Consider the following 55,378-nt stretch of genomic DNA (forward strand, 5'->3'; position numbering starts at 1 on the left):
TGGCGCCTACACCCACAACTGGGATGCGTACTGGAACACGGCAATCTACGGTTCGTACGCTCAGCTGAAGTACGGCAACGGTGGTGCGGCTCTCGTTTGCGGCCAACTCGCTACGTTGGGTGCCGCCACCGCGGGTATCACCTCTTGCAACCCGGACTTCAACATCGGCACGATCGGTCTGATCACCCGCTGGACGCCGGTGAAGAACCTGACCTTCTCGGCGGACGTGGCTTACACCATGCTCGACCAGAAGTACGCGGGCACGATCAGCACGCTCGCCGCTGGCCCTGCGTTTGTTGTGGCCAAGCCGGGTGCCGTGTACGAGCTGAAGGATCAGAGCACGGTCAGCATGCTGATCCGCGCTCAGCGCAACTGGTAAGTTTGGTCTAACGACCTGACAGAGAGCCCCGGCGGGAAACCGCCGGGGCTTTTCTTTTGGCGGCATGGCTGTTTTAACGCCGCGGAGGGCTGGCGTTGCTCCCGTGCTCCATCGTCCGTGACGATCTGGACGAGGCTGTTACGGAGGAGAGGCCTCGGCGCTGCGGGCATCTCCGCGCAATGTATGCAACGGGCCGACTGCCGTTGACGGCATGGCCTTGCAAGCTCCCCACCGTCCTGACGCTGCAGCAGGCGGCGATCGACGCCTTCATGTTCGAGGAGGTGGAACGGCGAGCTTGCCGATCGGACGACGACCAGGAAGCGCTCGGGCTCAGCGTCGAGCAAGGCTCGCCTGAAGATCGCGCGCGAGCTTCAGCCCTTCTTCAGCGGCTCACGTCCGGACACGTTGCGGCGCTCGCCGCCGATGCTCTCGGCGGTCAATCGGGAGCGCATAGGAGGATGGCTCTATTCCACGCTGCCGGTGCCGCGGCGCAGGTCCGCCTCGATCTGCAACCGTGTGCCGCCGCCGAAGCGGGCGCGGTAGACCTGAAGATTCTCCATGATCCGCTGCACGTAGTTGCGCGTCTCGGAGAACGGAATCAGCTCGACCCAGTCGACCGCGTCGACCTTGGGATCGCGCGGGTCGCCGTAGCGGTCGACCCATTTCTTCACGCTGCCGCGGCCGGCATTGTAGGCGGCAAAGGTCATGATGTAGGAGCCGCGGTAGTCCTCGAGCAGTCCGCCGAGCTCGGCCGAGCCGAGCGTGGCGTTGTAGACCGAATCGTTCTTCAGCCGCCCCAGATCGTAGGTCGCGCCGTGCCGCTTGCAGACGTAACGCGCGGCGTCCGGCGTCACCTGCATCAGGCCGTAAGCCTGCGCCGGCGAGACCACTGAGGGGTTGAACGCGCTTTCCTGCCGCGCGATCGCATAGACGATGCTGCGCTCGACCTCGGGGCCGATCGGCGTGAACTGCGGAATGCCGTTGACGGGATAGGCGTAGAAGTCGAAGGGGAGGCCGCGGTTGAGCGCAGCCTTGCCGAGCAGCAGCATGCCGCGCGCGTCGCTGTAGCGCTGGGTGAGCTCGCCAAGGCCGGCAAGCGCCTCGGGATCGCCGTTCTCGCCCATGTCGGCGAGAACAGGTATCGCCATCTCGCGTTCGTCGAGCTCGTAGAGCAGGTGCGCGGCGCGCACGATCTCCAGCCGTTCGGCGCCGCGGCCGCGCGGCTGGCTGTTGAGCTCGATCTGCGGCAGGCCGAGTTTTGCGCGCGCGAGCTGGCCGTAATAGCTGGTAGATTGCTCGGCCGCCCGCGCGTAGGCGTTGCGCGCCTCCTGCTGGCGGCCCGCCGCTTCCGCCGCGCGGCCCTGCCAATAGCCGGCGCGCGCCAGCGTGGTCGGATTGACGCTGCCGACGCCGATGCGGGCGAAATGCTGGCTGGCGGCCGCGGGATCATTGAGGAAGCGCAGCGCGATCCAGCCGGCGGTGAACTCCTGCTCGGTCTTGTAGATGTCGCGCGAGGGCAGGGCCGCATCGCGCGCGATCAGATAGGCGCTGCGGAATTCCTCGGTGTCGATCATCTTGCGCGCCAGCAGGCGCCGCTCGATCCACCATTCGTCGAGATTGTAGAGCCGGTTCGGATCCTTCGGCGCCGACAGCATCAGCTGGGCGGCTTCGGCGAACTTCTCCTCGCGGCGCAGGAGCTGGATCTTGCTGAAGATGAAGCCGGGATCGTTGTGCAGCTCGCGCGGCACGGCGTCGAGCAGTGCGCGCGCGTTCGGCGCCTTCTTGACGGAGGCGATGCGGGCCTTGGCCAGCGCGACGTAGCCGGCGCCGAGGCGCTTTGCCGCGCGGAGCGCGGCTTCGTTCTCGCTGCCGTAGAGCAAGGTGTCCATCCGCGCCTTCTGGTCGCCCGGCGTCAGCAGGGCGCCGAACTGGTCGAGCGCGTTATTCTCGGTCTCCTCCGACATCGGATCACTGCGCCAGGCCTCGCGCACCAGCCGCTCGGCATTGGCGCGGTCGCCGCGCGCCAGCATCGCCTTGGCGAGCGTGAAGCGGCCCTTGGCGGACACAGGCGATTCATTCTCGAACCACGACCACGCGACCGAATCGTCGCGCCTGTCGTCCCACATCGCGGCCTCGAGGCGCCGGCGCAGGAAGGTCTGCGACGGCCAGCTCGGATTGGCGGAGAGGAAGGCGCGATAGCGTTCCACGGTCGCGCCATTGTCCTCGCTGCGCAGGATGATCCATTCGGCGAGCTTTCGTGCGACGGGATCCGAGATCGAGGCGGCGTAATTGGTGGCGTCGGCCGCCTTGCGCTTGCGCACGAGCTCGATGACGTTCTCGAGCGTGTCCTTGTCGGCCTGCGACGTCGAGGAGGTCGCAGCGACCGCGGCCGGCGTGACCGGCTTGCGCGGCGTGGCGTGCTGGCGGGTCGCCGGCGCAAGCAGAGGAGCCGCGACGGGTTTGGCGACGGGCGCCGGGGCGGCTGGCCTGACGGTGGCCGTCACGGCCGGCGCGGGGGCGGTCTTGGGGGGCGAGCCATTGGCGGCCGGCTGTGATTTTGGCGCGGCGGCTGCGGGCTTGGGCTTGTCCTTTTCCTTGGCGGGTTCCTTGCCGGCGCTCTTGCCTGCATCCTTGCCAGGTTTCTTCGCGGCATCCTTGGCCGGGGCGGCAGCTGCTCCCTTGCTCGCGCCCTTCGGTGTTTCCTTGCCGGTTCCCTTCGTTGTTTCTTTGGCCGATCCCTTCGCGGCGTCCTTGGCCGCCGGCTTCGCGGTGTCCTTGGCCCCGTCCGCGGTCGTCTCATTGGACTTGGCCAGGGCGGCGCAGCCGACCGACAGCCCGGCCATGAGGCACACGGCCAGACCGGTGGATCGCCATGCGGAACGAGGAAAGGAAGTCACGGCGTTTGGTCGCCCCGAATCAGTCAGTTGGCTCAAGACCTAGCTGTATTCGCTTGAATATGCGGACAAAATACCAACAGCTGCTTACCTTTGCCCGGTTTGCACCACCACCGCGGCAAAATCGCGGCTTAAACGGTGCGTCACACGGAAGCGGGTCTTTTACCGGCGGGATAGACCCGATATGAATGCAGCTTGCTCAAGAGATAGCCGCGTACGGAGGAAGTCCATGGCAGCCAAGACGAAATTCCGGGGATCGTTCACCGCCTTGGTTACGCCGTTCAAGAACGGCTCGCTGGACGAGGCGGCGTTCCGCTCGCTGGTCAACTGGCAGATCTCGGAAGGCACCAACGGCCTGGTCCCGGTCGGCACCACCGGCGAGAGCCCGACGCTCAGCCATGACGAGCACAAGAAGGTCGTAGAATGGTGCATCGCTGAAGCCAAGGGGCGCGTACCCGTGGTCGCGGGCGCCGGCTCCAATTCGACGAAAGAGGCGATCGAGCTCGCGCAGCACGCCGAGAAGGCCGGCGCGGACGCCGTGCTGGTTGTGACGCCCTATTACAACAAGCCGACCCAGGAAGGGATGTACCAGCACTTCAAGGCGATCAACGATGCGATCGGCATCCCGATCATCATCTACAACATTCCGCCGCGCTCGGTGATCGACATGTCGGTCGACACCATGAAGCGGCTGTGGGAGCTGAAGAACATCGCCGGCGTCAAGGACGCCACCGCCAGCATGGTCCGCGTCTCGCAGCAGCGCGCGGCGATGGGCGAGGATTTCAACCAGCTCTCCGGCGAGGACGCGACCATCCTCGGCTACATGGCGCATGGCGGCCACGGCTGCATCTCGGTGACTTCGAACGTCGCGCCGCGCCTGTGCTCGGAATTCCAGGCCGCCTGGGCGAAGGGCGATACCAAGGCGGCGCTCGCAATCCACGACAAGCTGATGCCGCTGCACAACAACCTCTTCATCGAGAGCAACCCGGCGCCAATCAAGTACGCGATGTCGCTGCTCGGCAAGCTGGACGAGACGCTGCGGCTGCCGATGGTTCCGGTCACCGAGCCGACGCGCGTTGCCGTGCGCAGCGCCATGGTTCATGCTGGGCTGATCAATTGATTTAGCCAACCGGGGAGCCGTTCATGAGCGTCGACGAGAAGGGCAGGAAGATGCTCACGGAGTTCCGCGAGTTCGCCATGAAAGGCAACGTCGTCGACCTCGCCGTCGGCGTCATCATCGGTGCGGCCTTCGGCGGCATCGTCACGTCGCTGGTCGGTGACATCATCATGCCGATCATCGGCGCTGCGACCGGCGGCCTCGATTTCTCGAACTACTTCGCCCCCTTGTCGAAGGCGGTGACCGCCACCAACTTAGCGGATGCGAAAAAGCAAGGTGCAGTACTTGCTTACGGCAGCTTCCTGACGCTGACGATCAACTTCATCATCGTCGCCTTCGTGTTGTTCCTGGTGATCCGCGCCATGAACACGCTGAAGCGCAAGGAGGAGGCGGCGCCTGCGGCTCCGGCAAAACCGTCGGCCGAGGTCGAACTGCTGACCGAGATCCGCGATCTCCTCAAGAAGTCTTGACGCGCGCGCTTCATCCGAGCTGTTAGCTTACGCGCGTATCTCGATCAGGTTTGTCTTCCATGGCCGATAAGAACGAACGTCCAATCAAGGTCATGGCGGAAAATCGCAAGGCCCGCTTCAACTATGCGATCGAAGACACGATCGAGGCGGGCATTGCGCTCACCGGCACCGAGGTCAAATCGATCCGCAACGGCAAGAGCACGATCGCGGAGTCCTACGCCGATTCCAAGGACGGCGAGATCTGGCTGATCAACGCCACCATTCCCGAATATCTCCAGGGCAACCGCTTCAATCACGAGCCCAAGCGGCCGCGAAAGCTGCTTCTGCATCGCAAGCAGATCAACAAGCTGATGGGCGCGGTCGACCGCGAAGGCATGACGCTGATCCCGCTCAAGCTCTATTTCAACGAGCGCGGGCGAGCCAAACTGCAGCTGGCGGTTGCAAAGGGCAAGAAGCTGCACGACAAGCGCGAGTCCGAGAAGAAGCGCGACTGGAGCCGGGAGAAGGGCCGGCTGTTGCGGGCGAGGGGATAGCGGCAAGAGGTTGGCGGATGACTCAGAAGAACCTGCTCGAGGTCGATTGGAGCCAGATTCCCGCACCCGCCGACGACGGCGGCGCCGCGCATCTCAAGGGCATGACCTTGCCTCCAGTCAGCCTGCTCGCGACCGACGATACGTCGGTGAATCTGTCGGCGCTCTCCGGCCGGACCGTGGTGTTCGCCTATCCGCGCACCGGCGAGCCCGGCAAGATCGGGCTGGTCGACGATTGGGACATGATCCCGGGCGCGCGCGGTTGCACGCCGCAGACTTGCGCGTTTCGTGACCTGTTTGCCGAGCTGAAAGCCGCCGGCGCCGCCCAGGTGTACGGCCTCTCGACCCAGAGCAACGCGTACCAGACCGAGATGGCGTCGCGGCTGCACCTGCCGTTCCCCGTGCTGTCGGACGAGAAGCTGGCGCTGACGCGCGCCCTCAATCTGCCGACCATGGAGGTCGCTGGCCTGACCTTGATCAAGCGGCTTGCGCTGATCATTGACGATGCCAAGATCACCCATGTGTTCTATCCGGTGTTTCCGCCCGACCGGAACGCCGGCGATGTCCTGGACTGGCTGAAGGCCAATCCAGCCGAGCCCTAGTCCAGGTCGGCCTTCACCTTCGCGAACACGCTGCGGAACATGTCCGTCGTCAGCACGCCGGTGTTCGTGTTGTAGCGCGAGCAATGATAGCTGTCGTAGAGCCTGAATGCGCCGGCCAGATGCACGGCGCCGTGGCCGAAGGGAGCTTGCGAAGCCTTCAGGTTCAGCGGCTTGAGCACCGTGTCGTGCGCAATGCGTCCGAGCGCGACGATGGCGCGCAAGTTCGGCATCGTCGCGAGATTGGCCCCGAGGAACTGGCGGCAGGTGTTGATCTCGACCGGCAGCGGCTTGTTCTGCGGCGGAACGCAATGCACGGCATTGGCGATCCGGCAGTCGACCAGCTTGAGGCCGTCGTCGGGCCGCGCCTGATAGGTGCCCTTGGCGAAGCCGTATTCGAGCAGCGTGGCGTAGAGCAGGTCGCCGGCATAGTCGCCGGTGAAGGGGCGGCCGGTGCGGTTGGCGCCCTGCATGCCTGGTGCAAGGCCGACGATCAGCAAGCGCGCCGTGATGTCGCCGAAGGGGGGAACCGGCGCGTTGTGCCACAACGGCTCGCGCGCGCGGTTCGCCTCGCGAAAGGCGACCAGGCGCGGACAAAGCGGACAGTCACGGTCGGGGACGAGGGTGAGAGGCTGGCGGCTTGACCGGGCCGCCTCACTCCTCGAAGTCGTCATCGCCCCTCGGCGCCATCGTGGTCGCGCGCTGGAGGAACTGCGGGGCGTGATGGCGTCCCTCGCCACGCTCGCCGCGGTCACGCGGGGCGGGGCGTTCGGACGGGTCGCGGCCGAGCTTGGATTGCAGCTCGACGAGGTCGGTGAAGACATCGGCCTGGCGGCGCAGCTCGTCGGCGATCATCGGCGGCTGGCTCGCGATGGTGGAGATCACGGTGACCCGGACGCCGCGGCGCTGGACGGCTTCGACCAGGGAGCGGAAGTCGCCGTCACCCGAGAAAAGCACCATCTGGTCGATGTGCTCGGCGAGCTCCATCGCGTCCACGGCGAGCTCGATGTCCATGTTGCCCTTGACCTTGCGGCGGCCGGAGGCGTCGATGAACTCCTTGGTCGCCTTGGTGACGACCGTGTAGCCGTTGTAGTCGAGCCAGTCGATCAGCGGGCGGATCGAGGAGTACTCCTGATCCTCGATGATCGCGGTGTAGTAGAACGCCCGCAACAGCGTCCCGCGGCTCTGAAACTCCTTCAGCAGGCGCTTGTAGTCGATGTCGAAGCCCAGAGTTTTCGCCGTCGCGTAGAGATTGGCCCCATCGATGAAGAGCGCGATCTTGTTAGTTGCAGAAGGTGACATTCAGTTTGCTCGCGTAGCGTTCGTGATTGATCGTTTATTGTTGGCGCGGCGACAGCAAGCCGCGCAATCTTATGGTGCCGCCGAAACCCGTCGAAACCGCAAATCCGGAGAAGTCGTGGCAATCAAGGTATAGTTATGGCGGACCTGCATACGCCCGGTGCCACCCTCCATGGCAGCCCGGCAAACCACCCATCCCAGCCCCAATGTGGGGGTAGCAGAGCCGTTTGGCGAGGCCAAATCACAAATTGGCCTTGCGAAATCGCCCTGTCCCCTATAACTAGCGCCAATCATCCACATATTTCGTCCCACCCACAACGGAGCGACAGTCCATGGCTCGCGTCACCGTAGAAGATTGTATCGACAAGGTCGACAACCGGTTTGACCTGGTCCTACTGGCCGCCCACCGGGCCCGCATGATTTCGTCCGGTTCACAACTAACGGTTGACCGCGATAACGACAAGAACCCCGTTGTGTCTTTGCGCGAAATTGCGGACGAAACCATCTCGCCGGAGGACCTCCGCGAGGAGCTGGTCCACTCGCTCCAGAAATTCGTCGAGGTCGACGAGCCCGAGCCCGATACGGTCCCGCTGATCGGTTCCGCCGGTGCCAGCGTCGATGCCGACGATACCGAAGTTGCCGTTGAGCGCATGACCGAAGAGGAGCTCCTGAAGGGCCTCGAGGGCCTCGCGCCGCCGGAAGAACAGCCCGAGGAGGACGAGTAATCGTCCCGTCGCAGTTGTCGATTTCTTGTGATCCTATCAAAGGCCCGAACCCGTGTTCGGGCCTTTGCTTTTGTTGGCGTTTTCGTGGTTACCATAGCGTTGCCGCATCGCGCTGCGCGCCTGTCACCGAATTGATCGGACGCACGCGCGATCGGGGCTAAGATGTATGCAACGGGCGGCTCATGGTCCGTTTGAAGGCAGGATGGCATGGTGTATCGGGGCCGGAGACAAACGCAGATGCTGGCCGCAACCGAATCGGTTGCCGTGGCCCCGACTGCGCCGGTGGGGCGCCCGGCCAAGCCTCGCGCGCGCATGATGCGTCAATATGACCTCGTCGAGCGCGTCAGGTCCTACAATCCCAATACCAACGAAGACCTGCTGAACCGCGCCTACGTCTACGCCATGAAGGCGCACGGCTCGCAGACCCGTGCCTCGGGCGATCCGTACTTCTCGCACCCGCTCGAAGTGGCGGCGATTCTCACCGATCTGAAGCTCGACGATGCCACCATCGTGGCCGCCCTGCTGCACGACACGATCGAGGACACCGAGGCGACGCGCGCCGAGATCGACCAGATCTTCGGGCCCGAGATCGGCGCGCTGGTCGAGGGCCTGACCAAGCTGAAGCGGCTGGAGCTGGTGTCGCGCGAGGCCAAGCAGGCCGAGAACCTGCGCAAATTGTTGCTGGCCATTGCCGACGATGTCCGCGTTCTGCTGGTCAAGCTCGCCGATCGCCTGCACAACATGCGTACGCTGGACTTCGTGCCGCCGGAGTCGCGACGGCGCATTGCCGAGGAGACGCTCGACATCTATGCGCCGCTGGCCGGCCGCATGGGCATGCAGGAAATGCGCGAGGAGCTGGAGGATTTGTCCTTCCGCACCCTCGATCCGGAAGCCTATTCGGTGGTGATGCAGCGGCTCGACGCGCTCGCCGAGCGCAACCGCAACCTGATCGGCGAAATCGAGGACCAGCTCTCCAACAATCTGCGCCACCGGGGGCTGGGCGCGCGGGTCTATGGCCGCCGCAAGAAGCCGTTCTCGATCTGGACCAAGATGGAACGCAAGTCGGTCGGCTTCGAGCAATTGTCCGACATCTTCGGCTTCCGCCTCGTCGTCAACGACATCGAGGCCTGCTATCGCGCGCTCGGCATCGTCCACACCAACTGGCCGGTCGTGCCCGGGCGTTTCAAGGACTACATCTCGACGCCGAAGCAGAACGACTACCGCTCGATCCACACCACGGTGATCGGCCCTGGCAACCAGCGTGTTGAGCTGCAGATCCGTACCGAGGCGATGGACCAGATCGCCGAGCGCGGCATCGCCGCACATGTGTTCTACAAGGAAGACGTGGGCTCGCCGACCGAGTTTCTCAAGCGCGAGTCCAACGCGTTCGCCTGGTTGCGCCACACCATCGGCATCCTCTCGGAGAGTGCCAACCCCGAGGAATTCCTCGAGCACACCAAGCTCGAGCTGTTCCACGACCAGGTGTTCTGCTTCACCCCGAAGGGCAAGCTGATCGCGCTGCCGCGCCATGCCAATGTGATCGACTTCGCCTATGCCGTGCACACCGACGTCGGCAACAGCGCCGTCGGCTGCAAGATCAACGGCCAGTTCGCGCCGCTGTCCTCGGAGCTCCAGAACGGCGACGAGGTCGAGGTGCTGACCTCGGAGGCGCAAGCGGCGCCGCCCTCGGCCTGGGAAACGCTCGCTGTCACCGGCAAGGCGCGCGCCGCGATCCGCCGCGCCACCAGGACCGCGGTGCGCGACCAATATGTCGGTCTCGGCCGGCGCATCGTCGAACGCCTGTTCGAGCGCGCCAAGATCGAATACGCCGACGACAAGCTCAAGGGCGCGCTGCCGCGGCTCGCGCGTACCTCGATCGAGGACGTCATGGCGGCGGTCGGCCGCGGCGAGATCAAGGCCTCCCACGTCGCGCGTGCGATGTATCCCGACTACAAGGAGGAGCGCATCGCGCGCTACGGCGCCAAGAAGGGGCTCGCAGCCAAGCTCAGGGAGAAGTCGTCGGAGCCGCCGCGCAGCCCGGTCGCGATCCCGATCCGCAGCATCAATTCCGACCTGCCGGTGAAGTTCGCGCCGAACGGCGGCGCCTTGCCCGGGGACCGCATCGTCGGCATCGTCACGCCGGGCGAGGGGATCACGATCTACCCGATCCAGGCGCCGGCCCTGAAGGATTTCGAGGAGGAGCCGGAGCGCTGGCTCGACGTGCGCTGGGACATCGAGGATTCCGCGCCGCAGCGCTTCCCGGCCCGCATCAAGGTCGAGAACGTCAACGAGCCCGGCGCGCTGGCACAGATCGCGACCGTGATCGCCGAGCACGACGGCAACATCGACAACATCAGCATGCAGCGCCGCTCGCCCGATTTCACGGAGACGACGATCGACCTCGAGGTCTACGATCTCAAGCATCTGAGCGCGATCCTCGCCCAGTTGCGCGCCAAGGCGGTCGTCGCCCGTGTCGAACGTGTTAATGGATAGACGCCTCTCGCATGCGTCCGTCTCCCTGATTTCGTGAGTCCTGAAATGTCCGCTTCTCCGCTCCGCCTCGGCGTCAATATCGACCACGTCGCAACCGTGCGTAACGCGCGCGGCGGCCGCCATCCCGATCCGGTGCGCGCCGCGCTGCTTGCGATCGAGGCCGGCGCCGACGGCATCACCGCGCATCTGCGCGAGGATCGCCGCCACATCCGCGACGAGGACATGGCGCGGCTGAAGGCCGGGATCTCCAAGCCGCTCAATTTTGAGATGGCGGCGACCGACGACATGATGCGCATCTCGCTCGCCACGAAGCCGCACGCGGTGTGCCTCGTGCCCGAGCGCCGCCAGGAGGTGACGACCGAAGGCGGCCTCGACGTGGTCGGCCAGCACAATGCGCTCGCGCCCTATATCGCGCGGCTGAACGATGCCGGCATCCGGGTGTCGCTGTTCATCGCCGCGGACCCTGCGCAGATCGAGATGGCGGCGCGGCTGAAGGCGCCCGTGATCGAGATCCACACCGGCGCCTGGTGCGACGCCGTCGTCGAGGGTCATACCGACAAGGCCGGGGCGGAGTGGAAGCGGATCGTGGCGGGGGTGAAGCTGGCGAAGCAAGCCGGGCTCGAAATCCATGCCGGCCACGGGCTCGACTATGCGACCGCGGAGACGATCGCGGCGCTGCCGGAGATCATGGAGCTCAACATCGGCTACTACATGATCGGCGAAGCGCTGTTCGTCGGGCTCGCCGAGACGGTGCGCAGCATGCGCGCGGCGATGGATCGCGGCCGGAGCCGGGCATGATCATCGGCATCGGCTCCGACCTGATCGACATCACCCGCGTCGGCAAGGTGATCGAGCGCCATGGCGAACGTTTCCTCGACCGCATCTTCACCGCGGCCGAGCGGGCCAAGGCGGAGCGGCGCGCCAAGAGCGAGAAGATGGTGGTCGCAACCTACGCCAAGCGCTTCGCCGCCAAGGAGGCCTGCTCGAAGGCGCTCGGCACCGGCATCCGGAACGGTGTCTGGTGGCGCGACATGGGGGTGGTCAACCTGCCGGGGGGGCGGCCGACCATGCAGTTGACCGGCGGGGCGCTGGCCCGGCTCCAGGCCCTGACGCCCGAGGGGTTCGAAGCGAAAATCGACCTGTCGATCACCGACGACTGGCCGCTGGCGCAGGCCTTCGTCATCATTTCCGCCGTGCCGTTGGTCAGGCCCTGACTGTCAGCGGGTCGCTTTTATAATTCTCATTGAAAATCAATGCTTTATCCAGTTTTGATGCGATCCTTGATTGCGTGGCTCCCGACAACCGTCTAAAAGTCCGCGGACGCAAATCATGCTGGGCGAATTCGGCTTTACGCCGGAATTGGCCCTCATTATCAGAATCAGGACAATCTCCTTGGGCCGCGAAGCGATGGGCTGTTCGCGGAAGGAGGGCGCTCTGTGACCGCCGGCCGGAATTGAGAGAGCAATGAGCGTGACTTCGGGAACGAAAACTGAAAGCGGCGTCGGCGAAACGATCCGCGTCGTGATCCACGCTCTCCTGATCGCGCTCGTGATCCGCACGTTCCTGTTCCAGCCGTTCAACATTCCGTCCGGTTCGATGAAGGCGACGCTGCTGGTCGGTGACTATCTGTTCGTCTCGAAATATTCCTACGGCTATAGCCACTACTCGATCCCGTTCTCGCCGCCGCTGTTCTCGGGGCGGATCTGGGGCTCGGACCCGAACCGCGGCGACATCGTCGTGTTCCGCCTGCCGAAGGACGACTCCACCGATTACATCAAGCGCGTCATCGGCCTTCCCGGCGACCGCATCCAGATGAAGGATGGGCTGCTCTACATCAACGACACTCCGGTCGAGCGGCAGCGCATGAGCGAATTTGTCGGCGAGGATCCCTGCGGCTCCGAAGGCGGGGGCATCTCGCGGGTGAAGCGCTGGAAGGAAACGCTGCCGAACGGCGTGTCCTATGAGACGCTGGACTGCGCCGATAACGGCTACATGGACAATACCAACGTCTACAACGTGCCGCCGGGCCATTTCTTCATGATGGGCGACAACCGCGACAACTCCACCGACAGCCGTTTCCTCGGCCAGGTCGGCTATGTGCCGCAGGAGAATTTGATCGGCCGCGCCCAGATGATCTTCTTTTCCATCGCCGAAGGCGAGCATGCCTGGATGTTCTGGCGCTGGCCTTGGGCGGTGCGCTGGAACCGTTTCTTCAAAATCGTCCGATGAAAGACGAAGCCAAGGACATCCCGATCCAATCGACCGAGCCCTCGGCGGGCGCCGACGGCGAAGCGGCGACCAAGATTCCTGCAAAGAAGAAGCGGGTGCGGAGCAGCAAGGCCAAGGCCTCGGATGCGAACGCGGCGCTCGAGGCGCGCATCGGCCACAGCTTTGCCGATCCGAATCTGCTGATGCAGGCGATCACGCATGTCTCGGCGCTGAAGTCGGGGCGCAAGCGCGGCGACAGCTATCAGCGGCTGGAATTCCTGGGCGACCATGTGCTGGGGCTCGTCGTCTCTGACATGCTCTATCACGCCTTCCCGAATGCCGACGAGGGCGAGCTGTCCAAGCGACTTGCCGAACTGGTGCGCAAGGAGAGCTGCGCCGACGTTGCCAAATCGCTCGGTCTGCTCGACGACGTCAAGCTCGGTTCGGTCGGGCCGAGCGCCGATGCCCGCCTGCGCAAGAGCGTGCTCGGCGACATCTGCGAGGCCGTGATCGGCGCCGTCTTCCTCGACGGTGGCTACGCGGCGGCGGCGGAATTCGTCAGGCGCAACTGGACCGAACGCATGCACAAGCCGCGGCGTCCCTTGCGCGATCCCAAGACCGTGCTGCAGGAATGGGCGCAGGGGAAGGGGCTGCCGACGCCGGTTTACCGCGAGGTCGAGCGCACCGGCCCGCATCACGATCCGCAGTTCCGCGTCGCGGTGGATCTGCCGGGATTGGCGCCGGCCGAAGGCGTCGGTGGCAGTAAGCGTGCAGCGGAGAAGGTGGCGGCCTCAGTGATGATCGAACGTGAAGGTGTTGGCGGCGGCAATGACGGCTGAAGCAAGCGGTGAGGCGCCCTCCGCAACGCGCTGCGGTTTCGTTGCGCTGATCGGCGCGCCGAATGTCGGAAAATCCACGCTGGTCAATGCGCTGGTCGGGGCCAAGGTCACGATCGTCTCGCGCAAGGTGCAGACCACGCGCGCGCTGATCCGCGGCATCGTCATCGAGAACAACGCGCAGATCATCCTGGTCGACACGCCCGGCATCTTCCTGCCCAAGCGCAGGCTCGACCGCGCCATGGTCTCGACGGCCTGGAGCGGGGCGCATGATGCCGACCTCGTCTGCGTGCTGCTCGACGCCAAGACCGGGATTGATGAAGAGGCCGAGGCGATCCTCACCAAGGCCGCGAGCGTCAATCACGACAAGATTTTGGTCATCAACAAGGTCGATCTGGTCCAGCGCGAGAAGCTGCTGGCGCTGGCGCAGGCCGCCAACGAGCGCATGGCCTTTGCAAAGACCTTCATGATCGCGGCGATCTCGGGCGACGGCGTCGACGACCTCAGGCATACGCTGGCCGAAATCGTGCCGCCGGGGCCGTTCCTCTACCCCGAAGACCAGATGTCGGACGCGCCGATGCGGCAGCTTGCGGCCGAGATCACGCGCGAGAAGATCTATCGCAAGCTGCACCAGGAATTGCCCTACCAATCCACGGTCGAGACCGACAAGTGGGAGGAGCGCAAGGACAAGTCGGTGCGCATCGAGCAGACGATCTTCGTCGAGCGCGAGAGCCAGCGCAAGATCGTGCTGGGCGCAGGCGGCGCCACCATCAAGTCGATCGGCGCGGACTCGCGCAAGGAGATCGGCGAGATCCTGGGCGTGCCGGTGCACCTGTTCCTGTTCGTCAAGGTGCGCGAAAACTGGGGTGACGATCCCGATCGCTATCGCGAGATGGGCCTGGAATTTCCTAAAGAATAACCAAGAAAAGATCGGTCACCGATGAGCGTACCCAGCAACGTCCGGCGCTTCGAAGCGCTGCTCTATGCGTCATTGATGCTGGATGCCCTGTCGGTCGCGGTGCAGGACCGCACGCCCAATGCCGAGATGACCGAGCAGATGATCATGATGGCGACCATGCTCGCCGGCGGCATGATCCTGCTGCTGGTCTATTTCGTCTGGTTGGCTGCGCGTTGGCGCAAGAACTGGCCGCGCTGGGTGCTGGCGGCGGCCCTCGTGCTGTCCGTGATCTCGCTCGGCCAGATCATAGGCGAGAAGGGCCTGGAGCTCGACAGCGTCATCGAGATCGTCTCCTGCGTGCTGACCGCGATGGGGCTGTATTTCTCCTTCAGCGGCGATGCGCAGGGCTGGTTCAACGCCTAACGTCCTGCGCGATGCCGTAGGGTGGGCAAAGGCGCGCCCTTGCGCGCCGTGCCCACCATGATCGTGCCGTAAATCAAATTGGTGGGCACGCTTCGCTTTGCCCACCCTACGATCGCTCGAACTGCGCTACACTTCCTTCCATGGAATGGACCGACGAAGGCATCGTGCTGGGCGTGCGGCGGCATGGCGAGAGCAGCGCCATCGTCGAGCTGCTGACGCGTGTGCACGGCCGGCATCTCGGCCTCGTGCGCGGTGGCGCCGGTTCGCGGATGCGGCCGCTCTTGCAGCCCGGCAACAGCGTCAGCGTGGTGTGGCGGGCGCGGCTCGACGAGCATCTCGGCACCTATGCGGTCGAGGGCCTCAAGCTGCGCGCGGCGACGCTGCTGGGATCCTCCCACGGCGTCTATGGCGTCACCCATCTCGCCTCGATTGCGCGGCTGCTGCCGGAGCGCGATCCGCACGAAGACATCTTTGCGATGCTCGAACATTCGCTCGATGATTTCGACGATATCGGCAGTGCCGCCGTGCACCTCATCCATTTCGAGCTGGCGATGCTCGCCGAGCTCGGCTTCGGGCTCGCGCTGGAAAACTGCGCGGTGACCGGCGAGACCACGGACCTGATCTATGTTTCGCCGAAGTCCGGCGGCGCGGTGTCGCGCGGGGCCGGCGAACCGTGGCGCGACCGGCTGTTGCGCCTGCCGCCGTTCCTGCGTCGTGGCGAGGCCGCGAGCGACCTCACCGACCAGGATCTCCAGGACGGCTTCCGGCTCACCGGCCTGTTCCTGCTGCGCCATGTGCTGGAGCCCCGCGGCCAGGGCCATTCCGACGCGCGCGCCGGCTTCATCAATGCGCTGACGCGGCAGCAGGCGAAGGCGGCTATCCCGGCGCCATGACCTGAGGGGGCCTCTGCCTTGCCCGAGGGCATGATATTTCCTGGGAACGAAATCCGCCTGGTTGAATTGGCCCTCACAAGGTTCCACTACGGGGACAGCCTAAATGTTGATCAAGGGATTCGCCGTGTCGGCGGCGCTGCTTGCGTTTGCGCCTGACGCGGTGGCTGGCGAGCCGCAACCGGGTGTCTTTCGCAGGGCATCCTGCACCGTGGTCCGGTACTACGTGGCGAAATATTCCTCTGCGGCCGCAGAGAGTTGGGCGCGGTCCAAGGGGGCAACGGAGGCCGAAATCGAGGTCGCCCGGCGTTGCCTGACCAATGCGCCGGTCACCGCGCAAGCCAAGACCCAGCAGCCAGTGACCGCCGGCTGGGCAGGGCAATAGCCGCCCACAGGGAACCAATCGATCCTTGCCCGATTCGCTTCCACGGTTTAACCGGGCGGCATGGGAAAACGATTGATTCCGCCGGAGGAACCGGCCGAAATTCACGAGGTGCCGCTGCGTGAGGCGCTGGAAGAGCGCTATCTCGCCTATGCGCTCTCCACCATCATGCACCGCGCGCTGCCGGATGCGCGCGACGGCCTGAAGCCGGTGCACCGGCGCATCCTCTACGGCATGCGCCTGCTCAGGCTCGACCCCGGCACGGCGTTCAAGAAATCCGCCAAGATCGTCGGCGACGTGATGGGCTCGTTCCATCCGCATGGCGACCAGGCGATCTACGACGCCATGGTGCGCCTCGCGCAGGATTTCTCCTCGCGCTACCCGCTGGTCGACGGCCAGGGCAATTTTGGCAATATCGACGGCGATAACCCGGCTGCCTACCGCTACACCGAAGCGCGCATGACCGACGTGGCGCGGCTTCTGCTCGAGGGCATCGACGAGGACGGCGTCGAGTTCCGGCCCAATTACGACGGCCAGTCGAAAGAGCCGGTCGTGCTGCCCGGCGGCTTCCCGAATCTGCTCGCCAACGGCGCGCAGGGCATCGCGGTCGGCATGGCGACCTCGATCCCGCCGCACAACGCGGCCGAGCTCTGCGACGCCGCGCTGCACCTGATCGAGAAGCCCGACGCGAAATCCAAGGCGCTGCTGAAGTGGGTGAAGGGCCCGGATTTCCCGACCGGCGGCATCTGCGTCGATTCCAAGCAGGCGATCGCTGAAGCCTATACGACCGGTCGCGGCTCGTTCCGTGTTCGCGCGCGATGGGAGCAGGAAGAGGGTACGCGCGGCACCTGGGTCGTTGTCGTCACCGAGATTCCCTTCCTGGTGCAGAAGTCGCGCCTGATCGAGAAGGTCGCCGAGCTGCTGGACCAGAAGAAGCTGCCGCTGGTCGGCGACATCAGGGACGAGTCGGCCGAAGACGTTCGCATCGTGATCGAGCCGAAGTCGAAGAACGTCGATCCCGCCCTGATGATGGAATCGTTGTTCCGGCTGACCGAGCTCGAAAACAAGATTCCGCTGAACCTCAACGTGCTGATCAAGGGCCGCATCCCCAAGGTCGTGGGGCTCGCGGAGTGCCTGCGCGAATGGCTCGACCATCTGCGCGACGTCCTGATCCGCCGGACCAACTTCCGCAAGACGCAGATCGAGCACCGGCTCGAAGTTCTGGGCGGTTTGTTGATCGCGTACTTGAACCTCGATGAGGTGATCAGGATCATCCGCACCGTGGACGAGCCGAAGCCGGCGCTGATCAAGGCGTTCAAGCTTACCGAGGTACAGGCCGAAGCCATCCTCAACATGCGCCTGCGTAGCTTGCGCAAGCTCGAGGAAATGGAGATCCGCACCGAGGACAAGAACCTCCGCGCCGAGCTCAAGGGCATCAACGCGGTGCTCGCCTCGGAGCCGGAGCAGTGGAAGAAGGTCGGCGAGCAGGTCGGCAAGGTCCGCGACATGTTTGGACCGAAGACTCCGCTCGGCAAGCGCCGCACCACCTTTGCGGATGCGCCCGAGCACGACCTCGCCGCAATGGAAGAAGCCCTCGTCGAGCGCGAGCCGGTGACGGTCGTGGTCTCCGACAAGGGCTGGATCCGCACCATGAAGGGCCATGTCGAGGATCTCTCGGGGCTGGCCTTCAAGCAGGACGACAAGCTCGGTTTTGCCTTCTTCGCGGAGACGACCTCGAAGCTGCTGCTGTTCGCCACCAACGGCAAATTCTACTCGCTCGATGTTGCGAAGCTTCCGGGCGGTCGCGGCCATGGCGAGCCGATCCGTCTGTTCATCGACCTCGAGCAGGAGGCAGCCCCCGTCGCGCTGTTCGTCAACAAGGGCGGGCGCAAATTCCTGGTCGCGAGCCACGAGGGCCAGGGCTTCGTCGTCAACGAGGACGATTGCGTCGGCACGACCAAGAAGGGCAAGCAGGTCCTCAACGTCGATATGCCGAACGAGGCGCGCACGGTCACCGAGGTGATCGGTGACACCGTCGCGGTCATCGGCGAGAACCGCAAGATGCTGATCTTCCCGCTCGACCAGGTGCCGGAGATGGCCCGCGGTCGCGGCGTGCGCCTGCAGAAGTACAAGGACGGCGGCCTGTCCGACGTCGCCGTGTTCGAGGCCAAGGCGGGCCTGACCTGGAAGGACTCCGCCGGCCGCGAATTCTCCGTGACCATGAAGGAGCTCGCCGAGTGGCAAGGCACCCGTGCCGATGCCGGCCGCCTGCCGCCGAAGGGTTTCCCGAAGTCGAACAGGTTCGGCATGGTGATCGAGTAGTCGGACGCTCGTGTCCCGGACGCGCTGCAGCGTGAAACGCTGCTGCGCAGAGCCGGGACCCACGCTGCACGGGTACACACGGAGACATGGGCCCCGGCTCTGCAGCGCACCGCTACGTGCTGCGCTGCGTCCGGGGCACCAGAGAGTGTGGCGCGTACTTGTCTCCCCACCGTCATTGCGAGCGCAGCGAAGCAATCCAGACTGCCGCCGTGGAAAGACTCTGGATTGCTTCGCTGCGCTCGCAATGACGAGATGCGATAGCGCCGCTCTCCAACTCAAAAGTGCGCATCCCGCAAACGCGTGGCAGATAACCACGAGAGCATACGTGGGGGCACGAACATTGCTTTTTCCTAGTGACTGCGAACGTTTCAGTCAAAAGGCAAAAATACACCAATGTTCAAACCGAAGGCTTTTATTCCGGCGCTGTTCGGCCTCGCGCTGGTCGCGGCGCCCGCGCATGCGGCGGGCAATCTTGTCGCGGTGCTCGAGGCGGAGATCGTCACGCTCGATCCGCATTTTTCCACGGCCTACATTTCGCGCACGTTTGGCTACATGGTGTTCGACACGCTCTTTGCGAAAGACTCCAAGGGCGACATCAAGCCGCAGATGGTGCAGGACTGGAAAGTCTCATCCGACGGATTGACCTATACGTTCACGCTGCGCGACGGCCTGAAATGGCACGACGGCCAGCCGGTCACGGCGGCCGATTGCGTGGCGTCGCTGCGCCGCTGGGGCACCCGCAGCGCGCTCGGCCGTCGGATCTTCGCGATCACGGCCTCGCTCGAGCCGACGGATGCGAAAACCTTCGTGCTGACGCTGAAGGAGCCGTCCGGCCTCGTGATCGATGCGCTCGGCAATCCCGTCAGCCCGGTCGCTTTCATGATGCCCGAGCGCATCGCGAAAACACCCGGCGACCAGCGCATCACGGAGATCATCGGCTCCGGCCCGTTCGTCTACAGCAAGGCCGATCACCGCACCGGCGATCGCATGATCCTGAAGAAATTCGCCGATTATGTGCCGCGCCCCGAGCCCGCCGATTTCCTCGCCGGCGGCAAGCGCGTCGGCATCGACACGCTCGAGATCCGCGTCATCCCGGATGGTGCGACCGCCGCGTCCGCGCTGCAGGCGGGCGAGGTCGACTTCATGCAATATGCGCCGTTCGATCTGTTGCCGCAGCTGGAAAAGAACTCCCGCGTCAAGCTGGTCAATTTCACCGGCGGCAACATGTTCGCTGGCGCCTATCGTCTCAACGCCGCATCGAAGCCGTTTGATGATGCGGAAATTCGCCGCGTGCTGTGGAAGCTGGTCGACCAGCGCGAAGTGCTGGATGCGCTCGGGCTAGATGCCAAATACGCCGCTCCTTGCGCGACGTTCTTCACCTGCGGCACCACCTATGAGAGCAAGGCGGGCACGGAAGCCGCCGCAAAGACGTCGATTGAAGCGGCGAAAGCCGCGCTGAAGGCGACCAAATATGCCGGCGAACCCGTCGTCGTCATGGAAGCCAACGACCTCGAAGCCCCGCGCGTCTCGGCGCAGGTGCTGGCCGAGCGGCTGAAGCAGGCCGGGTTCAACGTCGATCTCCAGGTGATGGACTGGGCGAGCGTGCTGGCGCGCCGCGCCAAGAAGGAGGGCTGGAGCGTCTATGGCGTCCACGCCGGCGGTTTTGACCTGGGCTCGCCGCTGACCAACGTCATGGTCGCCTTCAACTGCGCCGACTTCACCGGCTGGCAATGCGACGCACGCATCACGCCCTTGATGGAAGCCTTCGCGAAGGCGCCCGCCGAGGCGGATCGCAAGAAGATCGCCGGCGAAATTCAGAGCGTGATGTACGATCAGGCGCCCGCGATCCCGTGGGGCCAGTTCGCGCAGCCGGCGGCCTATCGCGCCACCCTGCGTGGTCTGATACCGTCCGCCATCCCGGTGTTCTGGAACGTTGAGAAGTAACGCGATGTACGATGTCATTGTTGTCGGCGGCGGCTCTGCCGGCGCCGCTGTTGCGGCGCGGCTTTCCGAGGATCCCGCAAGGCGTGTCCTGCTGCTCGAGGCGGGGCTGGACTGGCGCGCCGACGAGGCGCCCTGGGAGGTGATGACGCCAAATCCGATCCCGATCATCCACAAGCGTGAGTACCAGGAGAAATGGCAATGGCCTGATCTGCTGACGCGCCGGGTGGCCGGGCAGGAGCCGCGCTTCTACTGGCGCGGCAAGGGGCTTGGCGGCTCATCGATGATGAACGGCCAGATTGCCATCCGCGGCGTCGCCGACGCGTTCGACGAATGGGCAGCCAATGGCTGCACCGGCTGGTCGGCCAAGGACGTGATGCCGCTGTTCTCGGTGATCGAGGATGATTTGGAATTTGGTGACGTCCCGGGTCATGGAAGCGGCGGACCGTTGCCGGTCTATCGCGCTCCGCCCGAGAAGTGGGGGCCGATCGATCGCGGCCTGCGCGATGCCGCGCTGGCGAGCGGCTATCCCTGGTGCGCCGACCTCAACGGTCCTGATGGTGAGGGCGTCGCCTGCTATCCCATCAACAGCCGCGACAGCCGCCGCATCACGACCAACGAGGGCTATCTGGAGCCCGCGCGTGGCCGCGCCAATCTCGAGATTCGCGGGCACGCGCTGGTCGATCGCGTGCTGATCAGCGACGGCCGGGCGACCGGCCTTCGGGTTCACATCGAAGGGCAGGGCACCCACGAGATCAGCGCGCGCCAGATCGTGCTCTGCGCCGGCGCCATCCACAGTCCGGCGATCCTGCTGCGTTCAGGCATCGGACCAGCGGATGAGCTGAAGGCGATGGGGATCGCGGTCGAGCGCGATTTGCCGGTCGGCCGCCATTTCTTCGACCACCCGTTGTTTCGCGCGACGATCCAGCTCCACGAAAATCTGCGGCCGACCGATCCGGACACCCGCCACACCAATTGCTGCGTGACCTATTCCTCCGGCCTCGCCGATGGCGGCAAGCGCGACATGATCCTGATCGCCTTCAACCACCGCGGCATCGGCGTGCCCGGAGCGATCGGCGCCGGCCTGTTCAACGCCTATTCGCGCGGCATGCTCAAGCTGGCCTCGACCGATCCGGCGATCGATCCCATCGTCGAGGAGAACATGCTCGCCGATCCCCGCGACGTGCTGCGGATGAAGGATGCGGTGAAACGGCTGGCCGTGATCACCTCTCAGCCGGCGCTTTCAGGCATTGCCGACTGGATCAGGCTGACCGACACCGATCTGACGCTGCCGCAAGCTGCGGCCTTGCCGGATCACGAGCTCGATGCGCTGCTGCGCCGTGAGACCGGAGACATCCAGCATGCCGCCGGCAGTTGCCGCATGAGCGGTGTTGGAGACGCCGATGGCGTGGTCAACCCTGATGGCACGGTGAAGGGCATAAGCGGCCTGCGCGTCGCCGACGCCTCGATCATGCCGTCCGACTGCCGCGCCAACACCCACTTCACGACGGTGGTGATCGGCGAGGCGATTGCGCGGATGATGATGCGGTAGGCGAAAGCCAGGTAGGCGGGCAGCCTGCCGCTACAACACAGCTGTCATGCCCCGGCTTGACCGGGGCATCCAGTACGCCGCGGCTGATCGCTTCAACCACAACCGTCTCGGCGCACTGGATCGCCCGCTTTCGCGGGCGATGACAGCGAGAGTGGGCTCGGCCCGTGCCTTCAGATCACCCCCACCAGCCGCAACGCCACGCCGGCAGCACAACTGCCCGCCAGCACCGTGAGCATGCCCAGCTTGAAGCGGAAGATCGCGGTTGCGGCCGCGATTGACAGCACGAGCGCCGGGATGTCGATGCTGGTCAGCACCGGCCTGTCGAATGCGAACGGGAAAGCGTGCACCGGAACGGTCTCGCGGAACAGCGTGTGCAGCGCGAACCAGATCGAGAGGTTGAGGATTACGCCGACGACGGCGGCGGTGATCGCGCCGAGTGCGCCGGCGAGGCCCGTGTTGCCGCGCAGGCGCTCGATGTAGGGGGCGCCGACGAAGATCCAGAGGAAGCAGGGGGTGAACGTGACCCAGGTCGCAAGCAATCCGCCGAGCGTCGCTGCAAGCATCGGCGACAGGCCGCTCGGATCGCGATAGGCGGCCATGAAGCCGACGAACTGAAGCACCATGATCAGCGGGCCCGGCGTGGTCTCGGCCATGCCGAGACCGTCGAGCATCTCGTGCGGCTTTAGCCAGTGATAATGCTCGACCGCCTGCTGCGCCACATACGCCAGTACCGCATAAGCACCGCCGAACGTGACCAGCGCCATCTTCGAGAAGAACAGCGCGATCTGGCTGAAGACGCTGGCCTGTCCGAGGACCAGGAGCAGCGCGATCACCGGCATCAGCCAGAGCGCGAGCCAGAGCGCACCGACGCGGATCGCGCGCGCGGTGTTGGGGCGCACATGCTCGGGAACGGCTTCGCCGAGCATGCTGTCGATCACGGCGGTGCTGCCGCCGGGGCCGTGAGCCGCCGGGGCAAACTCCGGACGGCCAGTCCGCGCGCCGACATATCCGATCACGCCGGCGGCGATGATGATGATCGGGAAGGGGACCGCGAAGAAGAAGATCGCGACGAAGGCGATTGCGGCGAGCGCAATCATGATGCGGTTCTTCAGCGCGCGCTTGCCGACGCGCACCACGGCCTCGATGACGATGGCGAGCACGGCGGCTTTCAGCCCGAAGAACAGCGCCTCGACGAAGCTGACATTGCCGAAAGCCGCGTAGATATAGCTGAGGCCCATGATCGCGATGATGCCGGGCAGGATGAAGAGCCCGCCCGCCATCAGCCCGCCGGCGGTGCGATGCATCAGCCAGCCGACATAGGTTGCCAGCTGCTGTGCCTCCGGTCCGGGCAGGAGCATGCAGTAGTTCAGCGCATGCAGGAATCGGCCTTCGGAGATCCAGTTTTTCTCCTCGACCAGGATGCGGTGCATGACCGCGATCTGGCCCGCGGGGCCGCCAAAGCTCAGGCAGGCGACGCGGAGCCAGACGCGGAAGGCCTCACCGAAGCTGATGCCGTGACCGGCATCAGCTTCCGTTTGATTGGTGCGGGTGTCCATCACGCCTTCACCTTGTTGGTCGGCCAGTTGTGGGTCTCGGCCGTCGCGTCGCGGCACCAGCGGTAGAAGGCATCGTAGAGCGTCATGCCGGCTTCGAGCTGCTCGAGATCGTCGTCATACATCCGCGACAGCCCGAGCGAGGCCGCGAGCAGGCCGGGGGCTTCCGGCGCGAGGTCGGGCCGCGCGGTGTCGGCGCCACGGACCAGCGTGGCAAGCCGCAGCAGGGGCGGTGTTGCAATCCCGAACTCCTCGATCATCACGTCGAAGGTGCAGAGCTCGCCGCGGTGACTCCAGAACACGTTCTCGATGTCGAAGGGTGCCGCGCCAAAACGTTCGCCGACCGCGACCACTTCAGAGGGGGCGACGAACAGGAACACCGCGTTGGGATCGACGAAGCGGCGGATCAGCCAGGGGCAGGCGATGCGGTCGACCTTCGGCCGCGCGCGTGTCACCCAGACGGTGCGGCCCTTGGCGTCGCGCGGCGGCAGTTTTGCAGCATCGACAAGCGGCAGCTTTGCGTCCTTCCAGCCCTCGAAACCGCCTTCCAGCGTCTCGGCCTGGACCCCCAGCTGCCTGAGCCAGGCCGCCGTGCCCTGCGCGAGCTTTTCGCCGCGCAGGCAGGCGACGATGGCGGACCGGCCGGAGAATTCGCCGCCCCAATCCGGAACGTTGTCGTGGCTGAGCTTGATCGAGCCGGGAATCAGTCGCCGGTCGGCGGCAAAATCCTCATCCGTGCGCACGTCGATCAGGACAGGTGCGTTTGCCGTGCCGATCAGCCGGGCCAATTTGTCGGAAGATATCGTTGTGTAGGAAGACATGATGCGCCCTCGTATAAGTGAACGGGACGCGATACTTGGGCATGTCGCCTCACGGGGAGATCGCTTCAATCCCCATGAACGCCATTACAACCAAACCGCGCCGGGCTGTCAATCGGCTCGTTGACTTGATTTTGCCCGGATGTTCCGCGGGTCTATATTGCGGGTCAACGGACCGGACCTTTCGGAGACTTTTCGATGCATTCCCACTCTATCGAGCAATGGACCCATGACCACGCCTTCCTCGGCGAGAAGCACGACGAGAACGAGCGGCGCACCTGGCTCGTGGTCGTCCTGACCCTGGTCATGATGGTCGGCGAGATCGTTGCCGGCTCGCTGTTCGGCTCGATGGCGCTTTTGGCCGACGGCTGGCACATGGGCACGCATGCGGCCGCGCTCGGCATTGCCGCTTTCGCCTACCGTTTCGCGCGCCGGCACCTGGGGAATGCGCATTTCACCTTCGGCACGGGCAAGTTCGGCGATCTCGCCGCCTTCTCCAGCGCGATCATCCTGGGTCTGATCGCGGTCGAGATCGCCTATGAGAGCGTGCTGCGGCTGTTCACGCCGGTGCCGATCGTCTATGGCGAGGCGATCGCGGTGGCCGCGCTCGGCCTCTGCGTCAACCTCGCCAGTGCGTGGCTGCTGCGCGACAGCCATGATCACCATCACGGCCATGACCACGGACATGACCACGGCCTTGGGCATGCGCATGATGATCACGACGATCACGGTCATCACCACCATCATCACGACAACAATCTTCGAGCGGCCTATGTCCACGTCATGGCCGATGCGGCGACCTCGGTGCTGGCGATCGCAGCGCTGGTGGTCGCGATGTATTCGGGATGGGTCTGGGCCGATCCGGCCGTCGGCCTGATCGGCAGCGCCGTGATCGCGAGCTGGGCGTTCGGCCTGGTCAAGTCATCAGGCGCGGTGCTGCTCGACGTGCGCGCCGACGAGAAGCTCGAGCGCACCATCCGCGCCCGCATGGAGGTCGGAGAGGACCGCGTCACCGACCTGCATCTCTGGCAGGTCGGGCCCGGCCATTGCGCCGTGCTGGTCTCGGTGGTGTCGGACAAGCCGAAGCAGCCGGCCGTCTACAAGAAGCGGCTCGCCGGGCTGAAGGGCCTGAGCCACGTCACGGTCGAGGTTGAGACCTGCCCGCATTGATGTGATCCGCCGAAACGGAATTCGGCGGCGCGACCGGGGTTGATCCTCGGTCGCAGCCATACAAGGCGCCGCAAGAGGAACCAAGGATGATGCCCAGGATCAAGTTTGCTCTCGCCGTTGCCGCGCTGGCTCTGTCCGGCCACGCGGCCGTTGCGCAGTCCGAGAAATCGGGCGTCGAAAAGCTCTACGTCCTCAATTGCGGGGAGGGCACCGCCGGCGATATCTCGCGCTGGACGCCCGGCCTGAACGAGGGCAAGTCGATGGACTTCGTCGACAGCTGCTATCTCATCAAGCACAGCAGCAAGGGCTGGTTCCTGTGGGACACCGGCATCGCCGATGCCGTCGCCGCCATGCCGAATGGCCTTGTCCCCGCCGATCCCAAGGCCGTCACCTGGCGCCGGCCGAAGACGTTGGCCGCCCAGCTCGAACAGCTCGGCCTCAAGCCGGATGACGTCACGGCGATGGCCGTGTCGCACACGCACCCTGATCACACCGGCAATGTCGAGCTGTTTCCGCAGGCCATGCTCTACGTGCAGAGGGCCGAATATGACTGGCCCGGCGCCAACAACGAACCGCGCTTCAAGCCCTCGCATCCGGTCGAGTTGCTCGCGGGCGACAAGGACGTGTTCGGCGACGGCAGCCTGACCATCCTGTCGACGCCCGGCCACACGCCGGGACACCAGTCGCTGCTGGTGAAACTGCCGAAAACCGGCGCGGTGGTGCTGTCGGGCGACGCCGTCCACTTTAGGGATAATTGGGACAACCGCCGCGTCCCCAGCATGAACGCCAACAAGGACCAGAGCGCGGCATCGATGCAGAAGATCGCGGACACGCTGACCAAGGAGAAGGCGCAGCTCTGGATCAACCACGACAAGGCCCAGCGCGACAGCCAGAAGATGGCGCCTGAGTTTTACGACTAACGTTTGCGCCGAGGCTGCTGCCATGACGCTGGCAGCAGCAGCGTGCTACGGCCCGAGAAAGCTCCGCGACAGGAGATGATCGTGGGAGAGTGGGCCGGGGTTGCGATCGCGCTGGCGTCGAGCAGCCTCGGCGGCACCGCCGCGGCGATCACTCGCTATCTCGTCGGCGGCGCCGATCCGGTTCTGCTGGCGATCCTGCGTTGGGGGATCGGCTTTCTCTGCCTGTTGCCGTGTGCGCTGCTGCTCGGCGTGCGCTGGCCGCAGCGGACCGACTGGCCGGCCGTGGCGCTGCTCGGCATCTGCTTCTTCGGCCTGTTCTTCATCCTCTACAATATCGCGGTGTCCTACACGACCGCCGCGCGCGCCAGTCTCGCGCTGGCGACGCTGCCGCTCCACACCATGGTGGTCGGCGCGATCCTCGGCGTCGAGCGGCTGACGGCGCGCAAGATTATCGGCGTCGGCATCGCCGTGCTCGGTGTGACAGCTGCGCTGGCAGCGGGGCTCGCCCAGAGCCCGCCCGGCGCCTGGCGCGGCGAGTTGATCATGACCGGTGCCGTGTTCTGCATGGCGTTCTACAACGTGCTGTCGCGCCCGCTGATGCAGCGCTCCAGCGCGCTTGGCTTTCTCACCGTCGGCATGGGCGCGGGCGCTGCCGTGCTGGTGCTGGCGGGACTCGTGAAGGGCAGCTTTGCGGCGCTCGATCATTTCACGACGGCGCAGTGGATCGCTGGCATCTATCTCGGCATCGGCGGCGGCGCGCTCGCCTTCATCCTGTGGGTGATGGCGCTGGCGCGGGCGACGCCGACCCGCGTTGCCAATACCATGACGGTCAATCCGATTGCGGCGACCCTGCTGGCGGCGTTGCTCGTGGGCGAGCCGATCACGGCAAACCTTTTGATCGGGCTGGTTGCTGTGTTCGCCGGCATCTTTATCGCGACCAGCCAGGCGAAGCCGGCCTAGCTGCGCGGTGCCGTGACCGGGGACGGGCTGACGTCCGGTGTCTTCTTCGGCTTGAGCGTGCCGGCGTAGAACGAGAGCAGCCACACCAGGATGATGGCGAGGAGATAGACGCCCCAGGCCTGCGGCGGCGTGGTTGCCCAGCGCAGCAGGCCTTTGAAGGTGCGGGGCGGGCGGTTGTCTTCGCTCATGGCCCGCTTGTGCGCGAAAGGGGCTGCGCGGTCAATCCGGCCGCCGTTCGGCGCGGATCAGGAACAGCGCGGCCAGCGCCGAGAGGCTGAGCGCGGAGGAGACCATCAGCACCTTGGCGCCCATGACGTCGATGAGCAGGCCGAAGGCCAGCGGCGCCACGGCCTGCGCCATCCGTGCCGGCGCGCCGATGATGCCGAGGCGGTAGCCGAAATCCTTCGGGCCGAAGATCGACAGCGGCAGCGTGCCGCGCGCGATCGTGAGAATGCCGTTGCCCGAGCCGTGGAGCAGCGCAAACGCGGTTGCGGCGGGCGCGCCGAAGATGGCGACGACGGCGGCGCCGAGCGGGTGGGTGACGCAGGCGAGGCGCGTCGACCACAGCGGATGGAAGCGGCTCAGGAAACCCGCTTCGAGAATGCGCGCGGCCACCTGCGCCGGGCCGATCAGCGCGCCGGCCGCGATGGCCTCGACATGCGTCGCGCCCGTGGCCTCCAGCAGGCGCGGGAAATGGACGGCCATCGCGCCGGTGACGGTCCAGACTGCCGCGAAGACGAAGGCGAGCAGCACCATGGTGCGGTCGAGCGGCAAATGCGGCTTCTCCGCCGTCGCCGCAGCTTGCCTGGCGCCCTTGATGGCCGGCAGCATGAAGAAGTTCAGGGGCAGGCCGATCAGGATGTTGGCGGCCGCCCAGGCAAAACAGGTCTCGCGCCAGCCGATATGGGACAGGCCCCAGGCGGTGAGGGGCCAGCCGACAGTGGAGGCGAAGCCTGCCATCAGCGTGATGCCGGTGATAGGCCTGCGCGCCTCGGTGCCGTAGATGCGGCTGAGCGCGGCAAAGGCGGCGTCATAGAGCCCCATCGCCATGCCGATGCCGAGCACGAGCCAGGCGAACGCCATCACCGCCAATGAGTGCGAGAGGCCGAGCAGGACGAGACCAGCGGCCATCGTGAGGTTCGAGACCGACAGCACCTGCCGGCCCCCGAACAGATCGATCTGCCGCCCGATGCGCGGGCCGAGCATCGCCGAAATCACGAGCGAGGCCGAGAACGCGCCAAAGATCCAGTTCGAGGAGACGCCGAGGTCGCGCGCCATGGGATCGGCGAGCAGCGCCGGCAGGTAGTAGCTGGAAGCCCAGGCCAGGGTCTGCGTGGTGCCGAGCGCCAGGATGATCGGAAGCTGGCGCTGGCTCATCTCGGTGCGATTCTGGTCGCGGTGTGCGGCGGTGTCATCGGTTGCATTTGCGGCCCGCGGCGAGAGCGCGTCAACAGCGCCTGCGGCATATTCGACCTGCTGCGCGCGGGAGCCTTGGTTGCGCGGCGTTCGCGCGCGGCCTTTCGCTCGTCACGAATGCACGCCATAATGGCGCATGCAATTGACCTCGCGCCTCGCGCTGATGAACTGGCTGACCGGCCAAGGGCTGACGGGCCTGCCCGAAAACGAGCTGCTCCGCGGCTTCTGCGAGCGCTGCCGCGCCGAAGGGCTGGAACTCTCGCGCGGGCTCGTCGTGATCGACACGCTGCATCCGATCTACGAGGGACGCGGATTCCGGTGGAGCGACCGGCAGAGCAACGAGAGCGATGTGTTCGAATATGGTTCGACCGCCGAAGGCGATGCCGCCAAGAGCTGGCGCCGCTCGGTGTTCTTCCACATGCTCGAGCACGGCGAGGACGAGAGGGTGATCGACCTTGCCGACGCGCCGTCGATGGATTTCTCACAAATCGGCGAACTCGCAGAAAAAGGCCACAAGCACTATCTCGCCTTCGTGCATCGCTTTGGCGAGAACGGCGCGCTCGGCCTGATGGATTGCCTCTATTCCTGCTGGACCACGCGCCGCGACAGCGGCTTCTCCGAACCCGAGCTCGAAGCTCTGCGCGATCTCGTGCCGGTCCTGGGGCTCGCGATCAAGTCGGCGCAGCAGGTCGACATCGCGCGAACCCTCGGCCGCGTCTATCTCGGCCGCGATGCGTCCGCGCAGGTGCTGGGCGGGCGTATCACGCGCGGCGTCACCGAGCGCATCAATGCCGTGCTGTGGTATTCGGATTTGCGCGGCTCGACCGGGATCAGCGAGAGCATCGGCCCCGACGAGATCATCCCGTTCCTCAACGACTATGCGCAAGCCGTGATCGACGCGATCCACGATGCTGGCGGCGACGTGCTGAAGCTGATCGGCGATGGCGTGCTCGCGATGTTCTGGGGGGAGGACATGTCGGATGCGCGGCGCGCTGCGCTGCGCGCCGAGCATCTGTTCCGCAAGAACGTCGCTGCGCTGAACAAGCGGCGGGAGGCCGATGGCCGTCCCACAACGTCGGCCTATATCGGCCTACATGTCGGCGAGGTCTTTTACGGCAATATCGGCAGCGCGGACCGGCTCGACTTCACCGTCGTCGGCCCCACCGTCAACGAGGTCAGCCGCATCGCCTCGATGAGCCGTTCGGTCGACCGCGAGCTGCTGGCCTCGGCCGAGTTCTACAAGGGCCTGGACGCCGCCGGCCGCCGCTACCTCGTCTCCACCGGACGTTACGCGCTGCGCGGCATCGGCCGCGCGCAGGACCTCTACACGCTCGATCCCGAGGTCGATACGAGCGAGCCGGTGACCGGGAGCTACGAGCGGTATCTGGCGAATTAGCGGCGGATCGCAGGGGCCGAGACATTGGGCGTTTTCGTTCGATCCTTGGCGGGCCATTGTTCGGAAAGCGGCGGCATCGAAGTCTCCTTGCCAGTCATGCGCTCAACGGCGACAGCGTAGACGGTGATGATGTCGAGCCGCGGGAAGAACCCCTTCGGTCGCGTCGTATCCGGCTTGCCGTATTTGGCCATCAACGTTTCGCAGAACCGCTGCTTGATGCCCGTGTCGCCCACGACCCTGATGCGACCGAACAGGCATATGCTTCGATAGGCGAGACCGGAATCGCATTCGAACCGGCCATAGTCGAAGACACCTTCGTGCTCATCGATCTCGATGCAGACGCGGGGATCTCGCTCGATGTTTGCGCGCAGATGTCCCCGGGCGGCCGTCGCGTGCAGATACACCTCACCGTCGAGCCAGAGATAGAGGAGCGGGATACAGTAGGGAAAGCCGTCCTCGCTGACTGTCGCAAGATGGTCAGCATATCCGCGTGCCAGCATCTCCAGGATCCGCTCCTGCGACATGGCGCGGTCCTCGCGACGGATTTGCGGTGAACTCATGGTGCAAGGCGCTCCGCGCCGCGATTCGAATGAGCGGACATTTCAGGTTTCCTTGTTATCCGAAACAGGATAGAAAAATAGTGGTCTTGAGCAAAGGTCCACTTGACCCTATTGCGGCATACCACTTCTCGACGTGCGGCTCACCCTGTCGGACGAGGACCCGTGAAGAGCAGGCAGAGCTGGGCAGAACTCTATTCCTTCAGCGTCGACCGTACGGCGGAGGCGCCGGTATTCCGCCAGATCTACCTCGAACTACGATCGGCAATTCTGTCCGGAGCGCTTCGTCCCGCGGCCAAGTTGCCCTCGACGCGCGACCTTGCGGCGCAACTCGGCGTCTCGCGTACCGCAGTTGTTTCAGCTTTCGAGCAGCTTCTGGCCGAAGGTTATGCCTTCGGCAGGAAGGGGGCGGGGACTTACGTTGCGTCCGATCTGCCTGAACCGTTTGCCGCGCCTCATGGCCGCAAGGCGCGGGCGGCACCGGCCGCGGCAGGCGCGGCCTCCTTTCACGGCCTCGGCGATTTCGTCGATGTGACGACGCAGAATGACGAGCGTCCCTTCAACCTGGGTCGCACGCTGTTGGATGCACGTAGCGCCGAATTGTGGCGCAAACTCACGGCGCGCACGCTGCGATCGTTTGAGCGACATCATCTCGGCTATGGCGATCCGCGTGGCTTGCTGGAGCTGCGCAAGTCGGTTTGCGACTATCTTCGGGCCGCACGCGGCGTGCGCTGCGAGGTCGACCAGATCGTGATCACCGCCGGGACGCAGCAAGCCGTGGACATCGTCGCACGTGTCATGCCCGGGCCGGACAAGGAGGTCTGGATCGAAGACCCCGGCTATACCCTGACCCGTCTTACGCTCGCTGCGTCAGGCGCGAAGGTTTGCGCCATCCCGGTTGACCAGCACGGCGTCAACGTCACGGAAGGGATCCGCCGCGCCCCGAGGGCGCGCGCAGTTTTCATAACGGCCTCGCACCAGTTTCCGACAGGCGTTCCCCTGTCGATGGCGCGCCGCCTCGAACTTCTTGCCTGGGCCCGCGAGTCCGGCGCCTGGATCATCGAGGACGATTACGCCAGCGAATTCCGCTACGGCGGCCGTCCCCTCGCTTCGCTTCAGGGTCTGGATGAGACCGGCCGTGTCATTTACGTCGGAACTCTCAACAAGGCGCTCTTCCCCGGACTGCGGCTTGGCTACGCCGTGCTACCACACCCGCTGGTGCGGAATTTCGTTGCCGCGCGCTATCTGATCGACCGTCAACCGTCGAGCCTCTGCCAGTCCGTTGCTGCGGCCTTCATGGAAGAGGGGCATTTCGCAGCCCACATCCGCAGAATGCGGGAAGTGTACCGCCGCCAGCGCGACACCCTCGTTGCGGCATTGAGGCGGCGCCTGGGCGACCATTTGTCAGTCGAGCCGCCGGACCAGGGCATGCACCTGGTTGCCTACACGCGACGGGGACTGTCCGACGTGAAGATCGAACGGGCCGCTCGCGACCACGGCGTCACCGTTCGCGCGATGAGCCGCCACTATATCGAGGCGCCGGCGCAGTCGGCGCTGATGCTGGGCTTTAGCGGCTACCCGCAGCAGACCATTGCGCCGGCGGTTGCCCGACTGGCGCGGGCCATCGCCGCTGATTGCGCACCGGACTAACACCGCGCCGCCACCGCCTCATCCCCCACCATGGCCGGCTGCCGATCCAGCGCCACGGCGGGAGAGAGCCAGATCACCAGCGCCTGCACGCCGAACACGGCGGCGGCGAGATACAGGCAGGCTTCCGCGCTCCAGAGGCCGCCGACGATCGCGCCCAGCGCCGAGCCGAGCGGGCGGGCGCCGTAGCTCATGATGTTGATGGCGGAGACGCGTCCGAGCAGGCGTGGCGGCGTCACGGACTGCCGCAGGGTCGTGGTCGAAATCACCCACAGGATCGGCCCGACCCCGAGCAGGAAGAAGCTCAGGGCCGCGAGCCAGGGCGAGGGGACCAGCACCGTCAGCGCCATCACCACCGCGGCGGCGAAACCCGTGACCGGGCCAAGGCCGACCACCGTGCCGAAGGCGATGCGCTTCATCACGCGCGTGGCGAACAGCGCGCCGATCACCATGCCGACGCCGTACATCGTCAGCACGGTGCCGACGCCTGCGGCCGTCAGGCCGAGATGGCGCACCGCATAGGGCACGAACACGGCGATCTGGAGGAACCAGCCGGTGTTGAAGATGAACTGGGTGATGAATACCGGCCGCAGCAGCGGATGGTGGAACACGAAGGCCGCGCCCTCGCGGATGTCCTGGAACGGATGGCGCCGCGGCGAGGGCGTACGGGTGGGCTCGTAGGATGGCCGCCAGCGCGACCGCGCGCAGCGCTTCGGCACCCGCCATCAGCGAGCGGCGGGAGATGCGGTCGGCGAGCAGGCCGGCCGGAATGGCGAACAGGACGATGGGGGCCGCGGCCAGCGCGATCTGCTCGGCCGATTGCGCCGCCAGGTTGGACCAGGCCAAGCGGTTGAAGGTGTCGGGGAGGCGAAGCGGGTTTGTCGCCGTGCTCACGCTGGGTGTTGCGGAAGGCCAGACCGGTCTGCTCCAGACCGCCCTCACCCTGCCCTTCGACATGACGTATTTCCTGCAAAGTCGTGTTGCCGCCAGTATCCGCCCCCGAGGACGGCCAAACCCACCCGCTTCCCGACAGGGCGGCGAATAACTGCCGCGCCGGAACTCATGCGGCTAGATGCAGTTGCAATGAGTTGCAATAAGCTTCGACTTCGGTATTCTGCCGCTATGGATGCCCGCTCACCCGATTTGACCCAAGATGCCGCCGGCTGGCGCACTGACGCGCCTGCTACCAAGAGCCTCGCCGAGGTGAACGCCACGATCGCCATCCCCAAGGCGGGGGTGTGGTGGCGGCGGTTGCTTGCCTTTGTCGGCCCCGGCTACCTGGTCTCGGTCGGCTACATGGACCCCGGCAACTGGGCGACCGACCTCGCCGGAGGGTCGAGGTTCGGCTACACGCTGCTTTCGGTCATCCTGCTCTCGAATTTGATGGCGATCCTGCTTCAGTCGCTTGCGGCGCGGCTCGGCATCGTCACCGACCGCGACCTCGCGCAGGCCTGCCGCGCGACCTATTCGCCGGCGGTGAACTTCCTGCTCTGGCTCGCCTGCGAGGCGGCGATCATCGCCTGCGATCTCGCCGAGGTCATCGGCACGGCGATTGCGCTCAAACTGCTGTTCGGCATTCCCCTGATCGGCGGCGCGCTGCTTGCCGCGCTCGATGCGTTCCTGCTGCTGCTCCTGATGAACCGCGGCTTTCGCTTTCTTGAAGCGTTCGTCATCGCGATGCTTGTCGTGATCGCGGTCTGCTTCCTGGTCCAGATCGTGGCCGCCGCGCCGCCGGTGGCGGAAGTTCTGCGCGGCTTCATGCCGAAGACCGAAATCTTCACCAATCCGGAAATGCTCTACATCGCGATCGGCATCATCGGCGCGACCGTGATGCCGCATAATCTCTATCTGCACTCCTCGATCGTGCAGACGCGCGCCTATGAGCGCAACGACGCCGGCCGGCGCGAGGCGATCAAATGGGCGACGACGGATTCGACCATCGCCCTGATGCTGGCGCTGTTTATCAATGCCGCGATCCTCGTCGTGGCAGCCGCGACGTTCCACAAGAGCGGCCATTCCGACGTCGCCGAAATCGGCCAGGCCTTCGAGCTGTTGTCGCCGCTGCTCGGCCTCGGTATCGCCTCGACGCTGTTTGCGATTGCGCTGCTCGCCTCGGGCCTGAACTCGACGGTGACGGCGACGCTCGCCGGCCAGATCGTGATGGAGGGGTTTCTCGACTTGCGCCTGCCGAGCTGGGCGCGCCGCCTCTTGACGCGCGGCATCGCCATCGTTCCCGTGATCGTCGTCACTGCGATCTATGGCGAACGTGGCACGGCGGATCTGCTGGTGTTCAGCCAGGTCGTGCTCTCGATGCAACTGCCGTTCGCCGTCATCCCGCTAGTGCGCTTCGTCTCGGATCGGCGCAAGATGGGGAAGTTCGCGATACCGACGTCAGTCGCCGCGCTCGCGTGGATCGTCGCGGGTGTGATCGTGGTTTTGAACGTGAAGTTGCTGGTGGATACGCTGTTCGGGTGAGTGTTCGCCCAACACCGCCGTCGTCGCCCGGCTTGACCGGGCGACCCAGTATTCCAGAGACGGTTGGAGCCGAGAAGCCGCGGCGTACTGGATGCCCCGGTCAAGCCGGGGCATGACAGCGAGCTAATCCTGCGGCTCCGACGTCGCGTCACCTTGCGCATCGATGCGCAGCCAGCCGGAGGGCGCGAGGCGCTGCTGCGGCAGGAAGCGGGCCTTGTAGTCCATCTTCTTCGAGCCCTCGATCCAGTAGCCGAGGTAGACGTAAGGCAGCCCCTGGCGGCGGGCGCGGGCGATGTGGTCGAGGATCATGAAGGTGCCCATCGACCGGCTGACCTGGCTCGGCTCGAAGAACGAATAGACCATCGACAGGCCGTCGCTGAGCACGTCGGTCAGCGCCACCGCGATTAGCTCCTCACCGCGGCCGGTGATGCCGCTGTCGGGGCCGCGCTTGCGGTACTCGATGATGCGGGTCTCGACGTGGCTGTCCTCGACCATCATGGCGTAGTCGAGCACGGTCATGTCGGCCATGCCGCCATGGCGGTGGCGGGAGTCGAGATAGGCGCGGAACACCGAATATTGCTCGGAGGTCGGCACCGCACTGCGCTGCTCGCCGATGATGTCGGCGTTGCGCGCGATGACTTTCCGGAAGTTGCGGGAGGGGCGGAACTCGTTGGCGACCACCCGGACGGAGACGCAGGCGCGGCACTGGTCGCAAGCCGGCCGGTAGGCGATCGACTGGCTGCGGCGGAACCCGCCATGGGTCAGGAGATCGTTGAGGTCGCCCGCGCGCTCCCCCACGAGGTGCGTAAACACCTTGCGCTCATGCCGGCCCGGCAGATACGGGCAGGGAGAGGGCGCCGTGAGGTAAAATTGTGGGGTGTCGCGCGAGTGCTGGGTCAAGGGACGTCGTGGGCCTCCAAAGTGGGCATTAGCATCGCGCTACGAAGGCCCTCGGTCAATCGGTCTACTCGGCAGGTCAGATCAGTCAGTTTAGTCGGTCCTGGTTGATAGGTTCTTGATCATCAGGCTCTCAGTAGGTCCTTGCGGCCTGCGGCACGGGCGCGCGGACGGAATTGTTGATCACGACCGTTCCCAGCACGACATCATGCAGCAGGCGCCGGCGGCCGTTGAACAGCCCAACCAGCACCACGAAAGGTGTCAGGAACGAGACCGTCACCCAGAACAGCACGGCGTGGGTGGCGCCGAGCACGAAATAGCCGGGCGCGCCGTACCAGGTGCGCAACTCCAGATCCATCAAGCGCATGCCAATCGTCGCGGACGACGGACCGCCGACGCAGGCACCGTAATAGACGATCGCCCAAACAACGGAGGCCGGCCAAGCCAGCCAGAACAGCGCCCAGCCGATGCCGAGCGTTACGATGCCAAACAGCGCGATGAAGATGTAGCCGAGGATCACGGGAACGGAGATCACGACCATGTCGATCAGGAACGCGAACGCCCGCCGCGTCGCCACGCCACGGAACAATTCCGGGTGCAGATAGGGATCGTAGGCGTGCGGTTGCACCCCGCCGTCATTGCGCCAGGCATTGCCCGAGTCCGAATACGACATGGTCCGTTCTCCCAAGGGGAAACTCCCGTGGCAGGACATGGGAGCAAGTCATCCCCGTGCCAAGGGCGCGCGGGCGTCAACAAGCCGAAATATTCCGGCGATTCGGGGGCGGGGGACCGGTGCTCGAAGGGAATGGCGCTCGCGTGACATCCCCGCTGTCGTCCCCGCGAAGGCGGGGACCCATAACCACAGCAAGGAGTTTGGCGAAGATCCGCAGTTGATCCCTTCGCCGGTACTAATACCGCGCATCACTGATAGATCACGCGGTATGGGTCCCCGCCTTCGCGGGGACGACACCGGAGATGCAGCGCGCGCCTATAGCGCCCGCAGCTTCTCCGCCACCTTCGGCGCAAAATAGCTGAGCACGCCGTCGGCGCCGGCGCGCTTGAACGCCAACAGGCTCTCCATCATCGCGCGCTCGCCGTCGAGCCAGCCATTGTTGGCGGCCGCAGCGATCATCGCGTATTCGCCGGAGACCTGGTAGGCGAAGGTCGGCATCGCAAAGGTGTCCTTCACGCGCCGGACCACATCGAGATAGGGCATGCCGGGCTTCACCATCACCATGTCGGCGCCCTCGGAGATGTCGAGGTCGACCTCGCGCAGCGCCTCGTCGGTGTTGGCGCTGTCCATCTGGTAGGTGCGCTTGTCGCCGGTCAGCGTCTTGGCCGAGCCGAGGGCGTCGCGGAACGGGCCGTAGAAGGCGGAGGCGTACTTTGCCGCATAGGCCATGATCTGCACGTCGAGCAGGCCAGAACGGTCCAGCCCCTCGCGGATCGCGGCGACGCGGCCGTCCATCATGTCGGAGGGCGCGATGATGTCGCAGCCGGCTTCGGCCTGGACCAGCGCCTGGCGCACCAGCACGGCGACCGTCTCGTCGTTCAAAATCTTGCCGTCGGAGATCAGGCCGTCATGGCCGTGGCTGGTGAAGGGATCGAGCGCGACGTCGCAGAGGATGCCGATGTCGGGAAACTCCTTCTTGATCGCGCGCACCGCCTGGCAGACCAGGTTGTTCGGATTGGTCGCTTCGGAGCCTTCCTCGTCGCGCAGGAACGGATCGGTGTAGGGAAACAGCGCGAGGCAGGGGATGGTGAGCTTCATGGCGCGCTCGGCCTCGCGCACGGCCTGGTCGACGCTGAGGCGGTCGACGCCCGGCATCGAGGCGATCTGCTCGCGCTTGTTGTTGCCGTCGATCAGGAACAGCGGCCAGATCAAGTCGTCGGTGGTGAGCACGTTCTCGCGCACCATGCGCCGGGCCCATTCGGCCTTGCGGTTGCGGCGCGGGCGGACGGTCAGATCGAGGGCAGGGGAGGCTGCAGTGCCATCCCGGCGCGAAACCTCGCGCAATTCGATCGGACGTCCGTATTTGATCGCCATCATTCTTCCTCCGGCTGGAATTATTCTTATACCAGCTCGCATGGTTCCCGCCACCGCGGCTTGACCTGCCGCAAGGCAAAATTGAGGTCACTCGGGCAGCCGATTGATTTTGCGGGGCGAAGCAGCCAGAAGGGGACCATGTCCGAAATCTCCACCCGCGATGCGGCCCGCGACGGCGCCAGTGCCAGGGACGCCGCCAGAGACAACGCCAGAGACAACGCGATGTCGGTGGCGGCGATCTCGTCGGAGCGCCCCGAGTCCGACGACAATGTCTGGACGCGCCGGCTCGTGCTGTTCCTGCGCGTGATGGCGCTGCTGTCGGTTCTGAAGGGCCTCTATCACTGGGCCCAGGTCACGGGCTTCGTCGGCGGCGAGGACGAGGCGTTCGAGAACCAGTCGATGGCCTGGCAGGCCGCCACCGTCTATTTCGCCGTGATCGAGCTCGTTGCCGCGGTCGGCCTCTGGCTCGCGACGCCCTGGGGCGCGGTGGTGTGGCTGACGACCGTGGTGTCGATGGCGGTGATCGAACTGATGTTCCCAGGCATCTACGGCGGCAGCCTGATCGTCGTCGGTGTCGAGGCCTTCATGCTCGCCGCCTATCTCGCGCTCGCCTGGATGGCCGCGCGCGAGCGGCCGCCGTAGCGCGCTTACGATTTCAACGCACACTCTCTCGTGCCCCGGACGCAGCGCAGCACGCAGTGATGCGCTGCTGAGCCGGGGCCCAGCTCTCCACGATCTCGTTTGCGGCTTCTGGGTCCCGGCGCTGCGCTCCGCTTCGTTGCGCTTGTCCGGGACACGTGAGCGGCATTTCCGAAGTCGTGGCTTGGTTGACCGTTCGTTGCCTAAAATTCGAGGTAACTTTTCATTGACTCCGTGCATTCCGCCACAGCTCTTACGCGCCCGTTTCGAAACGGGGCGGCCCTGTACTGGAATGCGACAGAGGTGGCGGACGGAGGGTGAACAGGACCTTGCGAGGGTCAACAGACGGTTGCGAAAAGCCCTTGTGACACAGGCTTAATCCGCAATTCACTGTCTTAAATTCATGATCTCTTTATTCTCTTATTTAAGCCGATCTTCAAACGCCCCCCTTAAGTTGCACCTATCAGACGGAGCACAAGTTTCGTCGAATAAGTGTCGATAAAAACGACAACAGGGGAAGTGTCATGATGAAAGCCGTCGCAACTGCGGCAGATACGGCAGAGCGCGTCTCCGGCCAGCAGGGTTCGGTGCAGTCGCTCTATCTGGAAGCTTTGACTCTGGTGGAGCGGCTGCATCGCCGGCTCCTCGACGTCATCAAGGATGAATTCGATCGCCGCGGCCGTGCGGACATCAACTCGGTGCAGGCGCTCCTGCTTTACAACATCGGCGACAAGGAGCTGACCGCGGGCGAGCTGCGCACGCGCGGTTACTATCTCGGCTCCAACGTCTCCTACAATCTGAAGAAGCTCGTCGAGCTCGGCTTCCTCGATCATCAGCGCTCGCGCGTCGATCGCCGCTCGGTGCGCATCCGCCTGACCCCGCAGGGCCAGGAAGTCCGCCGCATCGTCGACTCCCTCTACCAGAAGCACGTCAAGACGGTGGAGCAGGTCGGCGGTATCTCGGGCGAGGAGTTCTCGACCCTCAACAAGTCGCTGCACCGCCTCGAGCGGTTCTGGACCGACCAGATCCTGTATCGTCTCTGAGTTCTTTACGACGGGACTTGGCCAAGCCGGCCCACAACAAGACCGGCAAGCCTCCCGAACGTGCCTGACCTCCCCAAGCGCGCCGGCCCGGCTCTGCCCGGACCGGTGCGTTTTGTCGTTTCGCGACTGCGAAATAATGACCCGGCCGGGCGGAACCAGTTCCCCGCACCGCAGTTGTTACTGCGGATCGGAGGATGCGATGCTGGTCGAGCGCGGGCTTCAGGCAATGAACGTCGAACTCGTGAGCGACGCTTATGCCATCGCAGCGAACTACCTCCGCCGCTCCGGCGCGATTCCCGACACGCTGGTCACCAACGAAAGCCTGCTCGAGATCATCATCAAGCTGCTCCAGCACGGCGAATTGAACAAGATCAGGCTCGCCAACAAGGCCATTGGCCGGTTCGAGGCCCAGTCCGGGGCCCGCGCGGTTGCCTGATCAAAACTCCCAAAATTCGACAGAACCAGAGGGTGACATGGAAGCTGCCATCGACCGCATCATGCAGACCTATGACCTGCTCGCGAACCGCACGTCCGCGGCGAGCGCGGAGGCGCGGGCCAAGGTCACGAACTATCTCAATACGTTGATGGAAGCCGGCGAGAAGGACACCCACAGGTTGACGGTGTGCGGACTGACCTATCTGCGCCAGCTCGACGGCAGCGTCGATCCCGTGAAGGCGGGGTATACCGGGCTGTAGGGGGCAGGTCCGGCCCGCCTCGGCCGGCGCCGGCACGGATTTCAAGGTCCGGATTTTAAGGTCCAAATCGGACCCTTCAGGACTGATCGGGGCGGACGGTTCAAGGAGCCGTCCGCTCGCTCGGACCCTTCAATCCCCACCATATCTTGCATAAATATCCGGCCCGACCCGCAAATACTTGGCCGGGGGCGGGTGATGTGGTAGATCGCGCTCGCCGCTTCCGATCGCCACACCAGACCGCCCGTAGCCCGCCAAAAGGCTGCGGCGGTGGAGATATTCGCAAGATGACCTCAGCCAGAACCGCCTCCGCGCCCGACTCGTTTTTCACCGCCTCGCTCGACCAGGCCGACCCGGAAATCGCCGCCGCCATCAAGGGCGAGCTCGGCCGGCAGCGCCATGAGGTCGAGCTGATCGCCTCCGAGAACATCGTCAGCCGTGCCGTGCTGGAAGCGCAGGGTTCGGTGATGACCAACAAGTACGCAGAGGGTTATCCGGGCGCGCGCTACTATGGTGGTTGTGAGTGGGTCGACGTCGCCGAGAACCTCGCGATCGATCGCGCCAAGAAGCTGTTCGGCGCCAACTTCGCCAACGTGCAGCCGAACTCCGGCAGCCAGATGAACCAGGCCGTGTTCCTGGCGCTGCTGCAGCCCGGTGACACCTTCATGGGCCTCGACCTCGCGGCCGGCGGCCATCTCACCCACGGCTCGCCCGTCAACATGAGCGGCAAGTGGTTCAAGGCCGCGCACTACACCGTGCGCCGCGAGGACCAGATCATCGACATGGACGCGGTCGCCAAGCAGGCTGAAGAGGTCAAGCCCAAGCTGATCGTCGCCGGCGGCTCGGCCTATTCGCGCGCCTGGGACTTCAAGCGTTTTCGCGAGATCGCGGACAGCGTCGGCGCGTACCTCCTGGTCGACATGGCGCACTTCGCCGGTCTCGTCGCCGGCGGCGTGCATGCCTCACCCGTGCCGTATGCCCACGTCACCACCACCACCACGCACAAGTCGCTGCGCGGTCCGCGTGGTGGCCTGATCCTCTCGAACGACGAGGCGCTCGCCAAGAAGCTCAACTCGGCGATCTTCCCGGGCCTGCAGGGTGGGCCCCTGATGCATGTGATCGCGGCGAAGGCGGTCGCCTTCGGCGAGGCGCTGCGTCCGGACTTCAAGATCTATGCGAAGAACGTCGTCGAGAACGCCAAGGCGCTGGCCGAGGCGATGAAGAGCCACGGGTTCGATATTGTCTCCGGCGGCACCGATAACCATCTGATGCTGGTCGACCTCAGGCCGAAGGGCCTGAAGGGCAACGTCTCGGAGAAGGCGCTGGTCCGCGCCGCCATCACCTGCAACAAGAACGGCATTCCGTTCGACCCCGAAAAGCCCTTCGTCACCTCGGGCCTGCGTCTTGGCACCCCGGCGGCGACGACCCGCGGTTTCGGCGTCGCCGAATTCCAGCAGGTCGGCGGCATGATCGCCGAGGTACTCAACGCGATCGCGCAGTCCGACGACGGCAAGGCGCCGCTGGTCGAAGCCGCGATCAAGGAGCGGGTCAAGGCGCTCACCGATCGGTTCCCGATCTATCAGTAAGGTCAAGGTACACGGATGCGCTGCCCGAACTGCAACAGTCTCGATACGCAGGTAAAGGACTCGCGTCCGACCGAGGACTCTTCCGTGATCCGCAGGCGGCGCGTGTGCGTCGCCTGCAATTTCCGCTTCACCACCTTCGAGCGCGTGCAGTTGCGCGAGCTCACGGTGATCAAGCGCAACGGCCGCCGCGTGCCGTTCGACCGCGACAAGCTGATGCGCTCGGTGTCGATCTCCTTGCGCAAGCGGCAGGTCGAGCCGGAGCGGGTCGAGAAGATGGTCTCCACCATCGTTCGCGAGCTCGAGACCGGTGGCGAGGCCGAGATCTCCTCCGAGGTGATCGGCGAGACCGTGATGGAGCATCTGCGCACGCTCGACGACGTCGCCTATGTGCGCTTTGCCTCGGTCTATCGCAATTTCCGCGAGGCCAAGGATTTTGCCGACGTGCTCGGCGAGCTCTCCGGTGAGGAGGAAGCGCGGCTCGCCGCGATCCGCAAATGATCTTCCGGATTCTGGAGGATCAGTTCGCGCAGAAGGCCCGCGAGTCCAAGGACGCCGATCGCCGCTTCATGCAGCTGGCGCTGGCGCTGGGCAAGCGCGGGCAGGGGCGCACCTGGCCCAATCCTGCCGTGGGCGCTGTCATCGTCAAAGACGGGGTCATCATCGGCCGCGGCTGGACGCAGCCAGGCGGGCGGCCGCATGGCGAGCCCGAAGCGCTGCGCCGGGCCGGCGAGGCCGCGCGAGGCGCCACGCTCTATGTCACGCTGGAGCCGTGCTCGCATTTCGGCAAGTCGCCGCCTTGCGCAGACGCGGTGATCGCCGCCGGAATCACGCGGGTGGTCGCGGCGATCGAGGATCCCAATCCGGAAGTCGCGGGCCAGGGTCATGCGCGTATGCGCGCCGCCGGCATCAATGTGGATGTGGGTCTGTGCGCGACGGAGGCGGCATTCGACCATGCCGGGCATTTTCGCCGCATCCGTGACAAGCGCCCGCATGTGATCCTGAAGCTCGCGGTCTCGCCTGACGGCAAGATCGGTGCGGCTGGCGGCAAGCCGCTTGCGATCACGGGCGAGGCCGTGCGCAATCGCGTGCATCTGCTCCGCGCGAAGAGCGACGCCATCCTGGTCGGCATCGGCACGGTGCTGGCGGATGATCCGCAGCTCAATTGTCGCCTGCCGGGCATGGAAGCGCGTTCTCCCATACGCGTCGTACTCGACCAGAATCTGCGCATTCCAGCCGCGAGCCAGCTTGGTCGTTCCGCGCGGGAGACGCCACTCTGGGTGATCGGCTCCGAGCTTGCGGAAGCCGCCGCCGCCACGCGGCTCGGAGCGGCCGGCGCTCAGATCATCCGCGTACCGCCGAGAAACGCTTCCGGGCTTGATCTTTCGGCCGTGCTGCATGTGCTGGCGGAGAAAGGCATCACGCGGCTGATGGTCGAGGGCGGCAGCCGTGTCGCGGCGTCCTTCGTCGCGGCCGACCTCGCCGATGAGATCTGGCTGTTCCGCGGAGCGGAAGAGGTCGGTCCGGGCGGCGTCGATGCGCTCGATGCATTGCCCCTGTCGAAAATCACGCAGTCGCAGGCCTATAAGGTTCATGCTAGCGAGACATTCGGCAAGGATACTCTCACCATCTACGAGCGCGCGTAATGTTCACTGGCATTGTCACCGATATCGGCGAGATCGTCGGCTTCACGCCAACAGCGCAGGGCCAGCTGCACAGGCTGCGCATCGCTTGCCGCTACGATCAGACCACCATCGCCGACGGCGCCTCGATCGCCTGCAACGGCGTCTGCCTGACGGTGGTTGCTTCCGGCGTCGAAGGCGGCAGAACCTGGTTCGACGTCGATGCCGCCGCCGAGACGCTGGCGCTGACGACTGCAAGGCACTGGAAGGTCGGCACGAGGCTCAATCTCGAGCGCGCGCTCAAGATTGGCGACGAGCTCGGCGGCCATATCGTCGCCGGCCATGCCGACGGTGTCGCCACCCTCGTCAGTCGCGAGGACCTGCCTGATATGGCGCGGTTCGAGCTCTCGACCACGCGGGAGCTCGCGCGCTTCATCGCCACCAAGGGCTCGATCACGCTCGACGGCGTGTCCCTGACGGTCAATACGGTGAGAGACGTGACCTTTTCGGTGCTGATCATCCCGCATACCCTGACGGTCACGACGATCGGCGGCTGGAAAGCGGGCGCCGAGGTCAATATCGAGGTCGACCTGATGGCCCGCTATGCAGCACGGCTGACGGAAATGAAGTGACGGCGGAGCCGTCATTCCGGGATGGTCCGAAGGACCAGACCACAGGTGCGCAATTGCGCACCTGGGAATCTCGAGATTCCGGGCTCGATGCTTCGCATCGCCCCGGAATGACAGTGTCTTTGAACTTGGCTTACATGCGTCCGGCGACTACATAGCGCCAACCTCTGTAGAACGGATTTAGACGATGGCAGACGCGCGACGCGCACCCCTGAAGGACCAGACCGACATTTCCGGCGCACGCGCGCTGATTATCGAGGCGCGGTTCTATGACGATCTCCAGGATGCGCTTCTGGACGCCGCGGTGACCGAGCTGAAGGCGGCCGGTCTGACGCATGACGTCATCACGGTTCCCGGCGCACTGGAAATCCCGGCGGCGGTCGCCATCGCGGTCGATGAGGCTGCGGCGAACGGCAAGCCCTATGACGCGGTGATCGCGCTTGGCTGCGTGATCCGTGGCGACACCATCCATTTCGAGATCGTCTCGCAGGAATCCTCGCGCGCGCTGATGGATCTTGCGGTTTCGCGAAAGCTGCCGCTGGGCAACGGCATCCTCACCGTCAACACCGAGGCGCAGGCCTGGGCGCGGGCGCGCGCCAGCGAGCTCAACAAGGGCGGCGATGCTGCGCGCGCCGCGCTTGCGATGTTGCGCATCAAGCGCCGGCTGGCGCGGGCCTGATCATGGTCGATAACAGCAAAAAGCCGCCGGCCGGCACCGAGAAGAAAGCGAACCGGCGCGGTGCGGCGCGGCTCGCGGCCGTGCAGGCGCTGTACCAGATGGACATCGCCGGCGCCGGCATCAACGACATCTTTGCCGAATTCGAGAGCCACTGGCTCGGCAACGAGGTCGAGGGCGATACTTACCTTCCGGCGGAAGCGGCCTTCTTTCGCGACGTGGTCTCCGGCGTCGTGCGCGACCAGAAGATGCTCGATCCCCTGATCGACGAGGCGCTGTCGAAGGGCTGGCCGCTGAAGCGGATCGAGGCCATCCTGCGCGCCGTGCTGCGGGCAGGGGCCTACGAGCTGCAGCATCGCAAGGACGTGCCGGGCCGCGTCGTCGTGTCAGAATATGTCGACGTCGCGAACGCCTTCGTCGACCGCGAGGAGACCGGCATGGTCAACGCCGTGCTCGACCAGATCGGCCGCCAGTTCCGCGGCGACGAGTTCGGGCGGGGGTAGTCACACATTCCGCTGTCATCACCCGCGAAGGCGGGTGATCCAGTACGCCGCGGCAGCGGTTATTGACATCGAGCGTCTCGGCGTACTGGATCGCCCGGTCAAGCCGGGCGATGACAGTGGAGTTTGGGGCTAGCGCCGATGACGAACGCACCGGAAACCTCCGCCGAAGACTCCCTCATCGCGCGCTATTTCAAGCCGCTGGCGACCGATCCCGGCGCGTTCGGATTGGTCGATGATGCCGCGGTCCTGTCCTCGTCCGGTGACGACATCGTGGTCACCACCGATGCCGTCGTCGAGGGCGTGCATTATCTTGCAACCGATCCGCCCGACACCATCGCGCGCAAGGCGCTGCGGGTGAACCTGTCGGATCTCGCCGCCAAGGGCGCGGCGCCCGCCGGCTTCGTGCTGACGCTGGCGCTGCGCAGCAAGGAGGATGGCTGGCTCAGGCCGTTCGCCGATGCGCTCGGCGAGGACAGCAGGACGTTCGCGTGCCCGCTGCTTGGCGGCGACACGGTGTCGACGCCGGGGCCGCAGATGATCTCGATCACTGCCTTTGGCCGCGTGCCGAAGGGACGGATGGTCGGCCGTACCGGCGCGCGGCCGGGCGACCGCATCCTGGTAACGGGAACGATCGGCGACGCCGCGCTCGGCCTCGACGTGCTCACAGGCGGCGCCGCGGCCGGGGCGCTCGCGTCCGAACCGCAAGCAAAGGCGATGCTGGTCTCACGCTATCGCGTGCCGCAGCCGCGCAATGTGCTGGCGCAGGCCGTGCGCGACCACGCGACGGCCGCGATGGATGTCTCCGACGGGCTTGCCGGCGATCTGGCGAAACTGTGTGCAGCGTCGGGCGTCTCGGCCACGGTTGACGTCGCGAACGTGCCGCTCTCGGCTGCTGCGGCCGGCCTGATCGCGCGCAACGCTATTTGCGTTGAGACGCTGCTTGCCGGCGGCGACGATTACGAGGTGCTGTGCACGGTACCGCCAGCCGAGAGCGATGCGCTGATTGCCGCGGGGCGGGCGGTAGGCGTGGCCGTCGCAGCAATCGGCACGATCGTCGCGGGCGGCGAGCGGCCGCGCTTCCTGGACGGGCAGGGTCAGGAACTGACCTTGAAGCGCCTGTCCTACAGCCACTTCTAGGAATTGCGCCAAGGCGGCGGCCAAGCGCTTGGGATTAGGTCTAAATACTTGCCGAGATCGGCTTTTTTGGCCTCATCCGGCGTTGCACCCTCAATTTGATTTTGGCAAGCTTGTGACCGACCAGGGCCACACCTTCGTGCAAGGGGCGGCCCTGTTCAAATAAGGGCGCCCACCGCATGACGGAAAAACAAAAGGCGCCGGGGGTACGTACATCAAGGATCTGAGGCAAAAATCACATGACAGCATTATGGTTGATAGTGCTCTGCGGAGTGCTTTCCGTCGTCTACGCGATTTGGGCGACGTCTTCGGTGTTGAGTGCGGATGCGGGGTCGCCGCGCATGCAGGAGATCGCGGGAGCGGTGCGTGAGGGCGCACAGGCGTATCTCCGGCGCCAGTACACCACGATCGGCATCGTCGGCATCGTCATCTTCGTGCTGCTTGTCTATTTCCTCGGGCTCTATGTCGCGATCGGTTTTGCCATCGGCGCCATCCTGTCGGGGGCGGCCGGCTTCATCGGCATGAACGTCTCGGTTCGCGCCAATGTGCGCACCGCCCAGGCAGCGACCACGTCGCTTGCCGGCGGCCTCGAGCTCGCCTTCAAGGCGGGCGCCATCACGGGCATGCTGGTGGCGGGTCTCGCGCTGCTCGGCGTGACCCTCTATTTCGGCTTCCTGGTCCACTCGCTGAAACTCGCACCCGATAGCCGTCTCGTGGTCGACGCGCTGGTGGCGCTCGGCTTCGGTGCCTCGCTGATCTCGATCTTCGCCCGTCTCGGCGGCGGCATCTTCACCAAGGGTGCCGACGTCGGCGGCGACCTCGTCGGCAAGGTCGAGGCCGGCATTCCCGAGGACGATCCGCGCAATCCGGCCACCATCGCCGACAATGTCGGCGACAACGTCGGCGACTGCGCCGGCATGGCCGCCGACCTGTTCGAGACCTATGCGGTGACCGCCGTCGCGACCATGGTGCTCGCGGCGATCTTCTTCGCCAAGACGCCGATCCTCATGAACATGATGACGCTGCCGCTCGCCATCGGCGGCATCTGCATCATCACCTCGATCATCGGCACCTTCTTCGTGAAGCTCGGGCCGAGCCAGTCGATCATGGGCGCGCTCTACAAGGGCCTGATCGCAACCGGCATCCTGTCGCTGATCGGCATCGCCGGCGTGATCTACTATCTGATCGGTTTCGGCAAGCTCGACGGCGTCGACTACACCGGCATGTCGCTGTTCCAATGCGGCATCGTCGGCCTCGTCGTCACCGCGCTGATCATCTGGATCACCGAATACTATACCGGCACCGACTATCGTCCGGTGAAGTCGATCGCCCAGGCCTCGGTGACCGGTCACGGTACCAACGTGATCCAGGGTCTCGCCGTCTCGATGGAAGCGACCGCACTGCCTGCGATTGTCATCATCGCCGGCATCCTGGTCACCTACAGCCTGGCCGGCCTGTTCGGCATCGCGATCGCGACTGCCACCATGCTGGCGCTGGCCGGCATGGTCGTCGCCCTCGACGCCTTCGGCCCGGTCACGGACAACGCGGGCGGCATCGCCGAGATGGCGGGTCTGCCGAAGGAGGTGCGCAAATCGACCGACGCGCTCGACGCGGTCGGCAACACCACCAAGGCGGTGACGAAGGGCTACGCGATCGGTTCCGCCGGTCTCGGTGCCCTCGTGCTGTTCGCGGCCTACAACCAGGACCTCAAGTTCTTCGTTGCGGACTCCGCGCACCATCCGTACTTCGCCGGCGTCAATCCCGACTTCTCGCTCAACAATCCCTACGTGGTTGTTGGCCTGCTGTTCGGCGGCCTGCTGCCGTACCTGTTCGGCGCGATGGGTATGACCGCGGTGGGCCGTGCGGCCGGCGCGATCGTCGAGGAGGTGCGTCGTCAGTTCCGCGAGAAGCCGGGCATCATGCAAGGCACCGACAAGCCGGACTACGGCAGGGCGGTCGACCTGCTGACCAAGGCGGCGATCAAGGAGATGATCATCCCCTCGCTGCTGCCGGTGCTGTCGCCGATCGTCGTCTACTTCCTGATCTACGTCATCGCGGGCGGCGGCGTGGCCGGCAAGTCGGCGGCGTTCTCGGCTGTCGGCGCGATGCTGCTCGGCGTGATCGTGACGGGCCTGTTCGTCGCGATCTCGATGACCTCGGGCGGCGGCGCCTGGGACAACGCCAAGAAGTACATCGAGGACGGCCATTTCGGCGGCAAGGGGAGTGATGCCCACAAGTCGGCCGTGACCGGCGACACCGTCGGCGATCCCTACAAGGATACGGCGGGACCGGCAGTGAACCCGATGATCAAGATCACGAACATCGTGGCCTTGCTGCTGCTGGCGATCCTCGCGCACTGAACGGCGCAGACGTGACAAGACAAAACCCCGCGGCGCGAGCCGCGGGGTTTTTGTTTTGGTGGGCCGGAGCCTCTCAACGCGTCATTCCGATAGCGGCCTCACCCTCGCTGTCATCGCCCGCGAAGGCGGGCGATCCAGTATTCCAGAGACAGCGGCGTAATGCGGAGAAGCCGCGGCGTACTGGATTCCCCGCCTTCGCGGGGAATGACAGCAGTAGGTGCGGGCGTTATCCCCCGCGCCAACGGCTCGTGTGAACGCCTACTGCACGTCCATCTGCAGGCCTTCCTTCTGGATGATGCCGGCGAACTTCTTCGTCTCGGCGTCCACGAAGTCGGCGAACTGCTGCGGCGTGCCGTAGTCGGCGCGGGCACCCATGGCGGCGATGTTTTTCTTGATGTCGTCGCGCTCCAGCATCGCCTTGACCTGAAGATTGAGCGCTTCCAGCACGGCGGGCTGCACACCCTTCGGCAGGAACACCGAGAACCACGACGACACGTCGAAATTGGCCAGCTCCGGCGCGCTCTCGCGCATGGTCGGCAGGTTCGGCGCGAGGTCGCTGCGGTCGGTCGTGGTGACGCAGAGGCCGGTGAGGGTGCCGTTCTGCACCTGCGGCAGGCTCGGATAGAGATTGTCGAACAGGATCTGGATGTCGCCGGCCAGCGCGGCCTGGAGCGCGGGGCCCGCGCCGCGGAACGGGATGTGCGTCATCTTCAGTCCGGTGAGCTGGAGGAACCAGGCGCCGGTGAGGTGAGGGCTCTGGCCGACGCCGGACGAGGCGTAGCTGAGCTTGTCCGGGTTGGTCTTCAGATACGCGATCAGCTCGGCGACCGACTTGATGCCGGTCTTCGGATGCGCCGAGACGATGTTCGGGATCCGGATCATGTTGGAGACCGGCTGCAGCTGGTCCGGCTTGTAGGTGAGGTTCTTGAAGATGCTGTAGGCGATCGCGTTCGGCCCGGGGTTGCCGATCAGGATGGTGTGGCCGTCAGGCTTGGCCCGGACGGCCTCGGCCGTGCCGATCGTACCGCCGCCGCCGGAGCGGTTCTCCACGACAGCGGACTGGCCCCAGGCGGTCTGCAGATGCGCGGCCAGCAGCCGGCCCATGACGTCGGTCGAGCCGCCGGCCGCAGCCGGCACGATGATGCGGACGTTTTCGGTGGGTTTCCAGTCCGCCAGGCTCGATCGCGGCAGGATCGCTGCGGCCGAGAGGCCGACAGCACCGGCGAGCACGCGACGGCGGGACAACAAAGTCTTGGGCACGAATCCACTCCCTGCTTCTTGTTTTGCAGGGAGCGTATGGAACCGGGCGCGTAACGGCAAGCCGCACGCGACGGCAAGTGCCGCGCGGAGGGCGGCACGACGCCGCAGGCTGAAGACTCAGTTAAAGCTGAGCAGCTTGAACAACGGCGTGAGGTAGTTCATCTCCTGACCCGACGTCGCCGTGGTCCGGCTGATGAAGTCGAAGATCTTGCCGTCCTGAAGGCCGTAATTCGCCAGCCGGCGTACGCGCCGGTTCTTGTCGAAATAGACCGCGATGACGCGCTGGTCGACCACCTTCTGGTTCATGAAGGCGACCATCCGCTCCGAGCGCTGCGAGATGTAGTAAAACACCTCGCCGTCGAGGGTTGCGACCGTGGAGGGCGTGCCCATCACGATCAGCACCTGGTCCTGGCTCGCGCCGATCGGAATCTGCTCCAGCGCGCCGGGCGGCAGGATGTAACCCTTCTGGAACTGCTCGCCGGTGCAGCCGGCAAGGGCGGCTCCGACCAGAGCGACGGCCGCGAGCATGCGCAAACCGCGCCAACGTGCATGAAGGCCGCGCGGCTTGTTGGCGCGCAGGCTGGTCTGGTTCGTTATCGTCATCGTGGAACTGATTCCGTCCCCTTGCGTCGCGCGAGGCGCTGAAGTACCGGGCGGAGACTACAATTGCAACACGCGCACGCCCGCTTGCGGAACCCACAATGGTTTGGCCGTTCAATCACTTCAGGAAACCCCGGCAAGCCCCGCGCGGCACCATTGAAGCCATCTATGGCATGATCGTGACGCAGGCGCGAGAACCCATATTTTATCGCGACTTGGGCGTGCCCGATACGGTTAACGGGCGTTTCGACCTGTTGCTGCTGCATCTCTGGCTGCTGCTGCGACGCCTGCGCACGGTCCAGGGCGTCAACCAAGCCGCCACCGAGCTGTCGCAGGCGCTGTTCGACCGCTTCTGCGAGGACATGGACGACAATCTGCGCGAGATGGGGATCGGCGACCAGACCGTGCCGAAGCGGATGCGGGCCTTCGGCGAGGCGTTTTACGGCCGCGTTCAGGCCTATGACCAGGCCATCGATGGGGGCGGCGAGGCGCTGGCGGCTGCCATCTGCAAGAATATCCTGAATGGGACCGGCATGGACCAGGCGCGGCAGCTCGCGGCCTACGCCCGGGCCGCCGAGGCCGATCTCGGCCGGACAGACGAGGCCACGTTGCTGCGTGCATCCTTCAAGTATCCCCCAGCGCTCACTGAGGACATCACGCGATGAGCCGACCGAACGCCGAATCCAGACCCGATCCCTGGCGGTCCCCCGTCATCGTTGCGCAGATCCCCGACACCGGCCTGCACCGCAAGCTCGAGGCTTCAGTCGCCGAGCGGCAGGCTATCGCCGAGGTCGGCGGTTTGCGGGAGGTGCTCTCCGCCCAGGCCGCTTTCGACGTCGTGCCCAAGAGTGGCGGCCGGATCCAGGTTACGGGGCACGTCCGCGCCCGGATCGGCCAGATCTGCGTCGTCACCCTCGATCCGATCGAGAGCGAGATCGAGGAGGACGTCGATCTGGTGTTCGCCCCCGAAGCCGAGGTTCGGAAGATGGCCGACCTGATCGAGGAGGGGCAGGACGACGCGGAGCCGCCGGAGGCGATCGATCCGCCGGAGGCAATCGTGAACGGCATCATCGATCTCGGCCGGATTGCCACCGACGCGCTGTTCCTGGCGGTCGATCCCTATCCGCGCAAGCCGGGTGTCGTGTTCGAGGCCGAGGTCACCGCGCTGGACCCCGAGGACCATCCGTTCGCGGCGCTGAAGGCGCTCCAGGACAAGAAGAAAGGCAAATAGCTGGGCATTCCCGGGGAGGATCGCTTCGCGAGGTGCGTCAGCCGCCTGTCCGAATGGTTTGATAGGTGCTCACATCTATTTGATTCTAATATGCTTATTGTGAATTTTCGTGGCCGCCCGCGGATCGCCCCGAATGCAAAAGGCTGGGGGCAAGAGGTTGTTTCGGGATAACAAAACGCTATTGTCGCGCCCCGGTCCGGGCGCCGCGTGGCGCCTGACCGGTCGCCATGTCCATGGCGGACCCATTTTGCGGCACCGCTCGTTCAAGACCGCACCAGACCAGGTTTCCAGGACTTTTATGCCAAGCAAGGTTCGCATCGCGCTTGACGCCATGGGGGGCGACGTCGGCGCCGCCGTGGTCATTCCAGGCGCCGCCATCTCGCTTCACAGGCATCGCGAGATCGAATTCCTGCTGGTCGGGGACCGCGCCAAGATCGAGCCCGAGCTCGAGAAGCATCCCGCCCTCAAGGCCGCTTCGAAGATCATCCATACCGACGTCGCCGTCGCCATGCATGATAAGCCGAGCCAGGCGCTGCGGCGCGGCCGCAAGACCTCCTCGATGTGGCTCGCCATCGACGCGGTGAAGAAGGGCGAGGCGGATGTCGTGATCTCCGCCGGGAATACCGGCGCGCTGATGGCGATGTCGCGCTTCCACCTGCGCACGCTGCCGGGCATCGACCGCCCCGCGATTGCCGGGGTATGGCCGACCAAGCGCGGCGAATCGGTCGTGCTCGACCTCGGTGCCACCATCGGTGGCGACGCACACCATCTGGTGTCGCTCGCCGTCATGGGCGCCGCGATGGCGAGCGTGCTGTTCGACAAGCCCCGGCCCACGGTCGGCCTGCTCAATATCGGGACCGAGGAGATCAAGGGGCACGAGGAGATCCGCGAGGCCGGCGACAGGCTGCGTGCGGTGAACCTGCCGGAGCTCGATTATCTCGGCTTCGTCGAGGGGGATGGTATCGGCAAAGGGCTGGCCGACGTCATCGTCACCGAAGGATTCAGCGGCAATATCGCGCTCAAGGCTGCCGAGGGAACCGCACGGCAGATGGCGGAATTACTCCGTAACGAGATGCAGCGGAGCTGGCTGTCCAAGCTCGGCTACCTCCTGGCGCGCAGCGCCTTCCAGGCCCTGCGGGACAAGATGGACCCGAACAAGTCCAACGGCGGCGTGTTCCTTGGATTGAACGGGATCGTGGTCAAGAGCCATGGCGGAATCAGCGCCGAAGGCTTTGCCTATGCGATCGATGTTGGCTATGAGATGGCTCACTACGATCTCCTGAACAAGATCAATCAGATGCTCAACCGCGAGGGTGGCGCACTTAGTTCCGTGCAGACCGCGCCGGAGGATGTTTCGTGACTCAAATTCGTTCGGTCGTGCTGGGCTGCGGCTCTTATTTGCCGGAGCAGGTGGTGACCAACGCCCAGCTGGCGGCGCGCATCGACACGTCCGACGAATGGATCGTGCAGCGCACCGGCATTCGCGAGCGGCATATCGCGGCCGAGGGCGAGTTCACCTCACATCTGGCGATCAAGGCGGCACAGGCTGCGCTCAGCGACGCCGGCGTGGACGCGCAGTCGATCGAGCTGATCGTGCTGGCGACCTCGACGCCTGACAACACCTTCCCCGCAACCGCGGTCGCAGTGCAGCACGCGCTCGGCATCAACCATGGCGCGGCGTTCGATCTCCAGGCGGTGTGCTCGGGCTTCGTGTTCGCGCTCGCCACCGCCGACAATTTCCTGCGCACCGGCGCCTTCAAGCGCGCGCTGGTGATCGGCGCCGAGACCTTCTCGCGCATCCTCGACTGGAACGACCGCGGCACCTGCGTGCTGTTCGGCGACGGTGCCGGTGCGGTGGTGCTGGAGGCACAGGAGGAGCCGGGCAATGCCGCGACCGACCGCGGCGTCGTGACCACTCACCTGCGCTCCGACGGCCGCCACAAGGCAAAGCTGTTCGTCGACGGCGGTCCGTCCTCGACCCAGACCGTCGGCCATCTGCGCATGGAGGGCCGCGAGGTCTTCAAGCACGCGGTCGGCATGATCACCGACGTGATCGTCGACGCCTTCCAGACCACCGGGCTCAATGCCGACAGCATCGACTGGTTCGTACCGCACCAGGCCAACAAGCGAATCATCGACGCCTCCGCCCACAAACTCCACATCGCGCCGGAGAAGGTGGTGCTGACGGTGGACCGCCACGGCAACACCTCGGCGGCCTCGATCCCGCTGGCGCTGTCGGTGGCGCGCAAGGACGGCCGCATCAAGCGCGGCGACATGGTTTTGCTGGAGGCGATGGGCGGCGGCTTCACCTGGGGCTCCGCGCTGGTGCGCTGGTAGCGCCACAATCGATAAAATTTTGCCGGAATTAGCCGCCATTATCGATGCGTCTGCATTGATGAGCGCTGTTGACCGGCGTATCGTAACCTCATAATTTCAGACAACAATTGTTCGCCGTGATGTGGGGCAGGGCGATGACCGACCAAAGCAAAACCGTAACGCGTGTTGATCTCTGCGAGGCCGTCTACCAGAAGGTGGGCCTGTCGCGCACGGAATCGTCTGCGTTCGTGGAACTCGTCCTGAAGGAGATCACCGACTGCCTCGAGAAGGGCGAGACGGTGAAATTGTCCTCTTTCGGCTCCTTCATGGTCCGCAAGAAGGGTCAGCGTATCGGTCGCAATCCGAAGACCGGCACCGAGGTGCCGATCTCGCCGCGCCGTGTCATGGTGTTCAAGCCGTCGGCGATCCTGAAGCAGCGGATCAACACCCAGCATCGCGGCAATGGCGACGCCAGCAAGGCTCAACCCGAGGCGTAACCGCCTGCGCGAAGGATTTGGCATTTGGACAAGGCGCCGGATGCGTTCCGAACCATCAGCGAAGTAGCGCAGGAACTCGACATTCCGCAGCACGTGCTGCGGTTCTGGGAGACCCGATTCTCCCAGATCAAGCCGATGAAGCGCAGCGGCGGCCGCCGCTATTACCGCCCTGACGACGTCGACCTGCTCAAGGGCATCCGCCGCCTGCTCTACGGGGAGGGCTACACCATCCGCGGGGTGCAGCGGATCCTCAAGGAGCACGGCGTCAAGTCGGTGCAGGGCCTCGCCGACGGCGCGGCCGCGGTCTCGTTCGGGGCCATCGAGGATGCCATCGGCGCGAGCCTGATGGAGCCCGACGACGACGACGAGGCGCCCATCAAGGGCGCCACGGATGCCGATGAAGACGACTACCAGGGCGACGAGGAGGAAGGCATCGACTTCCGCTTCACGGAGGTCGACGACGAGGACATCCTCACCACCTTCCGCAAGGGCGGCACCCCCGCCGCACCTGCCGGCCCCAGCGCCATCGACCGGGAGCGGCTCGGACGGGTGCTCGCTGACCTCGTCGCGTGCCGGGAGATGCTGGATCAGGCGCTGAAGGACGGCTAGGGGCGCTTTTCGCGAGCTTTGCCGGCAGTTCCGGGGCTGTGGGCACGGACGCCAAAATGCTGCGACCTCGCCTTGCGCAAAGCGGCGATCCTAGCTAATGGAACGACGTTCGGAGCGTGGCGCAGCCCGGTTAGCGCACTAGTCTGGGAGACTAGGGGTCGGAGGTTCAA

General features: G+C 65.2%; 56 protein-coding genes, 1 tRNA gene and 1 pseudogene (1 of these 58 cut by a window edge). 44 read left to right on the forward strand and 14 right to left on the reverse strand.

Annotated elements, in window-relative coordinates:
* Window positions 1-379: porin (locus QJT78_RS22005; RefSeq protein WP_281460294.1), on the forward strand; the 379-nt coding region annotated here is incomplete at its 5' end.
* Window positions 380-843: 464 nt separating this feature from the next.
* On the opposite strand, the gene QJT78_RS22010 is transcribed toward QJT78_RS22005, so the two are convergent.
* Entirely contained in the window at window positions 844-3,222 is a 2,379-nt protein-coding gene (locus QJT78_RS22010; protein ID WP_049831763.1) for a lytic transglycosylase domain-containing protein, read from the reverse strand.
* Window positions 3,223-3,502: 280 nt separating this feature from the next.
* Between QJT78_RS22010 and dapA the strand changes: the two genes are divergently transcribed.
* Genes dapA through QJT78_RS22030 form a run of 4 tightly spaced genes read left to right on the forward strand, consistent with a single transcriptional unit; the run spans window position 3,503 to window position 5,992 of the window.
* Window positions 3,503-4,393 (forward strand): 4-hydroxy-tetrahydrodipicolinate synthase, encoded by an 891-nt coding sequence (gene dapA, locus QJT78_RS22015; protein WP_038975901.1) that lies wholly within the window; start codon window positions 3,503-3,505, stop codon window positions 4,391-4,393.
* Window positions 4,394-4,416: 23 nt separating this feature from the next.
* Window positions 4,417-4,860 (forward strand): large conductance mechanosensitive channel protein MscL, encoded by a 444-nt coding sequence (mscL, locus tag QJT78_RS22020; protein ID WP_272481405.1) that lies wholly within the window; start codon window positions 4,417-4,419, stop codon window positions 4,858-4,860.
* A gap of 59 nt (window positions 4,861-4,919) precedes the next feature.
* A complete protein-coding gene (smpB, locus tag QJT78_RS22025; RefSeq protein ID WP_008133025.1) occupies window positions 4,920-5,393 on the forward strand; it encodes an SsrA-binding protein SmpB in 474 nt (157 codons plus the stop codon).
* A gap of 17 nt (window positions 5,394-5,410) precedes the next feature.
* Window positions 5,411-5,992: a peroxiredoxin gene (locus tag QJT78_RS22030; RefSeq protein ID WP_028150637.1), complete on the forward strand. Its 582-nt coding sequence runs from the start codon at window positions 5,411-5,413 to the stop codon at window positions 5,990-5,992.
* Here the strand turns inward: QJT78_RS22030 and QJT78_RS22035 are convergent.
* Both QJT78_RS22035 and QJT78_RS22040 read right to left on the reverse strand, forming a co-directional pair.
* Entirely contained in the window at window positions 5,989-6,663 is a 675-nt protein-coding gene (locus QJT78_RS22035) for a uracil-DNA glycosylase (protein ID WP_028150636.1), read from the reverse strand. The two genes, QJT78_RS22030 and QJT78_RS22035, sit on opposite strands and share 4 nt — an antisense overlap.
* A complete protein-coding gene (locus tag QJT78_RS22040) occupies window positions 6,644-7,291 on the reverse strand; it encodes an NYN domain-containing protein (protein WP_014494741.1) in 648 nt (215 codons plus the stop codon). The genes QJT78_RS22035 and QJT78_RS22040 overlap by 20 nt, the downstream gene beginning before the upstream one ends.
* A gap of 329 nt (window positions 7,292-7,620) precedes the next feature.
* Here QJT78_RS22040 and rpoZ point away from each other — a divergent pair, with 329 nt between their 5' ends.
* From rpoZ to QJT78_RS22105, 13 genes are all read left to right on the forward strand, one after another.
* Complete coding sequence (gene rpoZ, locus QJT78_RS22045; RefSeq protein ID WP_014494742.1) at window positions 7,621-8,013, forward strand: DNA-directed RNA polymerase subunit omega; 393 nt, start codon at window positions 7,621-7,623, stop codon at window positions 8,011-8,013.
* Between the two features lie 207 nt (window positions 8,014-8,220).
* Window positions 8,221-10,506 carry a bifunctional (p)ppGpp synthetase/guanosine-3',5'-bis(diphosphate) 3'-pyrophosphohydrolase gene (locus QJT78_RS22050; protein ID WP_038943272.1) on the forward strand — a complete coding sequence of 762 codons (2,286 nt, stop codon included), beginning with the start codon at window positions 8,221-8,223 and terminating at the stop codon, window positions 10,504-10,506.
* A gap of 45 nt (window positions 10,507-10,551) precedes the next feature.
* Window positions 10,552-11,304 (forward strand): pyridoxine 5'-phosphate synthase, encoded by a 753-nt coding sequence (locus QJT78_RS22055; RefSeq protein WP_028150634.1) that lies wholly within the window; start codon window positions 10,552-10,554, stop codon window positions 11,302-11,304.
* Window positions 11,301-11,720 (forward strand): holo-ACP synthase, encoded by a 420-nt coding sequence (gene acpS, locus QJT78_RS22060; protein ID WP_028150633.1) that lies wholly within the window; start codon window positions 11,301-11,303, stop codon window positions 11,718-11,720. The genes QJT78_RS22055 and acpS overlap by 4 nt, the downstream gene beginning before the upstream one ends.
* A gap of 250 nt (window positions 11,721-11,970) precedes the next feature.
* Entirely contained in the window at window positions 11,971-12,735 is a 765-nt protein-coding gene (gene lepB, locus QJT78_RS22065; RefSeq protein WP_014494746.1) for a signal peptidase I, read from the forward strand.
* Window positions 12,732-13,553 carry a ribonuclease III gene (gene rnc / locus QJT78_RS22070; RefSeq protein WP_028150632.1) on the forward strand — a complete coding sequence of 274 codons (822 nt, stop codon included), beginning with the start codon at window positions 12,732-12,734 and terminating at the stop codon, window positions 13,551-13,553. The genes lepB and rnc overlap by 4 nt, the downstream gene beginning before the upstream one ends.
* On the forward strand, window positions 13,543-14,469 hold the full coding sequence (gene era, locus QJT78_RS22075) for a GTPase Era (protein WP_014494748.1): 927 nt from the start codon (window positions 13,543-13,545) through the stop codon (window positions 14,467-14,469). The genes rnc and era overlap by 11 nt, the downstream gene beginning before the upstream one ends.
* A 21-nt stretch (window positions 14,470-14,490) precedes the next feature.
* Window positions 14,491-14,871 carry a hypothetical protein gene (locus QJT78_RS22080; RefSeq protein WP_028150631.1) on the forward strand — a complete coding sequence of 127 codons (381 nt, stop codon included), beginning with the start codon at window positions 14,491-14,493 and terminating at the stop codon, window positions 14,869-14,871.
* Window positions 14,872-15,011: 140 nt separating this feature from the next.
* Window positions 15,012-15,764, forward strand: coding sequence for a DNA repair protein RecO (gene recO / locus QJT78_RS22085; protein ID WP_212480934.1), 753 nt, complete (start codon window positions 15,012-15,014; stop codon window positions 15,762-15,764).
* Between the two features lie 103 nt (window positions 15,765-15,867).
* Window positions 15,868-16,146, forward strand: coding sequence for a hypothetical protein (locus QJT78_RS22090; RefSeq protein WP_038943269.1), 279 nt, complete (start codon window positions 15,868-15,870; stop codon window positions 16,144-16,146).
* A gap of 60 nt (window positions 16,147-16,206) precedes the next feature.
* A complete protein-coding gene (parC, locus tag QJT78_RS22095) occupies window positions 16,207-18,465 on the forward strand; it encodes a DNA topoisomerase IV subunit A (RefSeq protein ID WP_281460295.1) in 2,259 nt (752 codons plus the stop codon).
* 393 nt (window positions 18,466-18,858) lie between these two features.
* A complete protein-coding gene (locus tag QJT78_RS22100) occupies window positions 18,859-20,409 on the forward strand; it encodes an ABC transporter substrate-binding protein (protein WP_038943268.1) in 1,551 nt (516 codons plus the stop codon).
* Window positions 20,410-20,413: 4 nt separating this feature from the next.
* Window positions 20,414-21,958, forward strand: coding sequence for a GMC family oxidoreductase N-terminal domain-containing protein (locus QJT78_RS22105; protein ID WP_038943267.1), 1,545 nt, complete (start codon window positions 20,414-20,416; stop codon window positions 21,956-21,958).
* Between the two features lie 170 nt (window positions 21,959-22,128).
* Here QJT78_RS22105 and chrA read toward each other — a convergent pair whose 3' ends face one another.
* Both chrA and QJT78_RS22115 read right to left on the reverse strand, forming a co-directional pair.
* A complete protein-coding gene (gene chrA, locus QJT78_RS22110; RefSeq protein ID WP_028150625.1) occupies window positions 22,129-23,514 on the reverse strand; it encodes a chromate efflux transporter in 1,386 nt (461 codons plus the stop codon).
* Window positions 23,514-24,332 (reverse strand): chromate resistance protein ChrB domain-containing protein, encoded by an 819-nt coding sequence (locus QJT78_RS22115; protein ID WP_028150624.1) that lies wholly within the window; start codon window positions 24,330-24,332, stop codon window positions 23,514-23,516. The genes chrA and QJT78_RS22115 overlap by 1 nt, the downstream gene beginning before the upstream one ends.
* 195 nt (window positions 24,333-24,527) lie before the next feature.
* On the opposite strand from QJT78_RS22115, the gene dmeF reads away from it, so the two are divergent.
* The 3 genes from dmeF to QJT78_RS22130 all read left to right on the forward strand — a co-directional run bounded on the left by dmeF (window position 24,528) and on the right by QJT78_RS22130 (window position 27,379).
* Window positions 24,528-25,499 carry a CDF family Co(II)/Ni(II) efflux transporter DmeF gene (dmeF, locus tag QJT78_RS22120; RefSeq protein ID WP_028150623.1) on the forward strand — a complete coding sequence of 324 codons (972 nt, stop codon included), beginning with the start codon at window positions 24,528-24,530 and terminating at the stop codon, window positions 25,497-25,499.
* 86 nt (window positions 25,500-25,585) lie between these two features.
* A complete protein-coding gene (locus QJT78_RS22125; RefSeq protein WP_038943266.1) occupies window positions 25,586-26,419 on the forward strand; it encodes an N-acyl homoserine lactonase family protein in 834 nt (277 codons plus the stop codon).
* Window positions 26,420-26,500: 81 nt separating this feature from the next.
* Window positions 26,501-27,379, forward strand: coding sequence for a DMT family transporter (locus tag QJT78_RS22130; RefSeq protein ID WP_028150621.1), 879 nt, complete (start codon window positions 26,501-26,503; stop codon window positions 27,377-27,379).
* On the opposite strand, the gene QJT78_RS22135 is transcribed toward QJT78_RS22130, so the two are convergent.
* Window positions 27,376-27,567 carry a hypothetical protein gene (locus QJT78_RS22135; protein ID WP_028150620.1) on the reverse strand — a complete coding sequence of 64 codons (192 nt, stop codon included), beginning with the start codon at window positions 27,565-27,567 and terminating at the stop codon, window positions 27,376-27,378. The genes QJT78_RS22130 and QJT78_RS22135 overlap by 4 nt on opposite strands.
* A 31-nt stretch (window positions 27,568-27,598) precedes the next feature.
* Window positions 27,599-28,756 (reverse strand): MFS transporter, encoded by a 1,158-nt coding sequence (locus tag QJT78_RS22140; protein WP_028150619.1) that lies wholly within the window; start codon window positions 28,754-28,756, stop codon window positions 27,599-27,601.
* Between the two features lie 175 nt (window positions 28,757-28,931).
* Between QJT78_RS22140 and QJT78_RS22145 the strand changes: the two genes are divergently transcribed.
* A complete protein-coding gene (locus QJT78_RS22145; RefSeq protein ID WP_038943265.1) occupies window positions 28,932-30,191 on the forward strand; it encodes an adenylate/guanylate cyclase domain-containing protein in 1,260 nt (419 codons plus the stop codon).
* Here QJT78_RS22145 and QJT78_RS22150 read toward each other — a convergent pair.
* Window positions 30,188-30,751: a pyridoxamine 5'-phosphate oxidase family protein gene (locus QJT78_RS22150; protein WP_038943264.1), complete on the reverse strand. Its 564-nt coding sequence runs from the start codon at window positions 30,749-30,751 to the stop codon at window positions 30,188-30,190. The two genes, QJT78_RS22145 and QJT78_RS22150, sit on opposite strands and share 4 nt — an antisense overlap.
* 162 nt (window positions 30,752-30,913) lie before the next feature.
* Here QJT78_RS22150 and QJT78_RS22155 point away from each other — a divergent pair, with 162 nt between their 5' ends.
* A complete protein-coding gene (locus QJT78_RS22155) occupies window positions 30,914-32,398 on the forward strand; it encodes a PLP-dependent aminotransferase family protein (protein WP_028150616.1) in 1,485 nt (494 codons plus the stop codon).
* Here the strand turns inward: QJT78_RS22155 and QJT78_RS22160 are convergent.
* Window positions 32,395-33,241, reverse strand: a pseudogene (locus tag QJT78_RS22160) (MFS transporter). The gene QJT78_RS22155 and the pseudogene QJT78_RS22160 overlap by 4 nt on opposite strands.
* On the opposite strand from QJT78_RS22160, the gene QJT78_RS22165 reads away from it, so the two are divergent.
* Window positions 33,165-33,440, forward strand: coding sequence for a hypothetical protein (locus QJT78_RS22165; RefSeq protein WP_249151864.1), 276 nt, complete (start codon window positions 33,165-33,167; stop codon window positions 33,438-33,440). The pseudogene QJT78_RS22160 and the gene QJT78_RS22165 sit on opposite strands and share 77 nt — an antisense overlap.
* Before the next feature lie 77 nt (window positions 33,441-33,517).
* A complete protein-coding gene (locus tag QJT78_RS22170) occupies window positions 33,518-34,870 on the forward strand; it encodes an Nramp family divalent metal transporter (protein WP_038943263.1) in 1,353 nt (450 codons plus the stop codon).
* Window positions 34,871-34,993: 123 nt separating this feature from the next.
* Here the strand turns inward: QJT78_RS22170 and QJT78_RS22175 are convergent, their stop codons facing one another.
* From QJT78_RS22175 to hemB, 3 genes are all read right to left on the reverse strand, one after another.
* A complete protein-coding gene (locus QJT78_RS22175) occupies window positions 34,994-35,770 on the reverse strand; it encodes an arginyltransferase (protein WP_014494765.1) in 777 nt (258 codons plus the stop codon).
* 130 nt (window positions 35,771-35,900) lie between these two features.
* On the reverse strand, window positions 35,901-36,440 hold the full coding sequence (locus QJT78_RS22180; protein ID WP_028152501.1) for an RDD family protein: 540 nt from the start codon (window positions 36,438-36,440) through the stop codon (window positions 35,901-35,903).
* Between the two features lie 315 nt (window positions 36,441-36,755).
* On the reverse strand, window positions 36,756-37,814 hold the full coding sequence (gene hemB / locus QJT78_RS22185) for a porphobilinogen synthase (protein WP_028152500.1): 1,059 nt from the start codon (window positions 37,812-37,814) through the stop codon (window positions 36,756-36,758).
* A gap of 138 nt (window positions 37,815-37,952) precedes the next feature.
* Between hemB and QJT78_RS22190 the strand changes: the two genes are divergently transcribed.
* The 12 genes from QJT78_RS22190 to QJT78_RS22245 all read left to right on the forward strand — a co-directional run bounded on the left by QJT78_RS22190 (window position 37,953) and on the right by QJT78_RS22245 (window position 48,695).
* Window positions 37,953-38,456 (forward strand): DUF6163 family protein, encoded by a 504-nt coding sequence (locus QJT78_RS22190; protein WP_028152499.1) that lies wholly within the window; start codon window positions 37,953-37,955, stop codon window positions 38,454-38,456.
* Between the two features lie 521 nt (window positions 38,457-38,977).
* The gene (locus tag QJT78_RS22195) at window positions 38,978-39,496 is read left to right on the forward strand and encodes a MarR family winged helix-turn-helix transcriptional regulator (protein WP_011087797.1); all 519 of its coding nucleotides are present in this window, start codon (window positions 38,978-38,980) and stop codon (window positions 39,494-39,496) included.
* A gap of 199 nt (window positions 39,497-39,695) precedes the next feature.
* A complete protein-coding gene (locus QJT78_RS22200; protein ID WP_028152498.1) occupies window positions 39,696-39,932 on the forward strand; it encodes a hypothetical protein in 237 nt (78 codons plus the stop codon).
* Window positions 39,933-39,969: 37 nt separating this feature from the next.
* On the forward strand, window positions 39,970-40,191 hold the full coding sequence (locus QJT78_RS22205) for a hypothetical protein (RefSeq protein ID WP_008131709.1): 222 nt from the start codon (window positions 39,970-39,972) through the stop codon (window positions 40,189-40,191).
* A gap of 284 nt (window positions 40,192-40,475) precedes the next feature.
* On the forward strand, window positions 40,476-41,774 hold the full coding sequence (gene glyA, locus QJT78_RS22210; protein WP_028152497.1) for a serine hydroxymethyltransferase: 1,299 nt from the start codon (window positions 40,476-40,478) through the stop codon (window positions 41,772-41,774).
* Window positions 41,775-41,789: 15 nt separating this feature from the next.
* Window positions 41,790-42,272: a transcriptional regulator NrdR gene (gene nrdR, locus QJT78_RS22215; RefSeq protein ID WP_007603426.1), complete on the forward strand. Its 483-nt coding sequence runs from the start codon at window positions 41,790-41,792 to the stop codon at window positions 42,270-42,272.
* The gene (gene ribD / locus QJT78_RS22220; protein ID WP_028152496.1) at window positions 42,269-43,417 is read left to right on the forward strand and encodes a bifunctional diaminohydroxyphosphoribosylaminopyrimidine deaminase/5-amino-6-(5-phosphoribosylamino)uracil reductase RibD; all 1,149 of its coding nucleotides are present in this window, start codon (window positions 42,269-42,271) and stop codon (window positions 43,415-43,417) included. The genes nrdR and ribD overlap by 4 nt, the downstream gene beginning before the upstream one ends.
* Window positions 43,417-44,025 carry a riboflavin synthase gene (locus QJT78_RS22225; protein ID WP_028152495.1) on the forward strand — a complete coding sequence of 203 codons (609 nt, stop codon included), beginning with the start codon at window positions 43,417-43,419 and terminating at the stop codon, window positions 44,023-44,025. The genes ribD and QJT78_RS22225 overlap by 1 nt, the downstream gene beginning before the upstream one ends.
* A 184-nt stretch (window positions 44,026-44,209) precedes the next feature.
* Window positions 44,210-44,701, forward strand: coding sequence for a 6,7-dimethyl-8-ribityllumazine synthase (gene ribH, locus QJT78_RS22230; RefSeq protein ID WP_028152494.1), 492 nt, complete (start codon window positions 44,210-44,212; stop codon window positions 44,699-44,701).
* A gap of 2 nt (window positions 44,702-44,703) precedes the next feature.
* Window positions 44,704-45,201, forward strand: coding sequence for a transcription antitermination factor NusB (nusB, locus tag QJT78_RS22235; RefSeq protein WP_028152493.1), 498 nt, complete (start codon window positions 44,704-44,706; stop codon window positions 45,199-45,201).
* 138 nt (window positions 45,202-45,339) lie between these two features.
* Entirely contained in the window at window positions 45,340-46,338 is a 999-nt protein-coding gene (thiL, locus tag QJT78_RS22240; RefSeq protein WP_028152492.1) for a thiamine-phosphate kinase, read from the forward strand.
* A 236-nt stretch (window positions 46,339-46,574) separates the two neighbouring features.
* Window positions 46,575-48,695 (forward strand): sodium-translocating pyrophosphatase, encoded by a 2,121-nt coding sequence (locus QJT78_RS22245; protein WP_028152491.1) that lies wholly within the window; start codon window positions 46,575-46,577, stop codon window positions 48,693-48,695.
* Between the two features lie 258 nt (window positions 48,696-48,953).
* Here the strand turns inward: QJT78_RS22245 and QJT78_RS22250 are convergent, their stop codons facing one another.
* Both QJT78_RS22250 and bamE read right to left on the reverse strand, forming a co-directional pair.
* Entirely contained in the window at window positions 48,954-49,955 is a 1,002-nt protein-coding gene (locus tag QJT78_RS22250; RefSeq protein WP_028152490.1) for a tripartite tricarboxylate transporter substrate binding protein, read from the reverse strand.
* A 117-nt stretch (window positions 49,956-50,072) separates the two neighbouring features.
* Window positions 50,073-50,558, reverse strand: coding sequence for an outer membrane protein assembly factor BamE (bamE, locus tag QJT78_RS22255; RefSeq protein WP_028152489.1), 486 nt, complete (start codon window positions 50,556-50,558; stop codon window positions 50,073-50,075).
* Window positions 50,559-50,656: 98 nt separating this feature from the next.
* On the opposite strand from bamE, the gene QJT78_RS22260 reads away from it, so the two are divergent.
* The 7 genes from QJT78_RS22260 to QJT78_RS22290 all read left to right on the forward strand — a co-directional run.
* Entirely contained in the window at window positions 50,657-51,220 is a 564-nt protein-coding gene (locus tag QJT78_RS22260; RefSeq protein WP_028152488.1) for a ubiquinol-cytochrome C chaperone family protein, read from the forward strand.
* On the forward strand, window positions 51,217-51,786 hold the full coding sequence (locus QJT78_RS22265) for a DUF177 domain-containing protein (RefSeq protein WP_028152487.1): 570 nt from the start codon (window positions 51,217-51,219) through the stop codon (window positions 51,784-51,786). The genes QJT78_RS22260 and QJT78_RS22265 overlap by 4 nt, the downstream gene beginning before the upstream one ends.
* A 298-nt stretch (window positions 51,787-52,084) precedes the next feature.
* The gene (gene plsX, locus QJT78_RS22270; RefSeq protein WP_028152486.1) at window positions 52,085-53,146 is read left to right on the forward strand and encodes a phosphate acyltransferase PlsX; all 1,062 of its coding nucleotides are present in this window, start codon (window positions 52,085-52,087) and stop codon (window positions 53,144-53,146) included.
* Window positions 53,143-54,123, forward strand: a complete 981-nt coding sequence (locus QJT78_RS22275; protein WP_028152485.1) for a beta-ketoacyl-ACP synthase III — start codon at window positions 53,143-53,145, stop codon at window positions 54,121-54,123. Before plsX ends, QJT78_RS22275 begins: the two co-directional genes overlap by 4 nt.
* Window positions 54,124-54,257: 134 nt before the next feature.
* Window positions 54,258-54,599: an integration host factor subunit alpha gene (locus tag QJT78_RS22280; protein WP_028152484.1), complete on the forward strand. Its 342-nt coding sequence runs from the start codon at window positions 54,258-54,260 to the stop codon at window positions 54,597-54,599.
* Window positions 54,600-54,623: 24 nt separating this feature from the next.
* Window positions 54,624-55,208 (forward strand): MerR family transcriptional regulator, encoded by a 585-nt coding sequence (locus QJT78_RS22285; protein WP_028152483.1) that lies wholly within the window; start codon window positions 54,624-54,626, stop codon window positions 55,206-55,208.
* 110 nt (window positions 55,209-55,318) lie between these two features.
* Window positions 55,319-55,378: transfer RNA gene (locus QJT78_RS22290), tRNA-Pro, on the forward strand; it runs 18 nt beyond the window's last position.

This window comes from Bradyrhizobium sp. Mp27, assembly GCF_029953005.1.
Lineage (GTDB): Bacteria > Pseudomonadota > Alphaproteobacteria > Rhizobiales > Xanthobacteraceae > Bradyrhizobium > Bradyrhizobium barranii.

Excerpts from the sequence above, each read along its gene's own strand:
- era (WP_014494748.1), top strand. The coding sequence starts at position 13,543 with ATGACGGCTGAAGCAAGCGGTGAGGCGCCCTCCGCAACGCGCTGCGGT.
- bamE (WP_028152489.1), bottom strand. The coding sequence starts at position 50,558 with ATGACGATAACGAACCAGACCAGCCTGCGCGCCAACAAGCCGCGCGGC.
- nusB (WP_028152493.1), top strand. The coding sequence starts at position 44,704 with ATGGTCGATAACAGCAAAAAGCCGCCGGCCGGCACCGAGAAGAAAGCG.
- QJT78_RS22190 (WP_028152499.1), top strand. The coding sequence starts at position 37,953 with ATGTCCGAAATCTCCACCCGCGATGCGGCCCGCGACGGCGCCAGTGCC.
- plsX (WP_028152486.1), top strand. The coding sequence starts at position 52,085 with ATGCCAAGCAAGGTTCGCATCGCGCTTGACGCCATGGGGGGCGACGTC.
- lepB (WP_014494746.1), top strand. The coding sequence starts at position 11,971 with ATGAGCGTGACTTCGGGAACGAAAACTGAAAGCGGCGTCGGCGAAACG.
- QJT78_RS22205 (WP_008131709.1), top strand. The coding sequence starts at position 39,970 with ATGGAAGCTGCCATCGACCGCATCATGCAGACCTATGACCTGCTCGCG.
- smpB (WP_008133025.1), top strand. The coding sequence starts at position 4,920 with ATGGCCGATAAGAACGAACGTCCAATCAAGGTCATGGCGGAAAATCGC.
- QJT78_RS22115 (WP_028150624.1), bottom strand. The coding sequence starts at position 24,332 with ATGTCTTCCTACACAACGATATCTTCCGACAAATTGGCCCGGCTGATC.
- QJT78_RS22055 (WP_028150634.1), top strand. The coding sequence starts at position 10,552 with ATGTCCGCTTCTCCGCTCCGCCTCGGCGTCAATATCGACCACGTCGCA.
- QJT78_RS22105 (WP_038943267.1), top strand. The coding sequence starts at position 20,414 with ATGTACGATGTCATTGTTGTCGGCGGCGGCTCTGCCGGCGCCGCTGTT.
- parC (WP_281460295.1), top strand. The coding sequence starts at position 16,207 with ATGGGAAAACGATTGATTCCGCCGGAGGAACCGGCCGAAATTCACGAG.
- QJT78_RS22050 (WP_038943272.1), top strand. The coding sequence starts at position 8,221 with ATGGTGTATCGGGGCCGGAGACAAACGCAGATGCTGGCCGCAACCGAA.
- QJT78_RS22170 (WP_038943263.1), top strand. The coding sequence starts at position 33,518 with ATGGATGCCCGCTCACCCGATTTGACCCAAGATGCCGCCGGCTGGCGC.
- chrA (WP_028150625.1), bottom strand. The coding sequence starts at position 23,514 with ATGGACACCCGCACCAATCAAACGGAAGCTGATGCCGGTCACGGCATC.
- QJT78_RS22245 (WP_028152491.1), top strand. The coding sequence starts at position 46,575 with ATGACAGCATTATGGTTGATAGTGCTCTGCGGAGTGCTTTCCGTCGTC.
- QJT78_RS22200 (WP_028152498.1), top strand. The coding sequence starts at position 39,696 with ATGCTGGTCGAGCGCGGGCTTCAGGCAATGAACGTCGAACTCGTGAGC.
- QJT78_RS22125 (WP_038943266.1), top strand. The coding sequence starts at position 25,586 with ATGATGCCCAGGATCAAGTTTGCTCTCGCCGTTGCCGCGCTGGCTCTG.
- QJT78_RS22090 (WP_038943269.1), top strand. The coding sequence starts at position 15,868 with ATGTTGATCAAGGGATTCGCCGTGTCGGCGGCGCTGCTTGCGTTTGCG.
- dmeF (WP_028150623.1), top strand. The coding sequence starts at position 24,528 with ATGCATTCCCACTCTATCGAGCAATGGACCCATGACCACGCCTTCCTC.
- dapA (WP_038975901.1), top strand. The coding sequence starts at position 3,503 with ATGGCAGCCAAGACGAAATTCCGGGGATCGTTCACCGCCTTGGTTACG.
- QJT78_RS22225 (WP_028152495.1), top strand. The coding sequence starts at position 43,417 with ATGTTCACTGGCATTGTCACCGATATCGGCGAGATCGTCGGCTTCACG.
- QJT78_RS22140 (WP_028150619.1), bottom strand. The coding sequence starts at position 28,756 with ATGAGCCAGCGCCAGCTTCCGATCATCCTGGCGCTCGGCACCACGCAG.
- QJT78_RS22035 (WP_028150636.1), bottom strand. The coding sequence starts at position 6,663 with ATGACGACTTCGAGGAGTGAGGCGGCCCGGTCAAGCCGCCAGCCTCTC.
- QJT78_RS22260 (WP_028152488.1), top strand. The coding sequence starts at position 50,657 with ATGGTTTGGCCGTTCAATCACTTCAGGAAACCCCGGCAAGCCCCGCGC.
- QJT78_RS22165 (WP_249151864.1), top strand. The coding sequence starts at position 33,165 with ATGGCGAACAGGACGATGGGGGCCGCGGCCAGCGCGATCTGCTCGGCC.
- rpoZ (WP_014494742.1), top strand. The coding sequence starts at position 7,621 with ATGGCTCGCGTCACCGTAGAAGATTGTATCGACAAGGTCGACAACCGG.
- recO (WP_212480934.1), top strand. The coding sequence starts at position 15,012 with ATGGAATGGACCGACGAAGGCATCGTGCTGGGCGTGCGGCGGCATGGC.
- QJT78_RS22195 (WP_011087797.1), top strand. The coding sequence starts at position 38,978 with ATGATGAAAGCCGTCGCAACTGCGGCAGATACGGCAGAGCGCGTCTCC.
- QJT78_RS22265 (WP_028152487.1), top strand. The coding sequence starts at position 51,217 with ATGAGCCGACCGAACGCCGAATCCAGACCCGATCCCTGGCGGTCCCCC.
- rnc (WP_028150632.1), top strand. The coding sequence starts at position 12,732 with ATGAAAGACGAAGCCAAGGACATCCCGATCCAATCGACCGAGCCCTCG.
- QJT78_RS22180 (WP_028152501.1), bottom strand. The coding sequence starts at position 36,440 with ATGTCGTATTCGGACTCGGGCAATGCCTGGCGCAATGACGGCGGGGTG.
- QJT78_RS22080 (WP_028150631.1), top strand. The coding sequence starts at position 14,491 with ATGAGCGTACCCAGCAACGTCCGGCGCTTCGAAGCGCTGCTCTATGCG.
- QJT78_RS22010 (WP_049831763.1), bottom strand. The coding sequence starts at position 3,222 with ATGGCCGGGCTGTCGGTCGGCTGCGCCGCCCTGGCCAAGTCCAATGAG.
- ribH (WP_028152494.1), top strand. The coding sequence starts at position 44,210 with ATGGCAGACGCGCGACGCGCACCCCTGAAGGACCAGACCGACATTTCC.
- QJT78_RS22145 (WP_038943265.1), top strand. The coding sequence starts at position 28,932 with ATGCAATTGACCTCGCGCCTCGCGCTGATGAACTGGCTGACCGGCCAA.
- nrdR (WP_007603426.1), top strand. The coding sequence starts at position 41,790 with ATGCGCTGCCCGAACTGCAACAGTCTCGATACGCAGGTAAAGGACTCG.
- QJT78_RS22100 (WP_038943268.1), top strand. The coding sequence starts at position 18,859 with ATGTTCAAACCGAAGGCTTTTATTCCGGCGCTGTTCGGCCTCGCGCTG.
- QJT78_RS22030 (WP_028150637.1), top strand. The coding sequence starts at position 5,411 with ATGACTCAGAAGAACCTGCTCGAGGTCGATTGGAGCCAGATTCCCGCA.
- QJT78_RS22280 (WP_028152484.1), top strand. The coding sequence starts at position 54,258 with ATGACCGACCAAAGCAAAACCGTAACGCGTGTTGATCTCTGCGAGGCC.
- QJT78_RS22040 (WP_014494741.1), bottom strand. The coding sequence starts at position 7,291 with ATGTCACCTTCTGCAACTAACAAGATCGCGCTCTTCATCGATGGGGCC.
- acpS (WP_028150633.1), top strand. The coding sequence starts at position 11,301 with ATGATCATCGGCATCGGCTCCGACCTGATCGACATCACCCGCGTCGGC.
- QJT78_RS22150 (WP_038943264.1), bottom strand. The coding sequence starts at position 30,751 with ATGAGTTCACCGCAAATCCGTCGCGAGGACCGCGCCATGTCGCAGGAG.
- thiL (WP_028152492.1), top strand. The coding sequence starts at position 45,340 with ATGACGAACGCACCGGAAACCTCCGCCGAAGACTCCCTCATCGCGCGC.
- glyA (WP_028152497.1), top strand. The coding sequence starts at position 40,476 with ATGACCTCAGCCAGAACCGCCTCCGCGCCCGACTCGTTTTTCACCGCC.
- ribD (WP_028152496.1), top strand. The coding sequence starts at position 42,269 with ATGATCTTCCGGATTCTGGAGGATCAGTTCGCGCAGAAGGCCCGCGAG.
- QJT78_RS22135 (WP_028150620.1), bottom strand. The coding sequence starts at position 27,567 with ATGAGCGAAGACAACCGCCCGCCCCGCACCTTCAAAGGCCTGCTGCGC.
- hemB (WP_028152500.1), bottom strand. The coding sequence starts at position 37,814 with ATGGCGATCAAATACGGACGTCCGATCGAATTGCGCGAGGTTTCGCGC.
- mscL (WP_272481405.1), top strand. The coding sequence starts at position 4,417 with ATGAGCGTCGACGAGAAGGGCAGGAAGATGCTCACGGAGTTCCGCGAG.